This is a genomic window from Veillonella parvula, from assembly GCF_047241225.1.
Classification (GTDB): Bacteria; Bacillota; Negativicutes; order Veillonellales; family Veillonellaceae; genus Veillonella; species Veillonella parvula_O.
In genome coordinates, this window is record NZ_JBKTIE010000001.1 from 346,029 (window position 1) to 403,699 (window position 57,671).

At 37.8% G+C, this 57,671-nt stretch carries 53 protein-coding genes, 1 tRNA gene, 1 pseudogene and 1 other annotated feature (2 of these 56 cut by a window edge); of the genes and pseudogenes, 52 read left to right on the plus strand and 3 right to left on the minus strand.

Annotated elements, in window-relative coordinates:
• A protein-coding gene (locus ACLRYO_RS01625; protein ID WP_287507684.1) for a DUF3656 domain-containing U32 family peptidase crosses the window boundary here: on the plus strand, window positions 1–560 show its 3' end. It extends 1,864 nt beyond the left edge of the window; 560 of the gene's 2,424 nt are visible here — the last part of the coding sequence; its start codon lies beyond the left edge, outside the window; the stop codon is at window positions 558–560.
• Between the two features lie 13 nt (window positions 561–573).
• Window positions 574–2,952 (plus strand): endonuclease MutS2, encoded by a 2,379-nt coding sequence (locus tag ACLRYO_RS01630; RefSeq protein WP_413084676.1) that lies wholly within the window; start codon window positions 574–576, stop codon window positions 2,950–2,952.
• Between the two features lie 183 nt (window positions 2,953–3,135).
• Here the strand turns inward: ACLRYO_RS01630 and ACLRYO_RS01635 are convergent, their stop codons facing one another.
• Entirely contained in the window at window positions 3,136–5,226 is a 2,091-nt protein-coding gene (locus ACLRYO_RS01635) for a transglycosylase domain-containing protein (protein ID WP_413084645.1), read from the minus strand.
• Window positions 5,227–5,388: 162 nt separating this feature from the next.
• Here ACLRYO_RS01635 and tyrS point away from each other — a divergent pair, with 162 nt between their 5' ends.
• The 6 genes from tyrS (at window position 5,389) to ACLRYO_RS01665 (ending at window position 12,458) form a co-directional block, all read left to right on the plus strand.
• Window positions 5,389–6,597 carry a tyrosine--tRNA ligase gene (gene tyrS, locus ACLRYO_RS01640; RefSeq protein WP_105093870.1) on the plus strand — a complete coding sequence of 403 codons (1,209 nt, stop codon included), beginning with the start codon at window positions 5,389–5,391 and terminating at the stop codon, window positions 6,595–6,597.
• A 215-nt stretch (window positions 6,598–6,812) separates the two neighbouring features.
• Window positions 6,813–7,454 (plus strand): NUDIX hydrolase, encoded by a 642-nt coding sequence (locus ACLRYO_RS01645; protein WP_287508992.1) that lies wholly within the window; start codon window positions 6,813–6,815, stop codon window positions 7,452–7,454.
• 76 nt (window positions 7,455–7,530) lie between these two features.
• The gene (ppsA, locus tag ACLRYO_RS01650) at window positions 7,531–9,912 is read left to right on the plus strand and encodes a phosphoenolpyruvate synthase (RefSeq protein WP_287514933.1); all 2,382 of its coding nucleotides are present in this window, start codon (window positions 7,531–7,533) and stop codon (window positions 9,910–9,912) included.
• 98 nt (window positions 9,913–10,010) lie between these two features.
• Window positions 10,011–10,640 carry a helix-turn-helix transcriptional regulator gene (locus ACLRYO_RS01655; RefSeq protein ID WP_233189877.1) on the plus strand — a complete coding sequence of 210 codons (630 nt, stop codon included), beginning with the start codon at window positions 10,011–10,013 and terminating at the stop codon, window positions 10,638–10,640.
• 10 nt (window positions 10,641–10,650) lie between these two features.
• The gene (locus ACLRYO_RS01660; RefSeq protein WP_105086752.1) at window positions 10,651–11,472 is read left to right on the plus strand and encodes a pyruvate, water dikinase regulatory protein; all 822 of its coding nucleotides are present in this window, start codon (window positions 10,651–10,653) and stop codon (window positions 11,470–11,472) included.
• Entirely contained in the window at window positions 11,469–12,458 is a 990-nt protein-coding gene (locus tag ACLRYO_RS01665) for a deoxyguanosinetriphosphate triphosphohydrolase (RefSeq protein ID WP_105086751.1), read from the plus strand. Before ACLRYO_RS01660 ends, ACLRYO_RS01665 begins: the two co-directional genes overlap by 4 nt.
• Before the next feature lie 85 nt (window positions 12,459–12,543).
• Here ACLRYO_RS01665 and rpmB read toward each other — a convergent pair whose 3' ends face one another.
• On the minus strand, window positions 12,544–12,732 hold the full coding sequence (gene rpmB / locus ACLRYO_RS01670) for a 50S ribosomal protein L28 (RefSeq protein WP_008601135.1): 189 nt from the start codon (window positions 12,730–12,732) through the stop codon (window positions 12,544–12,546).
• 223 nt (window positions 12,733–12,955) lie between these two features.
• Between rpmB and recG the strand changes: the two genes are divergently transcribed.
• The 32 genes from recG to ACLRYO_RS01830 all read left to right on the plus strand — a co-directional run bounded on the left by recG (window position 12,956) and on the right by ACLRYO_RS01830 (window position 42,724).
• Complete coding sequence (gene recG, locus ACLRYO_RS01675; RefSeq protein WP_413084646.1) at window positions 12,956–14,998, plus strand: ATP-dependent DNA helicase RecG; 2,043 nt, start codon at window positions 12,956–12,958, stop codon at window positions 14,996–14,998.
• 132 nt (window positions 14,999–15,130) lie between these two features.
• Window positions 15,131–15,316: a 4-oxalocrotonate tautomerase gene (locus ACLRYO_RS01680; RefSeq protein WP_004696087.1), complete on the plus strand. Its 186-nt coding sequence runs from the start codon at window positions 15,131–15,133 to the stop codon at window positions 15,314–15,316.
• 76 nt (window positions 15,317–15,392) lie between these two features.
• On the plus strand, window positions 15,393–16,847 hold the full coding sequence (guaB, locus tag ACLRYO_RS01685; protein WP_004696085.1) for an IMP dehydrogenase: 1,455 nt from the start codon (window positions 15,393–15,395) through the stop codon (window positions 16,845–16,847).
• Between the two features lie 15 nt (window positions 16,848–16,862).
• On the plus strand, window positions 16,863–17,585 hold the full coding sequence (locus ACLRYO_RS01690; RefSeq protein ID WP_008714075.1) for a WecB/TagA/CpsF family glycosyltransferase: 723 nt from the start codon (window positions 16,863–16,865) through the stop codon (window positions 17,583–17,585).
• Window positions 17,586–17,599: 14 nt separating this feature from the next.
• A complete protein-coding gene (locus ACLRYO_RS01695; RefSeq protein WP_004696080.1) occupies window positions 17,600–18,241 on the plus strand; it encodes a phosphatidylserine decarboxylase family protein in 642 nt (213 codons plus the stop codon).
• A complete protein-coding gene (gene pssA, locus ACLRYO_RS01700; RefSeq protein WP_119563056.1) occupies window positions 18,234–18,905 on the plus strand; it encodes a CDP-diacylglycerol--serine O-phosphatidyltransferase in 672 nt (223 codons plus the stop codon). The genes ACLRYO_RS01695 and pssA overlap by 8 nt, the downstream gene beginning before the upstream one ends.
• A gap of 19 nt (window positions 18,906–18,924) precedes the next feature.
• The gene (locus ACLRYO_RS01705; RefSeq protein WP_004697272.1) at window positions 18,925–20,187 is read left to right on the plus strand and encodes a glycosyltransferase family 2 protein; all 1,263 of its coding nucleotides are present in this window, start codon (window positions 18,925–18,927) and stop codon (window positions 20,185–20,187) included.
• Between the two features lie 17 nt (window positions 20,188–20,204).
• Window positions 20,205–20,966, plus strand: coding sequence for a 5'/3'-nucleotidase SurE (gene surE / locus ACLRYO_RS01710; RefSeq protein ID WP_004697320.1), 762 nt, complete (start codon window positions 20,205–20,207; stop codon window positions 20,964–20,966).
• Between the two features lie 54 nt (window positions 20,967–21,020).
• Window positions 21,021–21,104 (plus strand) — tRNA-Leu (locus ACLRYO_RS01715).
• Window positions 21,105–21,198: 94 nt separating this feature from the next.
• Window positions 21,199–21,990: a hypothetical protein gene (locus ACLRYO_RS01720; RefSeq protein ID WP_008601125.1), complete on the plus strand. Its 792-nt coding sequence runs from the start codon at window positions 21,199–21,201 to the stop codon at window positions 21,988–21,990.
• 68 nt (window positions 21,991–22,058) lie between these two features.
• Complete coding sequence (gene acpS / locus ACLRYO_RS01725) at window positions 22,059–22,430, plus strand: holo-ACP synthase (RefSeq protein ID WP_118091287.1); 372 nt, start codon at window positions 22,059–22,061, stop codon at window positions 22,428–22,430.
• A 1-nt stretch (window position 22,431) separates the two neighbouring features.
• Window positions 22,432–24,009, plus strand: a complete 1,578-nt coding sequence (locus ACLRYO_RS01730) for an NAD(P)H-hydrate dehydratase (protein WP_128113897.1) — start codon at window positions 22,432–22,434, stop codon at window positions 24,007–24,009.
• Window positions 24,006–24,950: a ComEC/Rec2 family competence protein gene (locus tag ACLRYO_RS01735; RefSeq protein ID WP_118091285.1), complete on the plus strand. Its 945-nt coding sequence runs from the start codon at window positions 24,006–24,008 to the stop codon at window positions 24,948–24,950. The genes ACLRYO_RS01730 and ACLRYO_RS01735 overlap by 4 nt, the downstream gene beginning before the upstream one ends.
• A 244-nt stretch (window positions 24,951–25,194) precedes the next feature.
• Window positions 25,195–26,292, plus strand: coding sequence for an N-acetylmuramoyl-L-alanine amidase family protein (locus ACLRYO_RS01740; RefSeq protein ID WP_105086744.1), 1,098 nt, complete (start codon window positions 25,195–25,197; stop codon window positions 26,290–26,292).
• 3 nt (window positions 26,293–26,295) lie between these two features.
• Window positions 26,296–26,856 carry a GerMN domain-containing protein gene (locus ACLRYO_RS01745; protein WP_105086743.1) on the plus strand — a complete coding sequence of 187 codons (561 nt, stop codon included), beginning with the start codon at window positions 26,296–26,298 and terminating at the stop codon, window positions 26,854–26,856.
• 112 nt (window positions 26,857–26,968) lie between these two features.
• The gene (gene thiL, locus ACLRYO_RS01750) at window positions 26,969–27,949 is read left to right on the plus strand and encodes a thiamine-phosphate kinase (protein ID WP_195395085.1); all 981 of its coding nucleotides are present in this window, start codon (window positions 26,969–26,971) and stop codon (window positions 27,947–27,949) included.
• Complete coding sequence (tsaE, locus tag ACLRYO_RS01755; RefSeq protein ID WP_195395084.1) at window positions 27,939–28,433, plus strand: tRNA (adenosine(37)-N6)-threonylcarbamoyltransferase complex ATPase subunit type 1 TsaE; 495 nt, start codon at window positions 27,939–27,941, stop codon at window positions 28,431–28,433. Before thiL ends, tsaE begins: the two co-directional genes overlap by 11 nt.
• Window positions 28,417–29,175 carry a tRNA (adenosine(37)-N6)-threonylcarbamoyltransferase complex dimerization subunit type 1 TsaB gene (gene tsaB, locus ACLRYO_RS01760; RefSeq protein ID WP_187002441.1) on the plus strand — a complete coding sequence of 253 codons (759 nt, stop codon included), beginning with the start codon at window positions 28,417–28,419 and terminating at the stop codon, window positions 29,173–29,175. The genes tsaE and tsaB overlap by 17 nt, the downstream gene beginning before the upstream one ends.
• Entirely contained in the window at window positions 29,175–29,624 is a 450-nt protein-coding gene (gene rimI / locus ACLRYO_RS01765; RefSeq protein ID WP_187002442.1) for a ribosomal protein S18-alanine N-acetyltransferase, read from the plus strand. The genes tsaB and rimI overlap by 1 nt, the downstream gene beginning before the upstream one ends.
• Window positions 29,621–30,652, plus strand: coding sequence for a tRNA (adenosine(37)-N6)-threonylcarbamoyltransferase complex transferase subunit TsaD (tsaD, locus tag ACLRYO_RS01770; RefSeq protein WP_012864455.1), 1,032 nt, complete (start codon window positions 29,621–29,623; stop codon window positions 30,650–30,652). The genes rimI and tsaD overlap by 4 nt, the downstream gene beginning before the upstream one ends.
• A 2-nt stretch (window positions 30,653–30,654) precedes the next feature.
• Window positions 30,655–32,046, plus strand: a complete 1,392-nt coding sequence (locus tag ACLRYO_RS01775) for a sensor histidine kinase (RefSeq protein WP_187002443.1) — start codon at window positions 30,655–30,657, stop codon at window positions 32,044–32,046.
• Complete coding sequence (locus tag ACLRYO_RS01780) at window positions 32,047–32,625, plus strand: ANTAR domain-containing response regulator (RefSeq protein ID WP_012864453.1); 579 nt, start codon at window positions 32,047–32,049, stop codon at window positions 32,623–32,625. It begins immediately after the preceding gene.
• A gap of 131 nt (window positions 32,626–32,756) precedes the next feature.
• Complete coding sequence (groES, locus tag ACLRYO_RS01785) at window positions 32,757–33,038, plus strand: co-chaperone GroES (protein WP_004696047.1); 282 nt, start codon at window positions 32,757–32,759, stop codon at window positions 33,036–33,038.
• A 112-nt stretch (window positions 33,039–33,150) separates the two neighbouring features.
• The gene (gene groL / locus ACLRYO_RS01790) at window positions 33,151–34,776 is read left to right on the plus strand and encodes a chaperonin GroEL (RefSeq protein ID WP_004696042.1); all 1,626 of its coding nucleotides are present in this window, start codon (window positions 33,151–33,153) and stop codon (window positions 34,774–34,776) included.
• A 332-nt stretch (window positions 34,777–35,108) separates the two neighbouring features.
• Complete coding sequence (locus ACLRYO_RS01795; RefSeq protein ID WP_120054828.1) at window positions 35,109–35,525, plus strand: DoxX family protein; 417 nt, start codon at window positions 35,109–35,111, stop codon at window positions 35,523–35,525.
• Between the two features lie 63 nt (window positions 35,526–35,588).
• A complete protein-coding gene (locus ACLRYO_RS01800) occupies window positions 35,589–36,845 on the plus strand; it encodes a diaminopimelate decarboxylase family protein (RefSeq protein ID WP_004696038.1) in 1,257 nt (418 codons plus the stop codon).
• A gap of 294 nt (window positions 36,846–37,139) precedes the next feature.
• On the plus strand, window positions 37,140–37,883 hold the full coding sequence (gene sufC / locus ACLRYO_RS01805; RefSeq protein WP_004696035.1) for a Fe-S cluster assembly ATPase SufC: 744 nt from the start codon (window positions 37,140–37,142) through the stop codon (window positions 37,881–37,883).
• Between the two features lie 8 nt (window positions 37,884–37,891).
• Window positions 37,892–39,301 carry a Fe-S cluster assembly protein SufB gene (gene sufB / locus ACLRYO_RS01810; RefSeq protein ID WP_004696034.1) on the plus strand — a complete coding sequence of 470 codons (1,410 nt, stop codon included), beginning with the start codon at window positions 37,892–37,894 and terminating at the stop codon, window positions 39,299–39,301.
• A 9-nt stretch (window positions 39,302–39,310) separates the two neighbouring features.
• Entirely contained in the window at window positions 39,311–40,357 is a 1,047-nt protein-coding gene (locus ACLRYO_RS01815) for a SufB/SufD family protein (protein ID WP_195213189.1), read from the plus strand.
• A gap of 12 nt (window positions 40,358–40,369) precedes the next feature.
• Window positions 40,370–41,599, plus strand: coding sequence for a SufS family cysteine desulfurase (locus tag ACLRYO_RS01820; RefSeq protein ID WP_004696029.1), 1,230 nt, complete (start codon window positions 40,370–40,372; stop codon window positions 41,597–41,599).
• Between the two features lie 14 nt (window positions 41,600–41,613).
• Window positions 41,614–42,039 (plus strand): Fe-S cluster assembly sulfur transfer protein SufU, encoded by a 426-nt coding sequence (gene sufU / locus ACLRYO_RS01825; protein WP_004696027.1) that lies wholly within the window; start codon window positions 41,614–41,616, stop codon window positions 42,037–42,039.
• 1 nt (window position 42,040) lies between these two features.
• On the plus strand, window positions 42,041–42,724 hold the full coding sequence (locus ACLRYO_RS01830; RefSeq protein ID WP_004696982.1) for an HAD hydrolase-like protein: 684 nt from the start codon (window positions 42,041–42,043) through the stop codon (window positions 42,722–42,724).
• A gap of 80 nt (window positions 42,725–42,804) precedes the next feature.
• Here the strand turns inward: ACLRYO_RS01830 and ACLRYO_RS01835 are convergent, their stop codons facing one another.
• Window positions 42,805–43,311 (minus strand): S-adenosylmethionine decarboxylase family protein, encoded by a 507-nt coding sequence (locus tag ACLRYO_RS01835; protein ID WP_004696023.1) that lies wholly within the window; start codon window positions 43,309–43,311, stop codon window positions 42,805–42,807.
• A gap of 214 nt (window positions 43,312–43,525) precedes the next feature.
• Here ACLRYO_RS01835 and ACLRYO_RS01840 point away from each other — a divergent pair, with 214 nt between their 5' ends.
• From ACLRYO_RS01840 to rlmB, 12 genes and pseudogenes are all read left to right on the plus strand, one after another.
• On the plus strand, window positions 43,526–44,005 hold the full coding sequence (locus ACLRYO_RS01840; protein WP_101928331.1) for a CtsR family transcriptional regulator: 480 nt from the start codon (window positions 43,526–43,528) through the stop codon (window positions 44,003–44,005).
• 48 nt (window positions 44,006–44,053) lie between these two features.
• Complete coding sequence (locus tag ACLRYO_RS01845) at window positions 44,054–44,551, plus strand: UvrB/UvrC motif-containing protein (protein ID WP_008601086.1); 498 nt, start codon at window positions 44,054–44,056, stop codon at window positions 44,549–44,551.
• Between the two features lie 9 nt (window positions 44,552–44,560).
• Window positions 44,561–45,622 carry a protein arginine kinase gene (locus ACLRYO_RS01850; protein ID WP_101928330.1) on the plus strand — a complete coding sequence of 354 codons (1,062 nt, stop codon included), beginning with the start codon at window positions 44,561–44,563 and terminating at the stop codon, window positions 45,620–45,622.
• A gap of 234 nt (window positions 45,623–45,856) precedes the next feature.
• Entirely contained in the window at window positions 45,857–48,304 is a 2,448-nt protein-coding gene (locus tag ACLRYO_RS01855) for an ATP-dependent Clp protease ATP-binding subunit (RefSeq protein WP_287532950.1), read from the plus strand.
• A 164-nt stretch (window positions 48,305–48,468) separates the two neighbouring features.
• Window positions 48,469–49,842: a DNA repair protein RadA gene (radA, locus tag ACLRYO_RS01860; RefSeq protein WP_413084647.1), complete on the plus strand. Its 1,374-nt coding sequence runs from the start codon at window positions 48,469–48,471 to the stop codon at window positions 49,840–49,842.
• A 15-nt stretch (window positions 49,843–49,857) separates the two neighbouring features.
• Window positions 49,858–51,009, plus strand: a complete 1,152-nt coding sequence (locus tag ACLRYO_RS01865) for a PIN/TRAM domain-containing protein (RefSeq protein WP_004696009.1) — start codon at window positions 49,858–49,860, stop codon at window positions 51,007–51,009.
• The gene (ispD, locus tag ACLRYO_RS01870; RefSeq protein ID WP_413084648.1) at window positions 50,993–52,168 is read left to right on the plus strand and encodes a 2-C-methyl-D-erythritol 4-phosphate cytidylyltransferase; all 1,176 of its coding nucleotides are present in this window, start codon (window positions 50,993–50,995) and stop codon (window positions 52,166–52,168) included. Before ACLRYO_RS01865 ends, ispD begins: the two co-directional genes overlap by 17 nt.
• Before the next feature lie 2 nt (window positions 52,169–52,170).
• Window positions 52,171–53,640: a glutamate--tRNA ligase gene (gene gltX / locus ACLRYO_RS01875; protein WP_008714033.1), complete on the plus strand. Its 1,470-nt coding sequence runs from the start codon at window positions 52,171–52,173 to the stop codon at window positions 53,638–53,640.
• 118 nt (window positions 53,641–53,758) lie between these two features.
• A pseudogene (locus ACLRYO_RS01880) lies at window positions 53,759–54,730 on the plus strand (bile acid:sodium symporter family protein).
• A 240-nt stretch (window positions 54,731–54,970) separates the two neighbouring features.
• Window positions 54,971–55,177 (plus strand) — a binding site (T-box leader).
• A 49-nt stretch (window positions 55,178–55,226) separates the two neighbouring features.
• Window positions 55,227–56,675: a cysteine--tRNA ligase gene (gene cysS, locus ACLRYO_RS01885; RefSeq protein ID WP_278618119.1), complete on the plus strand. Its 1,449-nt coding sequence runs from the start codon at window positions 55,227–55,229 to the stop codon at window positions 56,673–56,675.
• Window positions 56,665–57,141, plus strand: coding sequence for a Mini-ribonuclease 3 (locus ACLRYO_RS01890; RefSeq protein ID WP_119563009.1), 477 nt, complete (start codon window positions 56,665–56,667; stop codon window positions 57,139–57,141). The genes cysS and ACLRYO_RS01890 overlap by 11 nt, the downstream gene beginning before the upstream one ends.
• Window position 57,142: 1 nt before the next feature.
• Window positions 57,143–57,671, plus strand: partial view of a 23S rRNA (guanosine(2251)-2'-O)-methyltransferase RlmB gene (gene rlmB, locus ACLRYO_RS01895; RefSeq protein WP_278618116.1) — the 5' portion only. 203 nt of this gene lie beyond the right edge of the window; only the first 529 of its 732 coding nucleotides appear in the window; the start codon lies at window positions 57,143–57,145; its stop codon lies off the right edge, out of view.

A 57,671-nucleotide genomic window follows, 5' to 3' on the forward strand; every position in this document is an offset into this window, starting at 1 on the left:
CAGGTGCTATTGAAGCTGATACAGGTCTTAATATATTTAATGGCTCTGCACTACAAGTATGGCAAGACTTTAATATGAGTAGCATAGCACCATCATTAGAGTTAACCTTGGCACAACTTGTTAACTTGCAAAAATCTACTAATTTGCCATTAGAAATAATGGTACATGGTTACACGGAAATGATGATTTCCGAATACTGTGCCATCGCAAGCTTTGTGGGCACTGGTAAAAAGGAAAACTGTCCTATGCCATGTGTAAGCGAGGACTATGCATTGAAGGACCGTAAAGGGGAAGTGTTCCCACTTCGTACGGATCCGTATTGCCGTATGCACATCATGAACAGTCATGAGATGGACATGCGTGCCTACGTGCCAGAGTTACATCGAAAAGGGTTACATATTTTGCGTATTGATGGACGTCATATGGATCCAAAGAGATTGCGTACTATCGTAGCAGATTATGTATCCATTCAAAATGGAACTAAAGAGGCTCCGCCAAAGAGTGTAGGCAAAGATGATACGCCTATTACAAGGGGCCACTATTTTAGAGGTATTTTATAAAAGAGGTAGTACATTGTTTAACGAAGATGTATTAGACTTTCACCATATAAAAGAACAATTACAACAACATTGTAGTTCTACCATTGCTAAAGAATTAGCCATGCACATCGAACCTATGACAGATGCGAAAGCCATTCAAGAGAACCTTGATGAAACGGCAGAAGCCATGCGTTCTTTGCAAACCGAGGTAGAACAACCGTTAGGCGGTACGCGAGATATTCGTGAATCCTGTAAAAAGAGTCGTAAAGACTTTGTCCTTACTCGTGAAGCATTGTGGGATATTTATTTAACCATTGGTGCTTATAAGCGAATGACAAAGTTCTTTAGAACGAAATATATGGAATATCCATTGCTATCCCTATGGGTACAGGATATGCCGAATACAGATCGCATTGAAAACCGATTTAAACGCGTCTTTGATGATAAAGGGGAATTGCTTGATACAGCATCTCCTAAGTTGGCTAGCTTAAGAAATACGATTATCAAAACTCGTGATAAGATTAAAAATGATATTCAAGCTATCTTACACGACAAGGATAATCAGAAGTATTTCCAAGAAACGATTATTACACAGCGTAACAATCGCTATGTAATCCCTGTAAAACAGGAATATCGCCAATATTTTGATGGTCTTATTCACGACCGTTCTGCAACGGGTCAAACACTCTATATTGAACCGATGCGCTTGGTGAATCTAAATAATGAATTACAAGAGGCTTTGATTGGTGAAGAGCAAGAGGTATTGCGTATTTACCGTGAATTATCAGCCCTTGTAAAACAACATAGTAATGATTTGATGGATGCTTGTGAAAAGGTATCCCACATCGAATTTGTATATGGTAAGGCGAGCCTTGCTATTTCTTATAAGGGTGTACCGGCCATCTTGAGCACAGACAGAACTGTCAATCTCATGAGAGCTCGGCACCCATTAATCCCACCGAATGTGGTAGTACCTACAAATATTCAATTAGGTACATCGTACCGTATTTTATTGATTACTGGGTCTAATACAGGCGGTAAAACAGTATCCCTTAAAACATTAGGGTTATTGAGTTTAATGAACCAATGTGGTCTATTTATTCCTGCAGACCACGGCTCAATGTTGCCTATATTCCAAAATATCTTTGCCGATATTGGGGATGAACAAAGTATTGAGGCTAGCCTTAGTACGTTCTCTGCTCATATGACACAAGTTATTTCCATTATTAAACATTGTGGCCCAAATGACTTGGTATTGCTGGATGAGCTTGGATCCGGTACAGATCCAGAGGAAGGTAGTGCACTTGCTGTATCTATCCTCGAGTTCTTCCGTAAAAAAGGTGCCCTTATGATGGTAAGTACCCATTATAATGAGCTTAAAAACTATGCATACCATACAGAAGGAATCGAAAACGGCCATGTAGAATTTGATGAGCGCACCTTAAAACCAACATATCGACTTCATATCGGTGTAGCTGGTAGTAGCCATGCGTTGAGTATTGCGGCCCGTTTAGGTTTGCCAAAAGATATCGTAACGCGCGCTGCAGAGTATAAATCTCAATTTGGTAGCCATGAAATGGAAGAAGTTCTTTCCGACTTAAACGAACAACTCCGTAAAGCCTCTGAACGTGAAAGAGCGTTAAAGAAAGAGCTTGATGAAACACGTCGTATGCGTGGCCAACTAGAGAAGGAAAAGAAACAGTTTAATGAAAAACGTAAACAAATCTTAGCCAAAGCTCAGGCCGATGCAGAGTCCATGAAACGTAGTTTACGCGTTGAAGGGGAAGCGATTATCAAGCAATTGAAAGCGCAATTCTCTGAAACAAATAAGGATAAGCGTCAATCGGCTATTAATGCAGCACGTAAGGGGATTTCTAGTGTTCATGTACCAGAAGCTCCAGTGGATGATGATCGTAAGTCGTTAACCGCAGATGCTATTAAGGTTGGCCAAGCTGTTTATGTTACGTCCTTGCGTTCGTTGGGTACTGTGTTATCTATCAATGGTAACCGTGTAAATGTTGATATTAATGGACTAACAGCTACCGTTAAGGTTAGCGAATTACAATCAACTACACGTGAAGAAGGCAATAAACTAGCACGTGAACAAAAAGCAGCCATGCCTAAAACAAGAAAACGTATGGGTGGCTCCGCCGTACAACGTCAAAAAGAGGTTCGTACTGAAATCAATATTCTTGGACAAACGGTAGATGAAGCGACAGTTTCTGTTGGTAGATTTATTGACCAAGCTTTACTTGGTGGTGTTAATCAAGTGCGCATTATTCACGGTAAGGGGACTGGCGCATTACGAGAAGGTGTACATCAATATTTGCGTACCTTACCGCATGTAGCTCATTTTGAAACGGCAGGCTATGATGAAGGTGGTGCAGGGGCTACCAATGTAGTTCTGAAATAAAGCTACACAATAGTGATATAGTTATAGATAATATAGTAAATTATTATCGTATATCAAATTGGTTATGGGGTATAGCCATATACATATATAGAAATAGAAGAGGTAGTAAGTTCTTAGAACTTACTACCTTTTTACGTAAAAGAAAGGAGCGGAACACATGTTCCGCTCCTTTAGAGTATTAGATTAACGATCTTTTTTACTAGACTTTTTACTTTTGGATGAATTAGATTTCTGTTCAGTTGCATCATCTTTTGAGCCACTGTCATCTTTTACAGCTTCATCTTTCGATTTGTCTTTATCATCTTTTTTGTCTGCTTTTTCGTCCTTAGCAGCTTCTTTTTTAGGCTGTGCTTTTACAGGATTATAATAACCTTCAGAAACAGCTGATTGAGCGCTAGCAGGAACGGAGAAGTCAGAAGCAGGGGTATTGGCAAGCGCATTTGCCATGAATTGGCCCCACATAATAGCAGGTGTGTCACCACCGGTCATGCCTCGTAATGTTTCCGAGCCATAGTCATCACCAATCCAAACGGCAGCTACTAAATCAGGCGTGTAACCAACGAACCAAGCATCCTTGGAATCATCTGTTGTACCAGTTTTGCCTGCTGCAGGACGACCGATTGCGGCATTACCACCAGTACCGCCATTTATAACGGATTCTAGCATATTTGTAATGATAGCTGCATCTTTTTCATCTACAACACGTTTTTCTTGGATGGAGTTTTCTTCCACAACTTGACCATTGCGGTCTACAATTTTAACGATTGCCGTAGGTTGAACTTTGATACCACCATTAGCGAGTACACCATAAGCTTGAACCATATCAAGAGGTGTTACACCATGAGTTAAACCACCAAGTGCAGTAGACAAGTTATTATCTTGATCAGTTAGAGTAGAGATACCCATTTCTTTAGCAAGTTTAATAATCTTAGACATGCCTACTTCATCAGCAATTTTTACGGCAGCTACGTTACGAGAATGTTGTAATGCATAGCGGTATGTAATGCTACCTACGAAGTCATTTTCATAGTTTTTAGGGCTCCAGTTACCAAATGTAACAGGGCTATCATCTACGATAGAACCAGGAGTTTTACCAGATTGAATAGCTGCCAAATATACAAATGGTTTCATAGCGGAACCTGGTTGACGTTCTGCTTGTGTAGCACGGTTAAATGCATCATCACCACGGCCACCAACCATAGCCATAATGTAACCATTATGAGGGTTCATAGCTACGATAGCACCTTGTGGTTGATGTAAACCATTGCTATCTGTGTAGTAGTTAGGCAAGTTTTGCATTGCTGCTACAGCTGCATTTTGTGCATCCATATCGAGAGTAGTATAAATTTTTAAACCATCTTTATAGATTGCATCGTCACCATATTTTTCAGAAACTTGTGCAATAACATAGTTAATGAAGTAAGACGCATTAGATTTTTCATGCGTTTGTTCTTGTTTTGCCACTAAGCCTAAATCTGCTTGACGCGCTTCATCAGCTTGCTCTTGTGTAATGTATCCGTATTTAACCATTTGGCCTAATACAACGGCTTGACGTTTTTTACTAGCTTCCAAATCATTGAATGGAGAGTAGTAGTTAGGACTTTGTGGTAAGCCCGCAATGAGCGCTGCTTGAGCAAGCGTTAATTGGCTAGCATCCTTACCAAAGTACACATGAGCTGCAGATTGTACACCGTATGCACCTTGACCAAAGTAAATTTGGTTCATGTACATTTCTAGGATTTCATCCTTAGTGTAGTGTTGTTCAATTTTTAGTGCTAGTAATGCTTCAGAAATTTTACGTTTAAATGTTCTGTCTTGAGACAAGAATGCATTACGCGCTAACTGTTGAGTGATAGTAGAACCACCTTCAGATACGCCACTATGAACAAGGTTAACCCATACAGCACGTAAGATACCAACTGGGTCGATACCGTGATGGGAGTAGAAGCGAGAGTCCTCAGTAGCAACAAAGGCATTTTGTAAATCCTTTGGTACATCTTTTAAAGGTACTGGTAATCGATTCTCTGTGGAATGAACCGTTGTGATGAGATTACCGTGCACATCGTAAATTTGAGACGATGCGGAAGGACGTACATTGGATACATCTGGTAGGTTAGACAGTGTGGCACTGATAAAACCACAGCCACCTCCGGCTACGATGAGTATAAGGAGAAGGGCACAAATCCAAAATAGACGCTTTGGACTTGTTTTCTTCGGTGTAGAGCCGCTACCGTTAGAACGGCGGCTGCTTCTCGCATTTGAGTTATTACTCATAGAGTCACCTCTTTTTTCTTTTGTTAGTAAATATAACGTAAATTCTATTACGCAGTTATAAATATTATATCATAAATGGCTTAAAACCAATACTATATATATAATTGTGAAAGTTTTTAGATAATGGTATACTAAAACAATAGTATTTCGAGGAGGATTATCATGGTTAGTGCTCAAGAACAAGTACGCCAAATTAAACACGGCGTAGCAGATTTAATTAATGAACAAGATCTTGTAAAGAAAATAGAAAAATCCATTAAGGAAAATAAACCGTTAGTTGTAAAACTAGGTTTGGACCCAACAGCGCCAGATATTCATTTGGGTCATACTGTACCACTTCGTAAATTACGTTTGTTCCAAGAATTTGGTCATCAAGTAGTGATTGTTATCGGTGGTTTCACTGCACGTATTGGTGATCCTACTGGTAAAAGCGCAACTCGTCCACCACTTACAAAAGAAGAAGTATTGAAAAATGCTGAAACTTATAAAACACAAATCTTCAAAGTGTTGGATCCTGAAAAAACTATCGTTCGCGACAACAGTGAATGGCTTGAATCCATGAATTTTGCTGATGTTCTACGTTTGGCAAGTTCTTACACTGTAGCGCGTATGATGGAACGTGATGATTTCAATAAACGCTTTAAAGAAGGTCGTGCTATTGGTGTTCATGAGTTTATGTATCCATTGATGCAAGGTCAAGATTCTGTAGCATTACATGCTGATGTTGAATTTGGTGGTACAGACCAAACTTTTAACTTGTTAATGGGCCGTCATTTACAAGAATTAGAAGGTCAAGAACCTCAAGTTGTTATCACAATGCCATTGCTTGAAGGCCTTGACGGTGTTCAAAAAATGAGTAAATCTTTAGGCAATTACATCGGTATCGACGAAGAACCTAAAGAAATGTACGGTAAAGCAATGTCTATTCCTGATGAATTGATGATGCGCTACTTCATGCTCGTTACAGATATGCCAATTGAAGAACAAGAGGACATGGAAAAACGTCTTGAAAGTGGTGAATTACATCCACGTGACGCTAAAATGCAATTAGCTCGTACCATTGTTCGTTTGTACCATGGTGAAGAGGCTGCTCTTGAGGCAGAAGAAGAATTCAAGCGCGTATTCCAACAACGCGCGTTGCCTACAGATATTCCTGAATACGCTATGGATGCGCCAACAGAACCAATCTTTGTACCACAATTCTGTACAGATGCTGGTTTAACTGCCTCTAATGGTGAAGCACGTCGCTCTATTAAAGCTGGTGCTTTTAAAGTAAATGGAGAAAAATATACAGAAGAAAACCTTACCCTTGAAGAGGGCATGATCGTTCAAGTAGGTAAGCGTAAATTTATAAAAATTAAATTTAACTAATATAAAACTGTGATGGGGTAGAAACCTCATCACAGTTTTTTTGTCCATTTTCTTTATAAGATTTTCCTCTATTGTATCTATTAATAGTAACTCCAAAATTTAGGTACAAGTTAATGTATAATGAATATAAAAGATAAATATAAAATACAAATTTGATACATAAAACATTTATACAAATATCGTATAAATTTTACTATAAAGTAAGAGGACTATATATGGACAAGAAACTATTTAATTTCCTAGAAAAACGGGAACATACTGTTCTTACCGATATTGATGTTATAACTGCTGCCGTAGCAGTACCATTACTAGAAATCGATGGGGAAGATCACGTAGTATTTACTGTACGCAGTAATAAGCTACGCCGTCAGCCTGGTGAAATTAGCTTTCCTGGTGGCCACTGTGAACCTAATGATAAAAGCAGTGCCCATGCTGCCATGCGTGAGTGCTCTGAAGAATTGGGCATAGATTTAGATCAAATTGAATTACTTGGTAATTTAGACTGTCTCGTATCTGCGATAGGTGTCAAATTATATGCTGTAGCCGTACGTTTACATACAAGTGATTTAAAACCAAATCCTGATGAAGTAGGAGAGGTATTCACCGTTCCATTACAATATCTATTAGACATGGAGCCAACTGTAGGTCATCTAGATATAGCTACAAGACCGTTAAAGGACTTTCCATTCCATTTATTAGAAGGCTACAACATTGACTGGAAAATTAGACAAAACTACTCCGTCTATTTCTATCCCTATGAACAATACACCATATGGGGACTAACGGGGCGAGTGCTGAAAAACTTTTTAGATATATATAAGGAGATTTATTTGCATAATAACCCTCATATAAATTGACAGATTTTAAATTAAGGTATACTATTTATGTGTAAAAGGTTTAATGTGTTGCACTAATTGACTAGGAGGTTCTCACATGAATCGCGAAACAGCATACGTACTTTGGTTTGATGAATTACGACGTGAAGATGTTAATTTAGTTGGTGGTAAGTCTTCTTCCTTAGGGGAATTGACATCCTCCACTAATGTACCTGTACCTTACGGTTTTGCTACAACTGCTCATGGTTATCGTGAGTTTATGAAAGCAACAGGATTAGAAGATAAAATCCGCGCTGAACTTGATGCGTTAGATGATGTAGAAAATTCTGCATTATTGCGTGAAGTATGTGCTAAAATTCGCCGCATGATTTGCGAAGAAGAAATGCCTAAAGAATTGGCAGATGCTATCCGTCATGCTTATGAAGAACTTGGTAAAAAAGTAAACGAAGAAAATCCATTCGTAGCAGTTCGTTCTAGTGCAACAGCAGAAGACTTGCCAGATGCAAGTTTCGCAGGCCAACAAGATACATATTTAAATGTACGTGGTGCTGATGTTATTATTCAAAAAGTAAAAGAATGCTACGCATCTACTTTCACAGACCGTGCAACATATTACCGTGTAAAACAAGGTTTCGATCATATGACAGTAGCATTGAGTGCAGCTGTTCAAATGATGGTATTCTCTAAAGCTGCTGGCGTAATGTTTACTGTTGACCTTGTAACAGGCAATGATAACAATATTCTTATTGAAGGTTCTTGGGGTCTTGGTGAATACGTTGTACAAGGTACCGTTACACCAGATAATTTCCGTGTAGATAAAGCTAAAATGGAAATTACAGACCGCATGATTAATGACAAAAATATCCGTTTAGTTCGTAAAGCTGACGGCGACTGTGTTGAAGAAGTTGTTCCAGCAGATGAAGCTAAACAACAAGTTATTACAGATGCTCAAGTGTTAGAGCTTGCTGAATATGCAAAAGCAATCGAAAAACATTATGGTTGCTACATGGATATGGAATGGGGCGTAGATGAACGAGATGGTAGAATTTGGATTTTACAAGCTCGTCCAGAAACAGTTTGGTCCCGTAAAGAAAAAAAAGAAGTATCTGAAAAACCTAGCACATTAGATGCAGGTAATCGTGAAATTATCGTAAAAGGTTTGCCAGCATCCCCTGGTAATGCAGCTGGTAAAGCTCATGTTATCATCAATCCTGAGGATATTGATGAGTTCAAAGAAGGTGAAATCCTTGTCACTGCTATGACAGCTCCTGACTGGGTACCAGCAATGAAAAAAGCGAAAGCTATTGTTACAGATGCAGGTGGTATGACTTGTCATGCGTCCATCGTTAGCCGTGAGCTTGGTATTCCTTGTATCGTAGGTACTAAGAGCCGTAGCCATGAAGCGACTACATCTATTAAAGATGGTCAAATGATTACTGTAGACGCTACAAATGGTATCGTATATGATGGCGTATTAGAAGATATCGTTAAAAAGCCAGAAGCTCAAGCTACTGCAAATGTTGTTACTGAATCTGTTCCTGTAACAGGCACTAAGATTTACATGAACTTAGGCGACCCTGATTTGGCTGAAAAACATGGCGTATTGCCTTGCGATGGTATCGGCCTTATGCGTGAAGAGTTCATTTGGACTACTTTCATCCATGAACATCCATTGCACCTTATCGAAACAGGTCGCAGTGATTTCGCTGTAAATACATTGGCAGAAGGTATGCGTAAAGTGTGTCAAGCATTAGCCCCTCGCCAAGTAGTAGTTCGTTTGAGCGACTTCAAATCTAGCGAATACCGTGATCTTAAAGGTGGCGACAAATATGAGCCACATGAATCCAGCGCATTACTTGGCTGGCGTGGTGCTTCTCGTTACTACGATCCTAAATATACACCTGCTTTCAAATTAGAATTAGAAGCAATCAAAAAAGTACGTAACGAATTTGGTTTCAAAAACTTACAAGTTATGATTCCATTCTGCCGTACTGTAGAAGAAGCTGAATTAGTAACTAATTTGATGGCTCAAGAAGGCCTTGTACGCGGTAAAGATTTCAAAATCTGGCTCATGGCTGAAATTCCAGCAAATATTATCTTAGCTGATCAATTCAATAAATATGTAGATGGTTATTCCATTGGTTCTAACGATTTGACAATGCTTGTTCTCGGTTGTGATCGCGATAACGAAACAGTTCAACATATTTATGATGAACGGAATCTAGCAGTTCGTAGAGCTATTCGTCATCTTATCGAAGTGGCTCACAAAGATGGTAAAACTGTATCCATCTGTGGCCAAGCACCAAGTGTATACCCTGAACTTTGCGAATTCCTTGTGAAGAGCGGTATCGACTCCATTTCTGTTAATCCAGATGCAGTTGTAAGCACTAAGAAAATGGTGGCTCAATTAGAACAACGAATCATGCTTGATGCTATGACTGGTCGTGGTCGTCAAGAAACTGATGATTTAACTTGGTAATAATATAGTTATATTAAAAGAGGAGGCCGGTAGGTCTCCTCTTTTTCTGAATGGTAACTTAGGATATAATACAAACAGAGATGAAAGGGGGTTACCGTGTGAAACTGTCGAAACGACAAGAACAAATTGCTCAAATCGTTCGCGAAGAAGGTCCTGTAACAGGTAGTGCCATTGCTGAACATTTAGAGGTCACAAGATCTGCGTTGCGCTCAGATTTATCTGTATTGACCATGTTAGGTGTGTTAGATGCACGTCCAAACGTAGGCTATTACTATGTAGGACTTTCAAAGGAAACACAAACGGCTGAGCGATTAAAGTCATTTCTGGTAAGTGATGTATTATCTCAAGCAGTTGTGGTCAATGGGGATACGAGTTTGTATGATACAATTGTCACATTATTTACAGAGGATGTAGGTACCATATTAGTGTGTGATGGTTCATACCTAGTAGGTGTGGTATCTCGAAAAGATTTACTACGCGCCTCTATGGGACAAACAGATTCGCATACCATGCCTATATCTATGATTATGACCCCTGTAAGCAAGGTTATAGCGGTGGAGCCTACCGATACTTTGGTAGAGGCTGCACAGAAAATGATAGATTATGAAGTAGATTGTTTACCTGTCGTCGCTCGTGAGGATATAGGTAACAAGAAGCGTTTAAAGGTTGTGGGCCGTGTATCAAAAACGACGGTAGCAAAAGTATTTTTAGAATGTAGCACACACTGAGGTTGATAGAATGGCAGAAAAAATTATTTATGCAATATCGGATTCCCTGGGGGAAACTGCTGAGGCTGTAGCGAGAGCTACGGCGAGTCAATATGATAAGGAGCAAATTGAAATTGTCCGTGTTCCTTATATTGATAGTGAAAGCCAAATTGATGAGGTTATAGACGACGCAAAATGTGGAAATCATGTTATTTGCCATACCATTGTATCTGCGTCTTTACGTAAGTATTTACATGAGAAGGTGGCTGAATATAATATTCCGGCTGTGGATATCATGGGCCCTGTTCTCGATGCAGTTGGTACTATCGCGACTACTAAACCTCGCATGACAGCAGGTATGGTTCATAAGCTCGACCAAGAGTATTTTAAAAAGGTTGAAGCTATTGAGTTTGCCGTGAAATATGACGATGGTAAAAATCCATCTGGTTTTGAAAAGGCCGACATAGTTATTATTGGTGTATCTAGAACTAGTAAGACACCATTGTCCATGTTCTTGGCGTACAAAAAGATTAAAGCCGCAAATTTGCCACTAGTTCCAGAGGTACCGTTGCCAGAGGAATTATTCAAAATTCCGGCAAAAAAAATCGTGGGCCTTATTATAGATCCATATAAATTAAATAATATTCGTAGTGAACGTTTACGCGCTATCGGTCTTGAAGACGAAGCAAATTATGCATCTATTGAGCGTATTCAATCTGAATTGGATTATGCTAAGGCTATTATGCGTCGTTTGCACTGCCAAGTGTTAGATGTTTCTAATAAATCTATTGAAGAAACAGCTTCCCTTGTTATGCAATTGATTGATAAAAATCGCGCGTCGGAGGGTAAATGAATATACGTGAACAAATAGAGGAGAGGGAGGCTTTGCTTCTGTCTCCCTATGCAGCTAAAAGCCGCGATGCAATCCGTGATATAGCAGAAAAGCCTGATCCACTTAGAACTGCGTTTCAACGCGATCGGGATCGCATCATTCATAGTAAATGTTTTAGACGGTTAAAGCATAAGACACAGGTATATATTGCGCCAGGTGACCATTATCGGACACGCATGACTCATACCCTTGAGGTAGGTCAAATCGGTCGTACTGTGGCTCGTGCATTACGTTTAAATGAAGATCTTGTGGAAGCTATTGCCATGGGCCATGATGTGGGGCATACACCATTTGGTCATGTAGGTGAATATGCATTGCGAGATATGGTAGGGCACTTTAATCATAATGAGCAAAGCTTGCGCATGGTTGAAGTATTAGAAAGACATGGTGATCATCAAGGTCTCAATTTAACCACCGTTGTTCGAGATGGCATCGTAGGTCATACAGGGGCTACAATTCCTGTAACTTTAGAGGGTCAAATTATTCGTATTGTAGACCGTATTGCGTATTTGTGCCATGATTTTGATGATGCACAGCGAGCAGGTATGTTGACGGCAGAGGTGTTGCCTTTTGAAGTGCGCGAACATTTTGGTATGACTCCATCCAGTATGATTACTGCAATGGTAGAGGATATGGTACGCGAATCCTTGGATAAGCCAGCTATATCTATGTCTGCTGATGTGGAAATGACGATGAATCTATTCCGTCAATTTATGTTTAAACATGTATATTTGGCACCAGCTTTAATTCCGGATCGCAAAAAGGCATCCCATGTGGTAAAAAATCTATTTACTCACTTCATGGAACACCCTGATGATATGGAAGGTTGTGAAATAGGTAAAGCGTTTTACTCTACACGTGATGTAGTTGATTATGTAGCAGGCTTAACAGATCAATATGCTATTAAGTTATTTAAGCAATATTATATTCCAAATATTACATTATAAATAACAAAAAAAGCAGTTAGTTCAAAATGAACTAACTGCTTTTTTTGGGGCTCTAGAACCCCAAAGAGTACATGTACTTTTTATTTTACGCGCGTGTAACTTTATTAGAACGAAGGCAACGAGTGCATACGTTTACTTTTTTAGTAGCACCGTCTACAACCGCCCGTACTCTTTGAATGTTCGGTTTCCAAGTTTTTCTTGTGCGAATGTGAGAATGACTCACGTTCATACCGCTAGATGTGGATTTACCACATACTTCGCAAAGGTTTGCCATAGTTTCCACCTCCAAGCTTAATCTATAACATAACAAAAGTATATTATCATAAAGAATAGCTTAAAGCAAGTATTTTTGTCGTATATATTGCTCTTTTTATGAAATATACTACAATATAAGGTATACTATATATCATATTCTAAGATATAAATGGACTTTTACACAAGGATATACAAAAATTGGATATATCTCATGTGTTTATCGTATATTTAAAGGAGTTTTTATGGATGAACGATTGACGACTATAAAGGGAATTGGTCCTGGTCGCGAGAAACAATTGCATAAATTGGGAATTACCAATGTTACATCCTTATTGACTTACTTTCCCAGAACCTATGAAGACCGGCGTACGATTTATAGAATTAGTGATTTAAAATCAGGTATGACAGGTGGTGTCGTAGGTACTGTTATTGCTGTACAAGAGAAACGCCCTCGCCCTCGATTGTCTATTTTAGAGGTAGTCATTGCAGATGGCACAGGACCTTTGAAGATTGTTTTGTTCAATCAAGGGTATAAAAAGAACTTTTACAAAAAAGGACAGCGTATATATGCATATGGTAAGGCTGAGTTTCAATATGGTTCCATGCAAATGAATACACCGCAAATGGAAAACTTAGGAGACGGTGGTGAACCAGATCGAGGTATCGTTCCTATTTACGCACTTGCTGATGGGGTATCTCAGTTTGTGGTTCGTTCATCTGTACGTAATTGGTTCGCGGCTAACCATGAATTACCAGAGATTTTACCTGTGGAGGTTCGTGAAGATCATCATTATATGAGTCGCTATGATGCTTTTAAGATGATGCATTTCCCAGACTCCTCAGAGCTCTATGAAAAGGCTCGTTATCAATTGGCTTATGAAGAGTTGTTCGTCATGCAAGCTGGCCTAGCTTTGTTGCGAAATAAAGAACAATGCCATAGAGGGCCTAAAATGGGACCAAATGGGGAACTAATGGCTCAGTGTATAGAGAATTTACCGTTTTCCTTAACAGGTGATCAACAACGAGCGTTAGAGGATATTCGTATTGATATGGAAGATGAACGACCTATGCAACGTTTGTTGCAGGGAGATGTAGGCTCTGGTAAAACTATTGTGGCTACCTTGAGTTTATTAAAAGCTATTGAAAATGGGTATCAGGGGGCATTGATGGCCCCTACGGAGATTCTAGCGGCTCAACATTACGAAGGGATACGAACTGTATGTGCTAATTTAGGTATTACCATAGAATTATTAACGGGATCCTCTACGAAAAAAGAGAAAGAATGCATCTATGAGGGCTTAGCAGATGGCAGAATCCAAATGATTATTGGAACGCATGCCCTTATCCAAGAGGGGGTTAATTTCCATAATTTAGGCCTTGTTATCATTGATGAGCAACATCGCTTTGGTGTAGATCAACGGGCGAGATTGCAACAGAAGGGAACATATCCTCATGTACTTATCATGACGGCTACACCAATCCCTCGTACCATGACATTATCCGTATATGGAGATTTAGCAGTATCTTTAATTAAAGAAATGCCACCAGGTCGAAAACCTGTTAAAACATATGCTGTAGATAGTTCTTATAAAGAGAGATTACGCACTTTCTTTGGTAAGGAAATGGCGGAAGGGCGTCAGGTCTATGTGGTGTGCCCTCTTGTAGAAGAATCCGAAAAATTAGACTTGCAAGCTGCTGAGGAATTGTATCTAGAATTAAAAGAGTACTTTTATAAGACCTATGAAGTGGGCCTCGTTCACGGTCGTATGAAGCCAAGTGAAAAAGATGAAGTGATGAATGCCTTCCATAGGGGTGAAATTTCATTACTTGTTTCTACAACAGTTATCGAAGTGGGGGTTAATGTGCCAAATGCGACCATTATGTGCGTTGAAGGGGCAGAGCGATTTGGTCTGTCTCAGCTACATCAGCTGAGGGGACGTGTAGGCCGTGGTGCTCATCAGTCCTATTGCATTCTTGTTAGTGATTCTAAAAATGATGTAAGTCAAGAGCGTTTAAAGTTGATGGAACAAATCCAGGATGGATTTGAGCTTGCAGAGCAAGATTTATTGATTCGTGGTTCAGGACAATTGTTTGGATTAGCTCAATCAGGACTACCTGATTTGCGTGTTGCTAATATCATCAAAGATATTGAGATTTTAGTAAAGGCTCGCAAGGATGTGCTAGATTTTGCAAATCAATTCGGAATAGAAAAATTAGAATTTATCATGAAAGAAGAATTAGAAAAAAGATTTGGTGAAAAATTTCTAAGAATATTGTATAATTAAGAGGTAGGATTAATAAGTATATAAGCATCGATAATATTAGATTTTATCTGGTTTTTTTCCTTGTTTATATGTCCTTCATACCGTATAATAGAACAAACAATTTATTTCATTTTTTCATCTATGGAGGTTAATATGCCAATTATTCATGTAGAGCTCGTCGAAGGGCGTACAAAAGAACAAAAGAAACAATTAGGTGAAGCAATTACAAAGGCTGCGGTTGATATCGTAAATGTTCCTGCTGATGCAGTAAAAGTTATCTTCGTAGATATGAAAAAAGACGATTATATGGAAGGCGGCATTTTGCGGTCTGAACGCTAAGGCTACGACTGACCGCCTAGTCCATAGGGACTAGGCGGGTCGTAGTTTTGTTTTATTATACGGAAAGGAAAGAAATATGAGAGACGATAAATTCGGTATGCGTGGACTAACTTTTGATGATGTATTATTAATACCAGCAGCTTCGGATATACTGCCTAATCAAGTAGAGTTAAAAACTCAATTAACTCGTGATATTACATTAAATATTCCTATGATTAGTTCTGGGATGGATACGGTTACTGAATCACGGATGGCGATTGCAATGGCTCGTGAAGGAGGTCTTGGCGTTATCCACAAAAATATGTCTATTGAAGAGCAAGCTCATGAAGTTGACAAGGTAAAACGCTCTGAACACGGTGTTATCGTTGATCCTATTTTCTTAAGCCCTCAAAATTTACTATCCGATGCAGCAGAACTTATGGAAAAATATAAAATTTCTGGTGTACCTATCACAGAACATGGTAAACTAGTAGGGATCATTACAAATCGCGATATGCGTTTTGAAACTGATTTAAGCCGACAAATTGGGGAATGTATGACAAAAGATTCCCTAGTTACTGCACCGGAAGGTACATCTCTTGAAGCGGCGAAAGCTATCTTAAGCGAACATCGTATTGAAAAATTACCTCTTGTAGATGGCGACGGTAACTTAAAAGGCTTAATTACGATTAAAGATATTGAAAAAGCGACTAAATATCCAAATGCAGCAAAGGATGGTAGTGGCCGATTATTAGTTGGTGCTGCAGTAGGTGTTTCTCAAGATTTGTATGATAGACTTGATGCGCTTGTATCTGCTAAAGCTGACGTAATTATTGTTGATACTGCCCATGGGCATTCTGCAGGTGTTCTTCGTACGTTGAAGGACATTAAACAAGCGTATCCTCACATTCCTGTAATTGCAGGTAATGTGGCAACTGCAGCAGGCACTGAGGCTCTTATCGAAGCCGGAGCTGATGCAGTTAAGGTTGGTATAGGACCTGGTTCTATTTGTACAACTCGTGTCATTGCTGGCATTGGGGTACCTCAAATCACAGCAGTCTATGAGTCTGCTCAAGTGGGGCGTCGCTATGGAGTTCCTATCATTGCTGATGGGGGGATTAAATATTCTGGAGATATTGCTAAAGCTATTGCGGCTGGTGCTAATGTAGTTATGATGGGTAATATTTTAGCGGGTACTGATGAAAGCCCTGGAGAAACAGTGATTTATCAAGGCCGTTCTTATAAAGTATATCGAGGCATGGGTAGTCTAGGGGCTATGAAACTCGGTAGTAAAGATCGATATTTCCAAACAGAAGCTAAGAAATTAGTTCCTGAAGGTATAGAAGGTCGTGTACCATATAAAGGTATGCTGGCCGATACAATTTTCCAAATGGTTGGTGGTTTGCGTGCAAGTATGGGGTATTGTGGATGTCATAACATCCAAGAAATGATTGAAAACACTCAATTCATTCAAATTACAGCGGCTGGTTTGAAAGAAAGTCATCCGCATGATGTAAGCATTACCGTTGAAGCACCAAATTATAGTGGTTGATAATGGAGTATTACATTGAATAAACGTATTTCTGTTTTATCTGTGCCTATCGATTGTGTCACAATGGATGAGGCAGTCCAACGTATTTTACAATTAACTGAACAGCCGGGGCTACATTTAGTAGCAACGGCTAATGCAGAAATGGTTATGTTGGCTAATGAAAATCCTACATTGCACTCCATATTGAATAATGCTAGTCTCGTCGTTCCCGATGGGGCTGGCATTTTGTGGGCTGCAGAGCGTCAAGGAGAACATGTGCCTGAACGCGTAACAGGTGTAGACGTAACTATGGAATTGTTTAAAGTTGCGGCGACTCATCAAATTCCTGTATACTGCTTGGGGGCGGCACCTGGTGTTGCTCAACGAGCGATTGGTAATGTATCTGCTCAGGTAGGTGCATTAAATATAGCAGGAATTCATGACGGATTCTTTGATAGTGCAGAGGAACAAGAAATCATTAAATCTATAGCTGAATCTAAGGCAAAATTGGTATTTGTTGCCTTAGGTGTGCCAAAGCAAGAACAATGGATTGCAGAAAAGTTGAGTCACCTCGATGGCGTAGTTGCCATTGGAATTGGTGGTTCCTTTGATGTCTTGGCAGGTAATATTCCTCGGGCCCCAGAATGGATGCAACGAAATCGACTTGAATGGTTGTATCGATTATATTTAGAACCTCAACGGATTGGCCGTATGTTGGCTATTCCAAAGTTTATGTGGACCGTTATTAGAAATAAATAGAGGAGTGTTGAATCGTGCCTACAGGACCAATAATTAAGGAAGGCTTTCCTCTGATAGGAGCTATGCTCATTATCACTGTGGTGTTAGGATATTTAGGACATTATGTAATTGCGATTATTTCATTTATTCTGGCATTATTTTTCGTCAATTTCTTTAGAAATCCTAAACGTGTAATCCCTCAAGATCCAGATTTGATTTTATCCCCAGCGGACGGTAAAATCATGGATATTTCTGATGTATACGAAGATATTTACTTACATAAAGAGTGTAAAAAAGTAACTATTTTCTTATCTGTTTTTGACGTGCATGCTAATCGTGCGCCTATTGATGGTAAAATTACGTACCGTCACTATACGATGGGTAGTTTCCTACCAGCATTCAAAGATGATGTAGGTTTTGAAAATGAACGTCATACTATTTGTATTGAAAATGATCGTACTTCCGTATTAGTAACGCAAATTGCGGGCCTTTTAGCAAGACGTATCGTATCTTGGACAGACCTAGATAGTGTACTTGAACGCGGTCAGTTGTACGGGATGATTAAGTTCGGTTCCTGTACTGAGCTCTATATGGATAAGGATGTAGAGTTGTTCGTGGAAAAAGGTCAACATATTACAGGCGGTGATACTGTTATCGGGAGGTTACGACATGAATAAATCTATTATTCCAAATTTATTTACTAGTGCAAATTTAGCATTTGGTGTTCTTGGTATTACGTTGTCTGCTACAAATAATACCTTCTGCGCAGCTATATGTATATTATTGTCTCTAGTAGCAGATGGGTTAGATGGTCGTGTAGCAAGAGCTTTAAACGTTGCAGGACCAATGGGCCGGGAACTTGATTCTCTGTCTGATGTAGTGGGATTTGGTGTAGCGCCTGCCTATATGCTTTATATGAAAGAATTATATGGTTTAGGATGGATTGCATATGTGCCACTATTAGCTTTTGCAGTGCTTGGTGCATTTCGTTTAGCGCGATTTAATATTAAAACTGACGAAGTTCATGGCTATTTTGAAGGTTTACCAATTCCAGCCGCTGGATGTTTAGCAGCGACCTACGTATTGTGTGGCGTATCGGTACCTCAATTTGTGTTGGTAGTTTGTATGATTGGTATAGGTCTCCTTATGGTTAGTGAAGTTAAATATCCCGATTTTAAAGGTAAAAGTGAGATTTATATCAATAAGCTTTCTATTGTACTCACAGCCATATTTGTTGTAGCTTGTCTCGTGTATGATTGGCATACATGGGCCGTTATGATTTTTGCTGGCTATGTAATGTTTGGGCTTATTAACGGGGCTTTAAATATAGTGCGTAAATAGATGTGTGGAGGAGAATAGTATGAATTACCTACTGGATCTATTACTGATTCCTATGCAGGTAATAATCGTAATTTATACGGTTTATTATTTTATACTCGCTGTCGTAGGTATGTGGCGATCGCGAGTACATAAAAATTATACCCCTAAAAATTCCTTTGCCATCGTTGTATGCGCTCATAATGAGGAAGCTGTTGTTGGTGAGTTAGTTAAAAACTTACGTGGCCTAGATTATCCAGATGATCTGTACGATATTTTTGTAGTTGCCGATAACTGTACAGATAAGACTGCGGAAGTAGCAAGTGCTGCTGGCGCTAATGTACATGTACGTGAAAATAAACAAGAAATAGGTAAAGGTTATGCCATGGGGTGGATGTTTGATCGGGTAGAACAAATGGATCGGAAATATGATGCATTTCTGATTTTTGATGCCGATAATTTAGTACATCCTCAATTTATGTTAGAAATGAATGATCATCTTGAAAAAGGTGAGTCTGTAATTCAAGGTTACTTGAACTCTAAAAATCCAACTGACTCTTGGGTAGCCGGTACGTTCTCTATCGCCTTTTGGATGGTTAACCATATGTGGCATTTAGCAAAATATCGTCTTGGATTATCTACGGCCTTAGGTGGTACAGGCATGTGTATTCGTACATCTATTATTCGCGAATACGGTTGGGATTGCAATAGCTTAACCGAAGATATGGAATTTTCCATGAAACTATTGACTCATGGTATCCGTACTTGTTGGGGGCATGATGCTATCGTATATGATGAAAAGGTTACGACTATGATGGCTTCTTGCAGACAGCGTTTACGATGGGCTCAGGGGCAATTTGACTGTGCGGGTCGATATATTCCTAAATTATTTGCTATTGGTATCAAAACAGGGAATATTATGATTTTGGATGGTATATTCCAAGTGAGTCAACCTTATTTCTTATTGTTGACAACCGTATACTTGGTGTTATCCTACATCAATGCGTATACTCCAATTTATACAAATATTTTGTATCAAATTATGCCTATGTCTGTATGGACAATTATAGGTGTTGGTCAATATCTATTCCCATTAATTGTATTGTTGAAAATCAAGGTACCACCAAAGATTTGGTTCTACTATTTACTATATCCATTATTTGTTTACTCTTGGATTCCAGTAAATATTTTAGGGTGGTTCCGCCGTCATAATAAGGTATGGTCTCATACAGTCCATACGAGAGCTGTGGGCTTAGATGATGTTAAATTAACACGTATGGGCAATATGAATAAGAATGAAAAATAGAATCTGTAGGAGTGACTATGCATATTTTAATGTGTAATGACGATGGCATTTTAGCAGATGGTTTACGTCATCTTGCATCGTATTTAAGTCAATATTATAGAATTACCGTTGTAGCACCTGCTAATGAGCAAAGTGCTAAATCTCATGCATTGACGACCGAGGTTCCATTGAAATTAGATGCTTGCAATGGCGAGGATGAAAATCCTCGCCTTTATGCTCTAACGGGAACGCCGTCCGATTGCATGAAGTTCGGTCTCAGTTATTTATTGACTGATGATATGCCAGATCTTGTAATTTCTGGAATTAATCATGGATTTAATTTAGGCTCTGATGTATTGTATTCCGGCACTGTTTCGGCAGCTATGGAAAGTGGTTTTTACGGTATTCCCGGTTTAGCATTATCTGTTGAGAGATATTCTGTTGAACGGGGAGACGAGATGCATCCATTTATACATGAATTGATTGAGAAAATTTATGTGGCGGGCCAGTTTAGCGGTTTACTAAATGTGAACTTCCCATTACGTGGCACATGTGATTGGGATCATTTTAAAATGGTGAGCCAAGGCTTACAAACCTACAGTAATATTATCGAAGCTCGTATTAATTCAAGAGGACAGGATTATTATTGGTTAGCTGGCGAGCTAGACTATGGTGCTGAAAGTGTTCCTACGGATGTAGAATTTGCCCGTAAAGGCTATATTACAGGTGTCGCACTCACATGGAAACAACAATGTGATACGGATATGAAAAGGGTTCAAAATATTTTAGATGAAATATAAAAAATATGTTGACATTGCTTAGGGATGTCTGTATAATAACAAATGTTCCGATACGCCGGAGTGGCGGAATGGCAGACGCACTTGACTCAAAATCAAGCGGGTAACACCGTGTGGGTTCAAGTCCCACCTCCGGCACCAACATTAGGCGGTAAGACTTTTGTCTTACCGCCTATTTTTATATTTATGAATTTATATACTATAATATACATTATTAATTTCATGAGGTGACAGTATGGATCAAGGTGTAATTGATTATATTACAAATATCTTTGATATTCCTAAACTTACTCAACAGGTTAGCGCTGTACAGATGCCATTGCCATTATCTCGCTTGGCAGAAATACCATTAGATGGATCTGTAAATCAGTGCCAAGGATTTTGTTATAATTCCAAAAAAGACGTTTTTGCTTTAGCTTGTATTAATTCAGATAATACGAAGCAAATTATTTATGAAATTAATCCAAAAACTTTTACTGTTGTTGCAAAATATGAGTATAGTTATAAAAGTTTATTAGGTCATATGAATACCTTAACTTATAATTCTGTTAATAATCGTTACTATACAACAAATGCTGTTGTAAATGGATATAACCTTACTCCTATTGAAGCGGATAGCATGATTGTTGAAGCACCGATTAAACTAAAAGAGAAAGTTTTTAATTTTGCATATGATAAAGTACGCAATGAATATGTATCAATTGTGCCTTTAACAAACTCTGAACGGACAATTAATTATTACGACTCCAATTTTAATCGTATTCGTTCTTATAAAATTGATGCTAATCATACAAACTTAAATAATAACGGTGCTTACGCAACTAATGGAAATACTTTATTTACGACGTTGACAACCTTTGTATACGTCGATGAAGAGGGAGTTGTTAAAAATATTAGCCCTTATGCTTCTGGAATGGAAGTAGAAGACATGGATTGTCGAAATGGTCAAATGTATATGGCGGTCAATCGCAAAGGTAAAGTTGAAATTTATAGTTTGTCTAGCCTACCATTTTCGGTAAATGTCTAGATACTACCTATGTTTTAATCCCCTTTATGAGTGTATAATAATAGTATTAGAGTATTTTAGGAGCTATTATGAAATTAGGGAATGATATTATAGAGATTGACCGTATACGTCAAGCTATAGAGAAATCAAGTTCATTTAAAGCGCGCGTTTATACGATTCATGAGATTGAATATTGTAAAAGTCGGAATAAAGGATGCTTCGAATCCTTTGCAGGTATATATGCTGCAAAAGAGGCTTTTATTAAAGCTTTAGGTACAGGGATGAGGTATGGATCATGGCAAGATATAGAGATTTATCATGATGAATGGGGCGCACCCTTAATTCGTTTACAAGATACTTTCAAAGATATTTACGAAACATCAGGTTATACTGATATTCATGTATCGATTAGTCATTGCAAGGATTATGCAATGAGTACAGTTATACTTGAAGGAGCATAAGATGAATATTTTAACTACAGAAGATGCTCGATTTATAGATCGAGAGGTTCCTAAGCAATTAGGAATTTCTTTAGAAATCCTCATGGAAAATGCTGGACGTGGTATCGTAGATGCCTTATGGGGAGAGTACGATTTATTTTCCCTGAATAATGGCCGTTCCATAAATAGTTTTGTTTTATTTATATGTGGTACGGGTAATAATGGGGCAGATGGCCTTGTAGCGGCTCGCCATTTGATGGAGCAAGGCGTACCAGCACAAATTGTACTAGTAGGAGATATAAACAAGTGTAGTGATCTTTTTGCAGTGCAAATTGAGCGCTGCAAAGCTATGGGCTGTAGCATCGATATGTATGATGAATTCAATGATTGGTCCAACGTAGCCATCGCTGTGGAAGGCATCATGGGAACGGGCTTTACTGGAAGGTTAAGAGAGGTGACCATCGATATATTGAATGATATTGATACTATGCGTAGTCAGTATAATTTTGATTTGTGGGCTATTGATGTACCTGCAGGTTTGGATGCTACTACTGGTCATGTAGCGGAAGGCACACTGACCTATGATTATACTGTTACTTTTGGAGCTATCAAACAAGGTTTGTTATTATATCCCGGAAAGGCTATAGGAGGAACCGCTGTGGTTGCTCCATTGGGTGCTCCTTGGCAGCAGGTACTGGGTGAACGTGTTAGAACTATAACCATTGATTCTGATTTAGCAGAAAAAATTATCAACTATCGTACCCCAATGGCGCATAAAGGTGTCAATGGAAACACTTTAATTATTGGTGGTTCAAATGATATGATAGGAGCCCCTATTTTGGCTGCTGAAGCGGCAGTTCATAGTGGTGCTGGTAAAGTAACATTAGCTGTACCCAAAATAATTAAACAGATTGTACAAAGCCGTGTCATACCTGAGGTGATGGTTACTTCCACAGAGACTAATAAAGAACTTTTTGATTGTCGCCAAGTTGTTGCTATGGGACCAGGCCTAGGACGCACTAGTGATATTCCTAATTTTGTAGATTCTATTTTAGATAGCTACGAAGGTCCATTGGTTCTTGATGCAGATGCTCTTTATGCATTGGGCCATGTAGGTTCTGTTGATAAAGATGCCTTGCGTGATGGTGAGATTGAGTCTATATACGCGGTGAAACAAGATCTACCTTATTGTGTTATGACACCTCACTTAGGTGAATTTAGTAGACTTATTGATTTACCTATTAAATGGATTGAGCGCCATTATATTACGTTGGCTAGAGAATTTGCTAAGGCTCATCAAGTTATTCTTGTACTAAAAGGAATTCCTTCAATTGTGGCATTACCTGATGGAACAGTGTATGTAAATACTATCGGTAATGCGGGCATGGGTACTGGCGGTATGGGAGATGTGCTGACTGGTGTAATTGCTGGTTTTATAAGTCAGGGTTATTCACTACAAGATAGTGCTGTTCTCGGTGTATATGTACATAGTCGTAGTGCAGATATTCTGAATGAAACAAAGAGTTGGGGTTATACTCCGAGTGATGTCAGTACTTCTTTAGGTTGTGTTATTAGTGAATTGTTGGGAGATTATGAATGACAAATAGAATACAACGCTTTATAGCTTTCTTGTTGGTATTATGTATTCCTATCTTCGCCATTGCAGGATGCACAAATAATGATGTAGCAAACGCAGCAAATCAAGTAACTACTAACGCTAATGGGACTTACTCAATCGATACTAAAACGACTACCCCTGAAGGTAAGCTAGATGTATATATGCTAGATATTGGTCAGGGGGATGCTATATTACTTAAGGTAGGCGATGAGTATAGCATGATCGATACTGGTGACATAGAACATCGTGAAAATATTGTAGCTCAACTTAAAACTATGGGTGTAACAAAGCTAAAAAATATTATTATCACACATCCTCATGCTGATCATATGGGTGGTTTTTATGCTATTGCAAAGGCTATGCCTATTGAACATGTATATGATGATGGTATTGCTGTTGATAATAATATGTACAAAACCTATGAAAAATGGATTGAGAAAAATAAAATTCAACGAACTACTTTGAGAAGTGGAGATGTAGTTGATTTTGGGCATGGTGCTGTATTCATAGTATATGCTCCTTGGGTTGAACCTTTGACTGATAAAAAAGGAGAGACAGATCTTAATAATAATTCTATTGTAGGTAAATTAATCTTCGGTAAATTTTCTATGCTCTTTACGGGTGATGCTGAATTACAAGAAGAGAAAAAACTTATAAAAGAGCAGAATTCTAGATTGTTTTCTCGTATTCTTAAGGTAGGTCATCACGGTTCTCGTACAAGTAGCTCTGAAGATTTTTTGAAATCTATTAAGCCTGAAAGTGCATTAATTTCAAATGGCATGTATAATAAGTATGGTCATCCTCACGATGTGACATTACGTCGCTTGCAGGAAAATAATATTGCTATTTACCGTACAGATACGATGGGACGTATTCATATTAGTACGGATGGGAATGAATGGCAAATTACAACTGAACGTTAGTTTTGATTGCTTATACAAAAAATAATTTTATGAAACTGTTTTTTGTGTATTCTGAATAAGGTCTTTATATAGTAATATGTGTAATCGGCATACTAATCTTCATGTTTGTATGAAATAATCTATTTATAATCTAACATTAGTTTATGGATAGATTGGAACGATGAGATTTTGATAGATAAAAATATCATCGACTCATCTCTATGGTTTGGACACTATGTATGTCAGTTAGATTGGAGTGAATGTATTGCGTAAACTATTTTTAATGTGCCTTGCAGTCTTGATGGCGATACCTTTATTATTGACTCAAGCAAAGGCAGCTAATTTGGAAGATGCTCGATGGGTGACTAGAACAGATGCACCTGTACCATATGTTCGTATTGTTATGGACTTATCGGCACCTATAAAGGCATCTGCATCAATTAGCAAAGATGGGAAAACTACGACTGTTACTTTAAAGAATACAAAGCTAAAGACGGCTAAAGAGAACATTTCTATGGACTCAGCTATTGCTAGCTCTGCTAAACTTTCACAAGATGGCAGAGACGTTAAAGTAACAATCAAGACACCTTCATCTATTGATACTAGTGATGTAAAGGTTTTTTCCTTGAAAAAAGATACGGTTAATAAGAAACCGTATCGTATCGTTGTTGATGTTCAGAAAAAAGGTGCTGTAGCTAAGCCTGCTTACTATGGTAAAAAGCCATCTCAATCTGCACATCCAGCAAAAAATGTACCTACAGGATCTGGTAAATACTCTACTAGTGGCGGTTTATCTGGCAAAACAATTACTATTGACCCAGGACATGGTGGTAGTGATTCTGGTGCTATTGGACCTCACGGTGTACAAGAGAAAAACATTACACTACCAATTTCTATGTATTTGAAAAAATCTTTAGAAAATCGTGGTGCTAAAGTACTTTTGACTCGTACTACCGATGTAGATGTATATGGTCCTAATGCAAGTGGTGTTGATGAATTGGGGGCTCGTGTTAACGTGGCTAACCGTAGTAATTCTGATGTTCTTGTGAGCGTTCATATCAACGCATTTAATAATCCTAGCGTTGGTGGTATTGCAACATATTACTATAGCAAAACTGGTAACGATGCTCGATTAGCACAAAAGGTACAATCTCAAATTGCTAACACACCTGGTTTCAATGGTGATCGTGGCATTCAAGAGGGTAACTTATACGTGTTGAGACATTCTAATATGCCTGCAATTCTTGTAGAGCTTGGTTTTATCTCTAACCCTAATGAGGAACGTGTGCTACAATCTCCTCAAACTCAAGAAGACTTTGCTAACCGCATTGCAAATGGTATTGCTAATTACTTTGGAGGTTAATCGATGAAATTACGTAAACAAGTTCTATCGATTCTCTGTGTAGGTATGCTGGCATTTGTAGTGGGTTGTACACATGAACAAGCTCCTACAACAGGTAAAAGTGAACCTACGCAAGAGACGAAAGTCAATAAGGATGCAGAAACAAGTAAAGTATCTCAAGAAAAGGTTAAGATGGCCTTCTTTGTTCCTACGGAGGATGGTTCTGGGGTAAAACAAACTACCGTTGAGATAGAGGCGAATAAAGTTACGCCTAAAGCAGCTCTTTTAGCGATGTTAAATGTTGATAGAGCACAAAAATATCCAGTCTTCTCTAAGGATATTGAAATTACATCTGTTACTGTAAAAGATGGTATTGCTTCTGTTGAAGTAAATGATGCATTCGTAAAGGGTAATGGCGGAGACTTAACTGTTAAGTTACAAATGGCTGCTATTGTAAATACATTGACATCCTTTGATAATATTAATGGTGTTCTATTCGTCAATAATGGTAAAAAGGTGCCAACTGTAGGTTCCTTTGATACTAAAGAACCTGTTAAGAGAATGACGAATCTAATTAAAAAATAATTCTTTTAAGGACATTTATAGCAGATAGTTGATATATCAACTATCTGCTATTTTTGTTGTCTTTTATATATGTTACAATACAATAAGTAATAATCGGAAATTAGGTGATCAGATGCAATTAAAAGATGTAGGGGAATTTAATTTCATTCGTCAAATTCAAGATAACACGATTTATAATCCTAATACTGTAGTGTACGGTATTGGTGATGATTGTGCTATTTATAAAGCAGATCAAAATACAGAGCAATTGATAAGCACTGACACAATGGTGGAAGGTGTTCATTTTAGCTTTCACTATATGATGCCCTATGATGTAGGGTATCGCCTTATGACGGCTAATTTAAGTGATGTTGCGGCTATGGGTGGCATTCCTAGACAAATTGTATTATCTGTAGCCGCACCAGACCATGTTAATACAGTCATTCTTGATGAAATTTATAGGGGAATTAAAGATCAATGTATGAGATATCAACTCAATATATTGGGTGGAGATACGGTACGTACGGAAGGCCCCATGGTTTGGACTGTAACAATTATCGGAGAGGTTCCTAAAGGCACTGCGGTTATGCGAAGTGGTGCGAAAGTAGGAGATGTTGTAGGTGTTACAAACTATGTAGGTTATGCAGCTACAGGTTTAGGAGCATTATCTTATAATTTAGTAGGCTATGATATGACCAAAGTGGGGCATCAACGTCCTGAACCACAGATTGAATTGGGGCAAAAATTGCGACGACTTGGTATTCATAGTATGAATGATATTAGCGATGGACTAGGTAGTGAATTGAATGAAATCGCTGTAGCTAGTAATGTTTCCATTGTATTTGAAGAACAAGCAATCCCTTTACACGAGGAGACTTACGCATTAGCTAAGCATTTACAAACTAATCCAGTAGATTATGCTTTGTATGGTGGAGAAGACTTTCAGTTAGTCTTTACAGCGCCAAAATCACTACTTTCGGAATTGGAAAAGCTAGCAGGCATTACGTTGATTGGGGAAGTTTTATCTGGCCCTCCTCGGGTTCAAATGGTAACACTTGATAAAACGATTAAGACTGTAGAAGCGAAAGGATATAATCATTTTCATGAAGGATAAGGTACAGGTTCATTTAAAGACTCATACAGTAGAAGACACACAACAATTTGGCCAATTATTAGGCGAATGGGTTAAACATAATGGGCATCCTCTTTGTATAGCACTAGTTGGTGACTTGGGGACAGGAAAAACACATTTGTCGCAAGGCATTGCAAAGGGCTTTGGGGTTACTGAAGAAATTACAAGTCCTACCTTTGCCATAATGAATACCTATGATGTGAATCGAACTCATTTATATCATTTTGACGTATATCGCTTGGAAGATATTAGTGAACTGGAAAATATTGGATTTTATGAATATACAGAAGACTGCGTATCCATTGTAGAATGGGCAGATAAATTCCCTCATGAATTGCCTGATGAAACGCTATGGATTCATTTAACACGTATTGATGATACAAGCCGTTCCATTACATTAACTAGTGATTACCTTACAACGGGTGATTTAGTAGAAATAGGAGGCCCATATGTGGTTGGGAATTGAGACGAGCTCTCTCGTGTCGAGTGTGGCTTTAATAGATGAAAGTTGCCTAATTGGGGAATTGACCATTCAAGCTGGATTGACTCATTCTGAGCAGTTGGTACCTCATATTGATATGCTATTACGAGCTTCTCAAGTTGAAAAAAGTGAATTAAAAGGTATTATGGTTAGCATTGGACCTGGTTCTTTTACAGGCTTACGTATTGGTATGGGGACAGCTAAAGCTATGGCTTATGCCTTACAAATTCCTTTATATGGCGTAATGACCATGGACAGTTTAGCTCGTAATGTAGCTTATACGGACCGCACGATTTGTACTATTATCGATGCTCAGAAAAAACATGTCTATGCAGGTATCTACAAATATGATGGTAATGAATTGGTCTGCAAAGAGGAGCCTTTTGTCATTGCTGCTAATGATTTATTAGATCGACTCCGAGCCTCTGAAGAATATGTAGTGTTCCTTGGGGATGGCGTTAAGCGAATAGAGAAGCTACTAGATGAAAGTGATACAAATTTAACGATTTTAGATATATCGCAACGTATTCCAAAAGCTAGTTCTCTATTACTAGCTGGCCGTAGATTGGTAGGCTCTGAAGAGAGTTCTGACCCTATGGATATGGTTCCTTATTATATTCGACGATCAGAAGCAGAAGTGTTATGGGAAGAACGCCATAAAAATAATCCTGAAATGTTGAAACAAAATCCTACAGTTGTAGTTACTGAGGCAGCAGGAGTCGAATAATGGAGATTCGTTTGGCTACAATAGATGATGCTCAAGCTATCTATGCTATTGAACAACAGTCTTTTTCTGTTCCTTGGAGTTTAGAATCTGTTCTCGTTGAGTTAGAAGGGGCATCAAATAAATTATATATGGTAATTTGTGAGGAGAACAAAATTGTTGGATATGCAGGTGCTTGGCTTGTATACGATGAAGGTCAAATTACGAATATCGCCATTATTCCTTCCGCACGAGGTAAGGGATACGGATCAAAACTTACAAAACAATTAATAGATGAATGTCTTATGAGAGGTATGAAAGAAATTTTCTTAGAGGTGCGCATATCTAATCTTGCAGCATTGGCTATGTATAGAAATTTAGGATTTTCTGTAAAAGGAATTCGTAAAGATTATTATTCAGAGCCTATGGAAGATGCTTATATTATGTCTCTCGTTTCAGAGGAAATAGAATGAGTATATACACATTAGCCTTGGAAAGTAGCTGTGACGAAACCTCTGCTTCTGTCCTTAAGGACGGGCGCACTGTTTTGTCTAATGTTATTTCAAGCCAAGTGCCAATACATAGAAAATTTGGTGGCGTTGTACCTGAAATTGCATCACGTCATCATATAGAACAAGTGATACCCGTAATAGACCAAGCATTACGTGATGCAAATGTGACTTTACAAGATATCAATCATATTGGTGTTACGTATGGTCCCGGTCTTGTAGGGGCCTTATTAGTTGGTGTAGCTGCTGCAAAAGGGTTATCCTTTGCTACCGGGATACCCTTGGTGCCAGTGCACCATATGGAAGGTCATATTTTTGCAAACTTTTTAGCTAATCCAGAACTGGAGCCTCCATTTTTAAGTCTCGTTGTCTCTGGTGGTCATACCATGTTAGTACATGTAAAAGGATATGAAGAATTTGATGTTCTTGGTCAAACACGAGATGACGCAGCTGGCGAGGCTTTTGATAAGATTGCACGGGTCATGGGATTCCCTTATCCAGGGGGCCCTCATATCGATGCCCTTGCCGCTGAAGGGAATCCAGAGGCTATTGAATTTCCAAAGGCTTTAAGTGAACCAGGTAATTTTGAATTTAGCTTTAGTGGTTTAAAGTCTGCCGTTTTAAACTATTTAAATAGTAAGCAACAAAAGAATGAACCTATCAATCAATCTGATGTGGCTGCATCATTCCAGAAGGCCATCGTTGATGTGTTGGTAGAAAAGACGAAAGATGCCGCACATACTTTAGGTGAAAGTCGTATTACTATTGCTGGTGGTGTATCAGCCAATAAAGGATTACAAAAGGCTTTAGAAGCTATGTGTGTAGAAGAAGGTTTTACTTATTACAAACCACATAAAATTTTGTCTACTGACAATGCGGCCATGATTGGATGCCGAGCTTATTATATGGCGCAGGCCGGTAAATTTGGCGATTTAACATTGAATGCAAAGCCTAGTGTTGAAATTGGATACGTATCTTGGAAAGAGGATTAATCGTGGATATTGGTCAAGATATTTTAAATAGAACACCATTAGGACCATTACAAACCTCATTACTTGAGCATATTAGTAAACTCATATCCTTTGGCGAGTCTTTAACTCGTCAAAGGATACAGATTTTTACACCTCTACTAGAGACAGGACAAGGTGAGAGATCACAACAATGTGCAGATATGCTATGCATAGAACGCAGTGATCAAGGGATTACTACACGTCAATTAAAAGGCAGTCATACGTGGCATACTATGATGAAAGATGGTCAGCCACTTATCGGGTTAGATGACGAGCAGCGTCAACATGTCTTTCCTATCGTAGACAACGGAGGTCGTATTATTGGGGGGATATCTTTTACATTATCACCATCTATTAAGGCAGAACAATATGAGCAAGAATACGTTTTGTCTGATACGATGCAACGTCTTATGCTGACAGCTACTGATGAACAAATATTGTCTTACGAACCCATGTCCTATTTTGATGGTTTAATTATTTTCGACGACACTTATAAAATACTGTATGCTAACGATGCAGCTATGAAGTTAGTAGATATATTAGGCTTTGACCGTCGCTTGGTTGGTTCATCAATTTTTAGCAGTACCTTAAAGATGTCCGCTATACAGCAGGTATTATCAGATAGAAATATACTTACAAATGAAGAAATCTATCAAGATATGGTAATTCGTCAGCATATGATTCCTATTGCTATGGGGCGCAATGAAACGAGGTGCTTTTTAGTTCTTCATGATTGTACTCGTGAAAGTAAACAGCAACAAGAATTATTAGTTAAAAATTCCATTATCAAAGAGGTTCATCACCGTGTAAAAAATAACTTACAAACAGTAGCAGGTTTATTGCGCATGGAGGCGAGACGCTCTAGCTTGCCAGAGGTAAAACAAGCACTCCAAGAGGGAATTAATCGCATCGAGAGTATGGCTCTAGTTCACGATATAGTATCTCATTACGATGAGGATTATATCGGTATACGATCGATTTACGATGAATTATGTCGATTGTTGCGTATGAGTATGGTGCGACAAGACCAAGAGGTTACTTTTACTTACAGTGGCGAAGACATATTAATCTCCTCTCATATGGCAAGTTATGTATCTCTTATTATTAATGAGTTGATTACGAATAGCTTAGAACATGGGTTAGACGGTAGAAATGGTCAAATTCATTTGACTGTAACGGATATAAACGGGAGTATCGAACTAATCTTTTGGGATAATGGTAAAGGATTGCCTAGCAATTTTTCTTTCACATCTAATAAACGTTTAGGTCTAACTATTATTAATAATTTAGTTGCCCACGAGTTGAAAGGTAGTTTATCCATAGAAAATACTGGTACAGGTGTATTGGTGACGATACATATGAAGAAGGAGGCATAAATGCGCGTTTTAATCGTGGATGATGAATCTCTAATACGTATGGACTTACGGGATATTATTGAGTCTTGTGGTCATGAAGTCGTTGCAGAAGGTACAAATGGTGTTGAAGCTTTAGAACTTTGTAAAAAACATAAGCCAGATATTATATTGATGGATGTTAAAATGCCAGAATTAGATGGTATTGAGGCGGCACGTCAAATTGGCTTTCACCATGAAGCACCTGTAGTATTATTAACAAGTTATAGCCAGCAAGATTTAATCGATAAGGCTCGAGATTCTGGTGTATATGGCTATTTAATTAAACCAGTACGGGAGGAGCAGTTAGTTCCTTCCTTAGAGATGGCTTTAGGCCGCTATAAAAGTGATGCTCAGTTGCGCGAAAAGATGGCTGAGCTAGAACAGTCATTAGAAGATCGTAAAATCATTCAAAAGGGAACTGGTATATTAATGGAACTATATTCTATATCTGAAGCGGAAGCGTATAATCGCATTCGCACCTTAAGTATGAATAAACAAATATCTATTATAGAAACATGTAATCTCATTATTAAACAGTCTAATAAGTCAAATAACATCTAAAAAGTCAAAAAATCAAAATTAGTACTTGCAATTATTTTAACTTCGGTTATAATAATACTTGTGATTAGCACTCAATGAGTTAGAGTGCTAATAAATTATGGAGATTAACTATTAAAAAGGAGTGACATTATATGTTAAAACCATTAGCTGACCGCGTTCTTATCCGTCTAGAAGCAAAAGAAGAAAAAACTAAAAGTGGTATCTTCCTTCCTGATACAGCTAAAGAAAAGCCTCAAGAAGGTGTAGTTGTAGCTGTAGGTGCTGGTAAAGTATATGACAATGGTCAACGTGTAGCTCCAGAAGTTAAAGTTGGCGACACTGTTATGTTTGCAAAATATGCTGGTAGCGAATTAGAAATCGATGGCGCTACTCATTTGATTATTAGCGAACGCGATATTTTAGCAGTATTATAATCGCTGATTTATAGTCTATATGACTATAAAAACTGATGATACATTCTATATTGCCTAAAGGCACATATATTTCGTTACATTGGATAGTGTTACTATTTAGGAGGTAATACATATGGCAAAAGAAATCTTGTTTAATGAAGAAGCTCGTCGCGCTTTAGGCCGTGGCGTCGATCAATTAGCAAATGCTGTAAAAGTTACATTAGGTCCAAAAGGTCGTAATGTTGTGTTGGATAAAAAATTTGGTTCCCCAACAATTACAAATGATGGTGTAACCATTGCTCGCGATATTGAACTTCCAGATCCATTTGAAAACATGGGTGCTCAATTAGTAAAAGAAGTTGCTACTAAAACTAACGACGTAGCAGGTGATGGTACTACTACCGCAACAGTATTGGCGCAAGCTATGATTCAAGAAGGTATGCGCAATGTAGCAGCCGGTGCAAACCCAATGATTTTGAAAAAAGGCATTGAAACAGCAGTAAAAACTTTGGTTGAAGAAATTAAAAAACGCTCTATCAAAGTTTCTGGTAAAGCTGAAATTGCTCAAGTTGCAAGCGTATCCGCTGCTGACGAAGAAATCGGTGGTTTAATTGCTGAAGCTATGGAAAAGGTTGGTAATGACGGTGTTATTACTGTTGAAGAATCCAAAGGTTTGCAAACTGCATTAAATGTAGTAGAAGGTATGCAATTTGATCGTGGTTATATTTCCCCTTATATGGTAACTGACCCTGATCGTATGGAAGCTGTTATGGATAACCCATATATCTTGATCACTGATCGTAAAATCAGTGCCATCGCAGATATGTTGCCAACACTTGAAAAAGTAGTAAAAGTAGGCAAAGAACTTCTTATTATCGCTGAAGATGTAGAAGGGGAAGCATTGGCTACATTAGTAGTAAACCGTTTACGTGGTACATTTAAAGCTGTAGCCGTTAAAGCTCCTGGCTTCGGTGATCGTCGCAAAGCTATGCTTGAAGATATCGCTATCTTAACAGGCGGTACTGTTATTACTGAAGATATGGGTCGTAAGCTTGATTCTGTAGAGCTTGAAGATCTTGGTACAGCTCGTCAAGTTCGCATCACTAAAGATGAAACTACAATCATCGATGGCGCAGGTGATAAAGATGTAATTGCTAAACGCGTTAACCAAATCCGTGCACAAGTTGAAGAAACATCTTCTGATTTCGACCGTGAAAAATTACAAGAACGTCTAGCTAAATTGTCCGGTGGTGTTGCAGTTATCGAAGTAGGTGCTGCTACAGAAGTTGAAATGAAAGATAAGAAACTTCGCATTGAAGATGCATTGAATGCAACTCGTGCAGCTGTTGAAGAAGGTATTGTAGCTGGTGGTGGTACTACATTCATCGATATCATCCCTGCATTGAATACATTGGAAGCTACTGGTGACGTTCAAACTGGTATTAACCTTGTAAAACGCGCTGTAGAAGAACCACTTCGTCAAATCGCATACAACGCAGGTCTCGAAGGTTCTGTAGTAGTAGAAAAAGTTAAAAATACTGAAGCTGGTGTAGGTTTCAATGCCTTGACTGAAGAATACATCGATATGGTTAAAGCTGGTATTGTTGATCCTGCAAAAGTTACTCGTTCTGCCCTTCAAAATGCCGCATCTATTGCATCTCTTGTATTAACTACTGAAACAATCGTAGCTGATAAGGTAGATGAAAATGCAGCAGTTCCTGCAATGCCTCCAATGGGTGGTATGGGCGGTATGATGTAATCAGCTGCTTAGAATTAATTTTATAAGAAACATAATAATCCTAATGAATTGTGAATTACATTTTTCATATTCATTAGGATTATTTTTTATTGATAAATTAATCTATTGTAAGGGTGTAATATTTTAAATTTCAAATTTCAAAAAAACTATGATTGTATTTAAGCTGACTATATTATGTTGATTACATCGATAAAATTGATTTTGTATACAATGTATGTTATAATTCTATAGAATTTAATAGTGAGTCTTATTGACATAGTTATTCTCTAATAGTATAATTAATGTATCGAATTTATTCGATTTGTTATATTTGAATTGAAAGAAGGATCACTATGTTGAACTTTATTTTTAAAAGTAAACCTAATTATGTAAACTTTGGCTTATTGATTTATCGCCTTGCATTGGGCATTTCCATGTTTTATCATGGTTATTTAAAATGGCTTAGCGGAGCTGAAGGGCTCTACAAAGTAGGGACTATGTTGGTACCTTTAGGTGTATCCGGTGGTTATGAGATGCTAGGCACTATGGCAGCACTTGCAGAAATGATTGGTGGTATTCTTATTGCAGTAGGATTATTTACACGTATTGGTGCTATTCTAGTTGTAGGTACTTTAGCAACTGCGACTATTGTGAGTTTGAATGGTAGTTTCTTTAGCTGGGACTACCCATCTCAATTAGGCTTTGGTGCACTTATGTTATTCTTTGCTGGTGCTGGTCGCTTTAGTTTAGATAAAGCTTTATTTAAATAATTAGGGAATTAGAATAAAAGACTCATCGGCTGATGAGTCTTTTATTTATGTAGAAAGGTTATCATGAACAAAAAAACAGTTCCATTCACGTCAGAACAATTAGAAAATATTATTGCTCAGTATCCAACTCCATTCCATATTTATGATGAAGAAGGAATTATTGAGAATATGAAATCTTTCATCAATGCATTCTCTTGGAATAAGGGATTCAAGCAATATTTTGCAGTTAAAGCAACTCCAAATCCGTATATCATGCGTTTGTTACAAAAGCTTGGGGTTGGCGCAGACTGTTCTTCCTTAGCGGAACTACTTTTATGTGAAAAAGTGGGTATTACGGGCCATGATATTATGTTCACATCTAATGACACACCGTATGTGGAGTATAAAAAGGCACTTGAAATGGGTGCAATTATCAATCTTGATGATATTACACATATCGAATATTTAGAAAAAAATCATGGCTCTTTGCCAGATACATTCTGCGTGCGTTATAATCCGGGTTCTTTAAAGGAAGGGGGCAATACAATTATTGGTCTTCCTGAAGAAGCTAAATATGGTATGACACGCGAACAAATATTTGAAGCGTATAAACAATTACAAGCTAAAGGTGTAAAACACTTTGGTATTCATACAATGGTTGTTTCTAACGAACTTGATATTGACGGTTTAGTTGGTACAGCAGAGCTTTGCTTTAATCTTGCTGTAGATATTAAAAAAGAACTTGGTATCACTATTGAATTTATTGATTTAGGTGGAGGTGTAGGTGTAGCTTATAAACCAGAACAAACACCAGTAGACTTCCGCGTATTAAGCAAGGGTGTAGAAGAAGCGTATAATCGGATTTTAGTAGCTAATGGACTTAATGATGTTGCATTGGCTTATGAATGTGGGCGTATGGTAACAGGTCCATTTGGTTACCTTGTTTCTACTGCTATTCATAAAAAAGATATTTATCGTCATTACATCGGTTTAGATGCTTGTATGGCAAATCTTATGCGTCCGGCGTTGTATGGCTCTTATCATCATATTACCGTAATGGGGAAAGAAAATGCTCCCAAGGATCATGTATATGATGTAACAGGCTCCTTATGTGAAAATAATGATAAATTTGCTATTCAACGAGAGCTGCCAAAAATTGATATTGGAGATCGTGTCATCATTCACGATGCTGGTGCACATGGACATTCTATGGGTTTCAATTATAATGGTAAATTACGTTCTGCAGAGTTATTGCTACATAAAGATGGCTCTGTTACACAAATTCGTCGTGCTGAAACATATGATGATTTATTTGGAACTCTTGATTTTTCAAACCTATAATTTAATATTGAGAATCGAATAGGATGAGAATTAATATTAATAAAAACCTATCAATATATGTAATACTTGATATTCTTTTAATTCCTGTATATTTTAGTAGGAATATCTTGCTATCATTTAGATAAGAATGTATAATGAGTGTAGATTGTTATGCACATACTTGCTAAGTTGGCGAGAATTACGGCGGTATTCACGTTAGTGCGTACCGCCTTTTTATATGTGTCAGTATATACGTTTTATATATAATGAGTGTATGTTTCTTATGGTTACATACAAATAAAAGGAGTGAACATTTTGGCTGAATTACTTCAGATAAAAGATTTAAAGGTATCTGTTGAAGAGAAACAAATCTTAAAAGGTATTGATTTAACAATTAATAAAGGTGAAATTCATGTTGTGATGGGGACAAATGGTGCTGGTAAATCTACACTTGCTAATGCAATCATGGGTAACTCTACATATACAGTAGATAGTGGTTCTATCATTTTTGATGGTAAGGATATTACGGAAGATGCAGTAAATGATCGTGCAAAAGCGGGTATTTTTATGTCCTTCCAAAATCCAATTTCTATTCCTGGTATTACTGTAGAAAACTTCATTCGTACAGCTAAATCCACAATTACTGGTGAAAATGTACGTGCATTATCTTTCAAAAAAGAATTGAAAGAAAAAATGGATGAATTGTCCTTTGATTTATCTTATGCGCAACGTTATGTAAATGAAGGCTTCTCTGGTGGTGAACGCAAGAAGAATGAAATTCTTCAAATGTCCATTTTGAATCCTAAATTGGCTATTCTTGATGAAACTGATTCTGGCCTTGACGTAGATGCGGTTCGTATCGTATCTGAAGGTGTACAACGTTTCCATAACGAAGAAAATGCTGTATTAATCATTACTCATCATAACCAAATCTTGCAAAAACTAAAACCAGACTATGTTCATGTGTTGATTAATGGCAAGATTGTTAAAACTGGTGATGCTTCTCTTGTACGTGAAATCGAAGAAAAAGGTTATGACGCATACAAAGCATTAGCATAGGAGGCATAATGGAAGAAAGAAAGAAAACCCAAGTCGCGGATATGGACCGTGGCGTCTATGATATAAAGAACGAATTTGAATATTCTTATATCTCTGATGCCGGTTTAACAGAAGATATTATCCGTGAGATTTGGTCTAATAAAAATGAACCAGAATGGATGCTCGATTTCCGTTTAAAGTCTTTGGAAATCTATAATCGCATGGGCATTCCGAATTGGATTCCTGATATCTCGGGCTTAGATATGGCAAATATTCATACGTATGTTAAGCCTAAAGTAGATATGAAAGAAAACTGGGATGAAGTTCCAGAAGAAATTAAAAGTACTTTTGACCGCTTAGGTATTCCAGAAGCGGAAAAAACATCTCTAGCTGGTGTTGGTGCTCAATATGATTCTGAGGTTGTTTACCACAGTATTCAAGAAGATCTTGTTAAGCAAGGTGTTATCTATACTGATATCGAAACAGCATTACATGAGCATGAAGAAATCGTAAAAAAATACTGGATGACATTAATTCCGCCTACAGACCATAAATGGGCTGCCCTTCATGGTGCCGTTTGGTCTGGTGGTTCCTTCGTATACGTTCCTGCAGGTGTACAAGTAGAGATTCCATTGCAATCTTATTTCCGTTTGAATGCACCAGGTGCTGGTCAGTTTGAACATACGATGATTATCGTAGAAGAAGGGGCTAAATTGCACTTTATCGAAGGTTGTTCTGCTCCTAAGTATGATGTGTCTAACCTTCATGCAGGCGCTGTTGAACTGTTCGTTAAAGATAATGCTACATTGCGTTATTCTACAATTGAAAACTGGTCTAAAAACATGTACAACCTTAACACAAAACGTTGTGTAGTAGGTAAAAATGGCACAATTGAGTGGGTATCTGGTTCCTTTGGCTCCAAAGTTTCTTGTTTGTATCCAATGAGTATTCTCAACGGTGAAGGTGCACATGCTGAATTTACAGGTGTAACATTCGCTGGTGAAGGACAATTCCTCGATACAGGCTGTAAAGTGGTACATAATGCACCATATACAACAAGTAATGTAAACTCTAAATCCATTTCTAAATCCGGTGGCGCTGCAATTTATCGTGGCCTTTTGAAGATTGGCCCTAAAGCTGAACATTCCAAAGCAACCGTTTCTTGTGAATCCTTGATGCTTGATGCTGAGTCTCAATCTGATACAATCCCAGCTATTATCGTAGAAAATGACAATGTGGATTTAGGTCATGAAGCTAAAATCGGTCGTATTTCCGACGAGGCAATTTTCTATCTTATGACTCGTGGTATTAGTGAAGAAGAAGCTCGTGCGATGCTTGTTCGTGGCTTTGTAGAGCCAATATCTAAAGAATTGCCACTTGAATATGCAGTAGAAATGAATAATCTAATCAATCTTGAATTAGAAGGTTCTATCGGTTAAGGAGGAATTATGAGCGAATTACTATTTAATGAACTCCCTAGACCGACATTCAGATGGTTGCGCGTTAATCATACTGTAAGCTCTCTAGCTGGAGAAGATACAGCGGTACAATCCATCGCTGTGGAAGCGAATAAAGATATACTTTCACCATTACCTGTTGGTACAGCATTACTAGATGGTAATTATGAAGGTGCTAATAAAGAAGCTGTTCAAGTATTAGTTGAAAAAGCGGAAGGCTATGCTATCAATGTGCCTCCTAAGGCGAAAGAAGTTGTAGGCATCCGCATTGATGCTAATGCTCGTGTGGCAAACCGTTTCCAATTTATCGTTGGTGAAGGTGCTGAGCTAGAAGTACAATTCTATGTAACTGGTTCTGGCGATGCATTGACAAATGTTAGCTATTTAAACGAATACGATGTGAAAGAAGCTGGTAAGGTTGTAGTAAAAAAGGTAAATCTTTTGCCTGAACATGTACAACATATCGAGCATCGATACACTAAATTAGAAGAAAAAGCAGATGTAGAATACATCAATATTGAAATTGGTGGCAGTGAAAACATCTTGAATTACTATCATGATTTAGTAGGTCAAGAATCCCGTATGGTTCATGACATTGCTTATCTTGGTAATAAAGAGCAAAAATTTGATATTTCTATGGTTATGAGTCATGGTGGTAAAAAATCATTTAGTGATATTCATACCTTAGGTGCTCTTAGTGGCAATTCTAAAAAATCCTTCAGAGGGACCCTTGATTTTCTTAATGGAGCAACAGCTTCTGAAGGTGCGGAAGAAGATACTTGCTTATTGTTAGATCCAACTGTAAAATCTGTTTCGTTACCACTTTTATTGTGTAAAGAAGATAATGTAGTTGGTAATCATGCAGCAAGTGCAGGCCAAATTGATCATAATAAATTGTTCTATATCATGAGCCGTGGCTTTAGTGAGGTAGAGGCAAAACATATCATTGTTGAATCTATGATTCGACCTATTATTGATCGCATTGGTGATGAAACGATTGAAGAAGCAGCGTTAGCAGCTGTACGTAATAAAATTTAAAGAGGCGTTTTTATGAGACCAATTGCAGAAGCATACAAAGACTTTCCTATATTACATAAAGAGCATAATGGGCATCGTGTTATCTATTTAGATAGCGGTGCTACTGCTCAAATTCCACAGTCCGTAATTGACCGTGTTGTGGAACATATGACACAACGTAATGGTAACCCACATCGTGGTTCTCATATTTTAGCCATTGAAGCATCTGAAGACTATGAAAATGCACGGGATCGCGTAGTTGAATTTATCAATGCTCGCGAACGAGAAGAGGTTATATTTACACGTAATAGTACGGAGTCAATGAACTTGATTGCCCACAGCTATGGCCTTCATAATGTGAAAAAAGGTGACAAGATTGTCATTACTGTTGCTGAACATCATGCGAATCTTGTAACATGGCAATATGTGGCAGAACAGACGGGGGCAACCTTAGAATACATGTATCTTGATGAACATGGGCACTTAAAAGATGGTGAAATCAATAAAATTGATGAAAAGACTAAAATTGTTGCTTTCGCTCATGTTAGTAACGTGCTTGGTATGGAATTCCCAGTAAAAGAATTAACTGAGAAGGCTCACTCTGTAGGTGCTATTGTTGTTCTAGACGGTGCTCAATCTACACCTCATAAAAAAATTGACGTACAAGCATTGGATTGCGATTTCTTCGTATTCTCTGGCCATAAAATGTGTGCATCTCAAGGGATTGGTGTACTATACGGTAAACGTGATTTATTAGAAACTATGCCTCCATTCCTATTGGGTGGCGATATGATTGAGTATGTAAAAGAGCAAACTGCTACATTCAATGAGCTTCCATATAAGTTTGAGGCAGGTACTCCAAATGCTGATGGTGCCGTTTCCTTGCATGCAGCTATTGACTATTTGGAATCCTTTGGAATGGATGCTATAGAAGCCTATGAAGAGGAGTTAGTAGCTTATATTCTTCCTAAGATTGTTGAATTGCCACATGTCCATGTTATTGGTTCTCAAAATCCTAAGGAAAAACATGGCGTTATTGCGTTCACTGTAGATGATGTACATCCTCATGATGTAGCTACAATTTTGGATTCTAAGGGGATCTGCGTTCGTTCCGGTCACCATTGTGCACAACCATTAGGTGCGTTCTACAATGTATCTGCATCTACTCGTTTAAGTATGTACTTATACACTCGCAAGGAAGATTTAGACGCATTCCTTGAAGTATTAAAGACTGTTCGTTCAGTAATGGGTTTTAAAGATTAGGAGAATTACCACTAATGGAAATGGATCAATTATATACGGAACTTATTTTGGAACATAACCAAGATAAACGTAATAAGCATGAATTATCTGAATTTACAAATTCTGAACATGGACATAACCCTAGTTGTGGTGATGATCTAACATTACAACTCAATGTAGTAGATGGTATCATTAAAGATGCTGCATATACAGGTTCTGGCTGTGCTATTAGCCAAGCATCTGCATCTATGATGATTGATATCATTAAGGGCAAATCTGTTGAGGAAGCGCTTCGTTTAGTAGAAATTTTCTTGGGTATGATTAAAAAAGAGATTACCGATGAAAATGAGTTAGAAGAATTAGAAGATGCTATGGCTCTACAAAATATTTCTAATATGCCAGCACGTGTAAAATGTGCAGTTCTTGCATGGCATACATTGAAAGAGGCTTTAAAGAAATAATATGAAGAAAACGATATTATTTGATTTAGATGGAACCTTAACTGACTCTCAAGAAGGTATTCTTAAAAGCATTAAATTTGCATTGGAACATTTCGGTTATACTGTACCTGATGAAGAAACATTACAATTGTTCTTAGGACCACCATTGGTAGATGCTTTCCAAGAACATTGTGGTTTGACCTTTGAGCAAGCGGAAGAAACATACTTTAAATTCCGTGAACGTTATGGTACCATCGGTAAATTTGAAAATAAAGTATATCCGAATATTGTAGACTTATTGGCTAAATGCAAAACTGAACAATATACTATAGCTGTAGCTACTGCAAAACCAGAACATTATGCTAAAGATATTCTTGATCACTTTGAATTGACACCATACTTTGATGTTATTGTTGGTGCTAATTACGAAGCGGGATTGTTACACAAAAAAGAAATTCTTGAAAAAGCTCTCACGCTATGTGGTAACCCATTAACTGATGAAAATGGTCGTCGATTGACATTCATGGTTGGAGATCGTAAGTACGATGTAGAAGCAGCTAATGAACTTGGCTGTATCTCCATTGGCGTTACCTATGGTTATGGTACGGAATCTGAGTTAAAAGAAGCGGATGCCGAATATATCTGTGACGATGTTGATGAAATTGCTGATGTTCTCAATCTTGAAGAAATGATGGTTCGTAGATAAGCTATATAAATAGAATTACATATCAACCCAAATAAAAAGCTAGAGGAAATCCTCTAGCTTTTTTGTATCTTCATTTTATGTTATTTTTTTAGGCCACTTTTTTTAGCTAATGTTTTGATAACCTTAGCACTTTGTTTTTTCAACTTGCCCCCTGTTTGTTTGAGTTGGATACGTGTACGAGAAACACGACCAAGTGTAGTAATCTTAGTTTTGCGACGTGGCTTCATATCACGTTCGTTACCAAAGTCGCCACGTTGCACACTTGTTGCCTTTACTTTTTCAGCTCTAAAAGATTTACGTAAGGCTTTCATAATTAATGTAAGTGGTAATGTTTGCTCGAAGGAATACAAATCAACTGCTACATAACCAAGTGCAGGATATGTGTGCAATGTAAAGTGAAAACCTGGTGCGACAGAAAGGAGGGCGATTTCCTCGTCCATAACTTGACAACTGATTTCATCTACATCAAGTTCAGCTAAGTCAAATGCGGTTGCTACACTTTCCTGTACAGCTGTAGCGGATGAAATTGCGTCTTCATCGCAGGAATATAAATCAATTAACAGTTCTTGTCCTAATGCTTCTGCCATAACAACACCTTCCTTCAGAAAATAATATCTCATTTATTATACATAGATTTAAGGATTAAGTCCAATTATATGAGAATACATTAAAAGTCAAACGTTATTTTTATAAAATTTGACTTTTATATTGACTAAGGTCAAAAAGTCAAATATAATAGAGTTATGTTAAAGAACAAATAGTCAAAACTATAGTAAATAAACTTTAAAGGGGTGTTTTTTTATGAGTATGATAGCTGATAAAATAGAAAAATTTATATTAGACCGTATGCGTGAAGAACAAGAAAAGCTAATTTTAAAGCGTAATGAATTGGCTGATGAATTAGATTGTGCGCCATCCCAAATTAGTTACGTATTAAGTACGCGTTTTTCTAATGAGCGCGGTTTCGATGTTGAGTCAAGACGTGGCCTGGGTGGATATATTCGAATCAAAAAAATTAACCCAGAAAGTTCAGATTCTTTACCTGCTGTTACAACTTATCGGATTTATGAAGGTCCAAATGCGGTAGAACGATTAATTGATATGCGAGATGTAGATCAATCATTATTTCAATTATTACAATCTGAAAAGATTACCCGTCGTGAAGCTCAATTGATGCATAATTCTTTTGCTACATTAATTGAAAATGTAGACGTAGAAGAACGTAATGATGCTGTTCGTCAATTATATGCATCAATGGTGGACACTTTGCGGAAGGAGTGATGATTTGTGTTATGTGATCATTGCCATAAAAATGAAGCTACTATCCATATGACTAATATCATAAATAATCAAAAGACTGAGCAACATCTTTGCAGTGCTTGTGCCACCGAGTTACAACAAGCTGGGAAATTATCTCCTTATAGTTCTTTTATGAATGATATGTGGGATAATAACTTTTTTACTAATGATTTTTTTAAGAATATGGTGTATCCAGATAACTTATTAAAAGCTCATCAATCTAAGAGATGCCCTCAGTGTGGTATTACTTATGATGAATTCAATCGGGTAGGTAAGTTTGGCTGTGGTCAATGTTATGAGACTTTTAATAGTGAAATAAATCCATTATTAGAACGAATACAAGGTAGTTCTGAGTATGAAGGGGCTATACCTAGTCGTGGTACTAATGTATTTAAAGCAAAGTATGAAGTAAAGCAATTGCGCCGTCAATTAGATACAGCTATTCAAGCTGAAAACTTTGAAGAAGCCGCAATTTTGAGAGATAAAATTAAAAATCTAGAAGTTATCATCGATGGTGATAATGAATAGGAGGTTCTTATGTTAGATACTATATTGGACTCTCCGCTAAGTCAGTGGCTGTGTCAGGATACAGAGGCGACAGACCACATTGTAATTTCAAGTCGTATACGATTGGCGAGAAATTTTGATGATATATTGTTTACGAATCGTGAAGATACAGTTTCCTTAGAAAAAGTGAATACAATCTCTCGAGGCCTATTGCCAATATTAAAAAAGGCTGATGAGCATCAATATACAAATATTAGCCTTGAGCAATTAAGTCAACGTGAACGTGCTGTCTTAGTTGAAAAACATTTAATGAGTCCTGCTTTAGAGGAAAAATTACTGTATCGTAATTTGATCGTATCTGATGATGCTTCTATCGCAATTATGGTAAATGAAGAAGATCATTTACGTATTCAATCTATGGCTCCAGGACTTAAATTGCAACAAGCTTATAATCATGCAGTTCAAATTGATAAAGCTATCGAAGCAAAATACCCTTATGCCTTTGATGAGCGATTTGGTTATTTAACTGCTTGCCCCACTAATGTGGGTACAGGTTTACGGGCCTCTGTTATGTTACACTTACCCGCATTGACGTTATCTGGTCGTATTACGAGACTCATTCGTAACATAATACAATTAGGTTACTCTGTACGAGGGTTGTATGGGGAAGGTTCCGAAGCTTTAGGTTGTATTTACCAGATTTCTAATCAACGAACGATGGGTATTAGTGAAGAAGCAACTATTGAGCAATTGATTAAAATCGTAGAAGGAATTATTGCAGAAGAACGAAAGTCTCGGCAATCTTTATTACACAATGATAAAGAAGGTTTGGAAGATATACTTTGGCGATCCTATGGAGTTTTACAATATGCACGACGTGTAAGCGGTAAAGAGGCACTTAGTAAGATTAGTGATATTCAATTAGGTGTAGATTTAGAAATATTACCATTCTGGGGTAAAGATACTTTTAATGAGCTTGTTGCTATAACTAGACCAAACTTCCTCTCTAAATACTTAGGTAGTGAAAATTTGACAGATACCGATCGCGACAGCTATCGTGCAAAGGTGATACGTCAAAAAATTTCAAATTAATATAAGTACATAAATAATTAATGCATGATTATTTATTTTGTATAGATTGATTTATATAATTTTCTTAGTTTACTGTTAAGAGATTTGTAAAAAATAGTAAATATTAATACTAGATAGCATAATAGATTAATAGAGTTTAATAATATTTTTGATATTCCAATGGTTATTTCACCATTGTTTACATATATTTGAAAAGAAATAATTACAATTTACATAGATAGATGAGGTGATATTATGATGCAACGGTTTACAGACGATGCACAGCGTGTTCTTTCGTTAGCTCAAGAGGCTGCTTTGGAGTTAGGACATGACTATGTCGGTACTGAACACGTACTCATCGGCCTTACAAAGGTTAAAAATGGTGTAGCAGCTAAAGCTTTAGAAGAGCTTGGCCTTGTTACAGAAGATATTTTTGAAGCTGTAGAAGAACATGTAGGACGTGGTAATAAAAAGGCAACGTCAATATATATGACACCTCGCGTTAAGCATGTGCTTGAGCTTGCCATTCAAGTAGCAAATCACATGAATCACAACTACGTTGGTACTGAGCATATTCTATTGGGCCTACTTAGCGATGGTAGCGGTGTTGCTGTTGCTATTCTACGAGCTATGAATATACGTAGTAATGACGTAGTAGAAGCAATTCGTAGTATTCTTGGCTCGAATAAAGGTAGCAATAATGGTGGTCAAGAGGGAATAAATAGCAATAATGATTTAGGTGAGCTGTCAGATTTTGCAACTGACCTTAATGAGTCTGCTAAACAAGGTAAGATTGATCCTGTTATTGGCCGCGATACGGAGATTCAACGAGTCATTCAAATTCTCAGCCGTAGAACTAAAAATAATCCTGTTCTTATTGGTGAACCAGGTGTAGGTAAAACAGCTATTGCCGAAGGCTTGGCACAGCGTATTGTGACTGGTAATGTACCGGAGATTTTACGTAATAAACGCATTATTTCTCTTAGTATTGTTTCTATGTTAGCGGGTGCCAAGTACCGTGGTGAATTTGAAGAACGGTTGAAAAAAGCCATTGATGAAGTACAACAACATGATGATATGATTATCTTTATAGATGAAATTCATACATTGGTTGGGGCAGGTGCTACTGAAGGCGCTATGGATGCAGCTAATATCTTAAAGCCTGCTTTGGCACGAGGTGAATTCCAAGTTATCGGTGCTACAACACTTGATGAATATAAGAAACATATAGAAAAAGATGCTGCTTTAGAGCGTCGTTTTCAACCCGTTCAAGTAGGAGAGCCTAACGAAGAGGATGCTCTTGAAATTTTAAAGGGATTAAGAGATCGGTATGAAGCTTTCCATAAGGCTAAGATTACAGATGAGGCATTAACAGTAGCTGTGTCTTTATCTAGCCGATATATTACAGATCGATTCTTACCTGATAAGGCTATCGATGTAGTCGATGAAGCTGCATCTAAGGTTCGTATGAAAGTATTTTCTGCAGCACCTGATGTTAAAGCATTAGAGGATCGTCTCAATACAGTTAAGAAGGAAAAAGAAGCGGCTGTTACATCTCAAGATTTCGAAAAGGCTGCAAAGCTTCGCGATGAAGAACAATCACTAGTAAAAGAAATTGGTGATAAAAAATCTATCGCTAAAGAAAAAAGTGATCAAAAGTTAATAGTAACAGAGGAAGACATAGCTGCTGTAGTAGCGCAATGGACAGGCATTCCAGTGGCTAAAATTGCAGAAGAAGAGTCTGCAACCTTACTACATTTAGAAGAAGAACTTCATAAACGCGTAGTAGGTCAAGATGAGGCTGTTACTGCTGTAGCTAAAGCTGTACGCCGTGCAAGGGCTGGATTAAAAGACCCAAAACGGCCTATTGGTTCATTCTTGTTCCTTGGGCCAACTGGTGTAGGGAAAACTGAGCTAGCAAGAGCGCTTGCATCCTCCTTGTTCGGCGATGAATCTGCTATGATTCGACTTGATATGTCTGAATATATGGAAAAACATACTGTGTCTCGCTTAGTCGGTGCCCCTCCAGGTTATGTAGGCTATGAAGAAGGTGGCCAATTAACAGATGCGGTACGTCGTAAACCATATAGCGTTATCCTCCTCGATGAAGTGGAAAAGGCACATGCAGATTTCTTTAATATTTTGTTACAAGTTCTTGATGATGGTCGTCTTACTGATAGTCAAGGAAGAAATGTAGATTTCAGAAATACAGTTATTATTATGACAAGTAACTTAGGTGCTAAAGCTTTACATAAAAACTCTCCAGAACTTGGTTTCTTAGCAGCTAAAAAGGCTGATTCTAATGTTGATGAAAATAAAGGAATTGATTTTAAAGAGGCTAAGAAGTCGGTAATGGATGCGGTAAAACGTTATTTTAGACCTGAGTTTTTAAACCGCATCGATGAAATGATTGTATTCCATCCATTAACTGAAGAGGACTTAAAAGAAATTGTAACTATCTTGATGAGTGATGTTACAAAACGTCTTGAAGAGCGTGATTTACAGTTAGAAATCTCTCCTGAGGCTATGAAATTACTCGTTAAGGAAGGCTCTGATTTTACGATGGGGGCTCGACCATTAAAACGTGCTATTCAACGTTTAATTGAGGACCCAGTGTCGGATCTTATTTTGAAAGGAGATGCAAAAGAAGGCAAAATTATTAAAGCAGATGCAAAGGATAATAATCTTGTTGTATCAATATGATAAAAAATACAAATTATACAGTTGATGACTACCTTTCATATAAAAAATATAAGTTAAATGGTATACTATAGAATGATGATAGTTAACCATGTAGTAAAATTATGCATAAAAGGTCATGAATGGTTATCATTCATGACCTTTCTTTTTAAATGTATTGAGGTGTTATGGCAAAAGCAAAATCTGTATTCTTTTGTCAAAATTGTGGGGCTGAATCCTCTAAGTGGATGGGCCGTTGTCCACAATGTGGAGAATGGAATACATTAGTTGAAGAAATCATTAAAGAAACTAAACATAGTCGAACACCTTCTCGAGGTGTTGGAAATCAAACGGCGAAGCCTACCGCCTTGCCAGATATCGAAATTTCTTCTATTGCACGCGTATCTACAACCTTTGATGAAATTGACCGTGTATTAGGTGGTGGCATAGTGCCTGGTGCTCTAATGCTTTTAGGTGGTGATCCTGGTATTGGTAAATCTACTTTGTTACTACAAGTATCCCAGAAGATAGCCGATACAGTAGGAGCAGTTCTTTATGCATCTGGTGAAGAGTCTCAGTTACAACTTAAACTTCGAGCAGAACGACTGCATATTAATAGTGAACGGTTACAAGTTATTGCAGATACTGATCTAGATCATATATTGGAGCAAGCTGAAGCAATGACTCCTTCCTTACTAGTCATTGACTCTATACAAACTATGTATACTGGAGATATAGATGCTGCGCCAGGCAGTGTTAGTCAAGTTCGTGAATGCACATCTCGCCTACTTCGCTTCTGTAAAGAACGAAATATACCTACTGTAATCATTGGTCATGTAACAAAGGAAGGCAATATTGCAGGGCCTCGTATGTTAGAGCATATGGTAGATGTAGTGCTTTACTTTGAAGGGGAGCGTTCTTATCAATTCCGTATATTACGGTCCATTAAAAACCGTTTTGGTTCTACATCAGAAACAGGCATTTTTGCCATGGTAGAGGAAGGGTTACAGGAATTGTCCAATCCATCTGCTTCTCTCTTGGCAGAGCGTTCCGATGAAGAAAGTGGCAGTGCTGTTATGATTTACCTCGAAGGGGTTCGGCCCATCTTAGTAGAGGTACAAAGCTTGGTCGTTACTACGGCCTTTGGTATGCCTAGACGTACGGCGATTGGTTATGATCTTAACCGATTAATTGTATTATTAGCAGTCTTAGAAAAACGCTGTAGCTTTACATTAGGTAATAAAGACGTGTATGTAAATGTCATCGGTGGTCTCAAGGTAAATGAACCTGCTTGTGATTTATCTATGGCGGTTGCCATTGTGTCAAATCTGAAAAATCGAATCGTTCCAACAGATATGGTAATTTTAGGTGAAGTAGGCTTAACTGGTAATGTTCGCAGTATTCCTCGCATTGAACAGCGTATAAATGAAGCCAAGAAATTAGGTTTTAAAAAGTTTATTATTCCTGAAGGCAACTATAAACAAATCAAGGATAATGATAGCTCTATCAAAATTAAAGGTGTCAAATCTATACAAGAGGCGATGCAACTCGTATTTTCATAATTAGGAGGTGATTTCATGATTTATCGGATTTTACGCTATGTAATAGCCATTTTAGTAGGTACAGCCGCCTACGTGGGAATGGATAGCTTAGCACCTATTATTGACCCATATTTGGTCTCTCAATTTGAATCTTTTGGGGACATGTCGTTAACAATTGCACGTATTGCAGTATTAATCGTAGGTACTCTATTAGGCCTTGTTATTGGTTATCTGATTTCATCATTTATTCTGAAACAAGGTTTAGTAATTGCTAAAAGATTAGAGCGTATTCTTACTCATATTCCAAATCAAGAATTGATTGCAGGCACCATCGGTTTATTATTCGGCCTTATTATTGCAAATCTAATTGGTGTTGCATTCAATCAAGTACCTATTATAGGACCTTATATTCCTATAATTTTGAGTGCTATTTTTGGATATAGTGGACTTAAAATCATGGCTCGTAAAGGCCCCGAAATGTACAATAATTACGTACAACAATGGGGAGGAGATAGCACTAAAAAAACAAGTCGTTTTAAAATGTTTTCAACTCATAAATTAGATAAATCTTCTAGTACGCCAAAATTACTAGATACTTCAGTTATCATTGACGGTCGTATCAAAGAACTATGTGCTACGGGCTTCATTGAAGGCCCTCTTATGGTGCCACTATTTGTATTAAATGAGTTACAGGTAATTTCTGACTCTGCGGATGCTACGAAACGCAACCGTGGCCGACGTGGCCTTGATATTTTGAAGGATATGCAAGATGCCAATAAGGTAGCTATAGAAGTTGTTGAAGATGATTATGATGATCTTGTAGAGGTTGATTCAAAACTTATGCGACTTGCTTTAGATAAGCAATGGAAATTGATGACTAATGACTTTAACTTGAATAAGGTGGCTCGTGTACAAGGTATTGAAGTGCTTAACCTCAATGAATTGGCAAATGTATTAAAACCTGCTCTAATCGCTGGAGAATGGATTCGCGTTCAAATCATGAAAGAAGGTAAGGAAGTACACCAAGGTGTGGCTTATCTCGACGATGGCACGATGATTGTCGTAGAGGATGGTAAACCTTATGTTGGTCAAAATGTAGAGGTTATGGTTACATCCATATTACAAACGAGTGCAGGACGGATGATTTTTGCTCGTGTAGATGGAGGACAAAATGGGCAAGGCAATTAGTTGTATCGTTCTCGCTGCAGGTGCTGGTCGCCGTATGGGATACAAAGAAAATAAGATATTTATTCCTTTAGGGGGACATTCTATTATTCAACGTACCATACAAAATGTAGAAAAGATTGAATGTTTAAAAGAAATTATTCTTGTTGTAGCTGAAGGCGAACAAGAATATATGTCTAACCATATTCAAGGGTTGGATTTGCATATTCCTGTAAAGATAGTGCTTGGTGGAAGAGAACGTCAAGATTCTGTGGCATATGGGCTCAAAGCTGTATCAGAAGATAGTAATATTGTGCTAGTTCATGATGGCGCGCGTCCATTAGCATCAACGAAACTGTTTGATTCTGTTGTTAGGGCCGCAATAGAATATGGAGCTGCTACTGTAGGTGTCCCTGCTACGGATACGATTAAACGGGTTAATACAGAGCATACCGTAATAGAAACCTTGAAACGCAGTGAGTTATATCAAATTCAAACACCACAAGGCTTTCAAAAAGATCTATTTAAAGAGGCCCATCAAAAGGCTTATGACGAAAAATATTTAGGCACTGATGATGTGTCCCTCGTCGAGTATTTAGGTAAGCCTGTACATATAGTAAGTGGAGACTATTGTAATATTAAGGTGACCACACCTAATGATATTGCAGTAGCAAAACGATATTTAGGAATTGAGGATAAGCGTATGCGCGTTGGATTTGGTTATGATATTCATCAATTAAAAGCAGGGCGTCCTTGTATCTTAGGTGGTGTTCATATCGAGTCTGACCTTGGCCCTGATGGTCACTCCGATGCGGATGTTCTCATTCATGCATTGATGGATGCCATGCTAGGTGCCGCTGGTTTACGGGATATTGGATACTATTTTCTACCTGAAGACGACCAGTATAAAGGGATTTCTAGCATGCTTTTACTAGAAAAAGTAAATTTCTTATTGAAAGAACGTGGGTTACAAGCCTATAATATTGATATTATGGTTATTTCTGAGACACCTAAATTAAAACCTCACATCGATATGATGAAGTCTAATTTACAGTCTATTTTAGAGATACCATTAGATCGCATTAGTATTAAAGCGACAACAAATGAAATGCTAGGGGCTATTGGTCGCCGCGAAGGCATTGCTGCACAAGCTGTCGTTTCTGTATATGAAGGAGAGATTTAATCATGAGTTCCATGAAAGTTCGTTTTGCTCCAAGCCCTACGGGTCCATTCCATATTGGTGGTGCTCGTTCTGCTTTATTTAACTGGTTATTAGCACGTAAGGAAAAAGGCACATTTGTATTGCGCATTGAAGATACAGATTTAGCTCGTTCTACACGTGAAAGTGAAGAGAATATTAAAGCTTCCTTACAATGGCTTGGCATGAACTGGGATGAAGGCATTGATGTAGGTGGTAATAATGGTCCTTACCGTCAAACAGAACGTCTTGATTTATATAAAGAAGTAACACAACGCTTATTGGATGAAGGTAAAGCTTATGAGTGTTACTGCACACCTGAAGAGTTAGATGCGGTGCGTCAAGATCAAATGGATCGTGGGGAAACACCAAAATACAACGGTCATTGTGAACACTTAGATGAAGAGACAAAGGCTAAATACATTGCTGAAGGTCGTAAACCTACAATTCGTTTGCGTGTACCGTTGAATAAAACATACGCTTTTGATGATATGGTACGTGGGCATGTATCCTTTGAGTCCAATGGTGTAGGTGACTTCGTTATCGTTAAATCCGATGGTATTCCTGTATATAACTTTGCTGTAGTAATGGACGATCATATGATGGGGATTACTCACGTTATTCGTGCAGAGGAACATCTATCCAATACACCTCGCCAAATGGCTATCTATGAAGCTCTTGGTTGGGAGGTCCCTAAGTTTGGTCATATTTCTTTGATTCTTGGTAAAGATTACAAAAAAATGTCCAAACGTCATGGTGCTACCTCTGTTGAACAATACAAACAATTAGGGTACTTGCCAGAAGCACTTGTAAACTTCTTGGCACTTCTTGGTTGGGCTCCTGAAGGTGAAGAAGAATTCTTCACACAAGATGAATTAATTCAGGCTTTCTCTATGGATCGGGTAGCGAAAAATCCTGCTGTGTTTGATATTGATAAATTGAACCATATAAATTTCCACTATATGAAGAATTTGAGTGATGAAGAGTTATTCCATCTTTGTTTACCGCATTTGAAAGAGGTTGGTTTAGCTCCAGATAGCTTGAATCAAGCTGATATTGATTGGTTGACATTATTATGCTCTACATTCCGTGATCATATTAGCTATGGTGCTCAAATCAAAGATCATGTAGGCTTGTTTATGGGCGAAACAGTATTCCTTGAAGAGGGCCATGAAGAAGAATTGCGTGCTGTATTGAATGAAGAAACAGCTCCAACAGTTCTCGGCGCTTTCCGGAATGCATTGGCTGAACTTGATGAAATTACACCTGAAGTTGTAAAAGCAACAATCAAGGCCGTAATGAAAGAAACCTCTTTAAAAGGTAAATTCGTATTTATGCCAATTCGTGTAGCTTTAACAGGTCAAATGCATGGTCCAGATTTGAATAATATTGTTACATTACTTGGTAAAGAAAAGTGCTTACATCGTTTAGATAATGTAGGTGCATTAACAAAATAAATTTGATCAATTAATCAAAGGAGTTCACGTAACAGGTGTTATGTGAACTCCTTTTGTATGTGTTGTTAATATTCTATAGAAATGCTATAATAATCGGCGTATTAAATTTTGATTTATTATGAAAGCGAGTGTTTTTATGAGTGTTATTCGTTCTATTAATCACTTATTCAATAGTTATCTATCCTGGATAGTACTATTGATGGCTGTTTTAGCATATATGCTACCTGCAGTATTTTCTTGGATGACTCCTTATATTGCTTACATGCTACAGTTTGTTATGTTTGCGATGGGGTTAACATTAACGGCTCAAGTCTTTATTGATGTATTTAAGTAACCAATGAAGGTTATTCTCGTATCCGTAATCCAATTCTTATGGATGCCATTAGCAGGTTTCTTAGTAGCCTTAGCATTTAATTTTCCTTCAGAAGTTGGGATTGGTTTTATCTTGTTGGGTGCATGTCCTGGTGGTACTGCTTCTAATGTAATGACCTTCCTTGCAAATGGTAATGTTCCCTTATCCGTATCAGCAACAACTGTATCCACATTATTGGCACCTATTTTAACGCCTTTATTTGTCGTATTATATGCTGGTGCAACATCTTCTATTGAAATTCAATTTATGCCAATGTTTATATCCATTGTAAAAATTGTGTTAGTACCAATTATTTTGGGGATTGTATTGAATTACTTTATTGGCGCAAAAATTGAACCTGTAAAATCTGTATGTCCAACCATTGCAGCTATCGCGGTATTGCTTATCTTGGCAGCTGTAACTGCAGTTAACCAAAAGCAAATTGCCGAAACCGGTTTCATTATTTTTGTAGCGTGTTTAGTACAAAATTTGAGTGGTTATGTTGTGACATACTTGGTATGTAAAGCCCTCAGTATTGATGTGTCTTCTCGTCGTGCTATGCAAATCGAAGTGGCTATGCAAAATTCTGCATTATCCGTATCTTTAGCACTAAAACACTTTACACCACAAGCTGCGGTAGCAGGTGCAGTATTCTCCATCATTCATAACTTTACAGGATCTATTTTTGCAGGTATTTGCCGTAAACATGATGATCAAGATAAATTAGAAAATGCTTAATATTAATTGATTTGATGTAATGACATTATTATTACTTGTGTACTATAAAAGCTATTGTTATGAATGATAATAGTAATTTAATATTCTGATTATATATCCTCATCTTTCTAATTAAGCTATTTAAAATACCTATGTATGATATGTGAATAGCTGCCTATGAAAGATGGGGATCTTTCTTGTAAATATTGACATTCTATAGCTTTATTGGTAAAATATTTTTATATATGAATATAGATTATTTTAATAGCTGAGACTGAAAGAAGTACTCTACGACTAACTTTTTAGCGAGAACCGATGGTGGGAGGGTTCATGGATAGGTAGATGAAATGCATTCACGAGCTGACACTCCGATTATAGGTAGGTTTGTCCGGCGACGCACCGTTATGCGATGAGTGGGTATCGCTATTGGTACCTAACAGAGTGGAACCGCGGACCATCGTCTCTGTATGAGATGAGAGGTCTTTTTTATTTTACAAAATTGGAGGCATCGGTAACGATGAGAGAAATTACTGTTTATAATACTATGACGCGCCAAAAAGAGGTTTTTAATCCTGTAACACCAGGTGAGGCAAAAATGTACGTATGTGGTGTCACACCATACAATCATCCTCATATTGGCAATGCTCGTCCTTTCGTGACTTGGGACGTAATTCGTCGCTATATGAAACATGTAGGCTATAAAGTAACATATGTACAAAACTTTACTGATGTGGATGATAAAATCATCAACACTTCTAATGGTGAAGGTGTCTCTTGGGATACCATTGCAAACCGTTATATTGATAGTTATTTTGAAGTAATGGATGCGTTAGGTGTACAACGTGCAGACATTTATCCACGTGTATCTACACATATTGATGATATCATTGCTATGATTCAAACATTGATTGACAAGGGCTACGCCTATGAACTCGATGGCGATGTATATTATAGTGTGGAGAAATTTGAACATTACGGTGAGTTATCTGGTCGTACATTAGACGATATGGAAGCAGGCGCACGTATTGAAGTAGATGGTCGTAAGAAGAATCCTATGGACTTTGCTTTGTGGAAAGCAGCAAAACCTGGTGAACCTTATTGGGAAAGCCCATGGGGGAATGGTCGTCCAGGGTGGCACATTGAATGTTCTGCTATGAGCCAAAAATATTTAGGCACAGAATTTGACTTCCACGGTGGTGGTAGCGATTTGATTTTCCCTCATCATGAAAATGAAATTGCTCAATCAGAAGGTTGCTCTGGTCAACATCCAGCAGTGCGCTACTGGTTGCACAATGGTTTTATCACTATTAATTCTGAAAAAATGTCTAAGTCCTTGAATAATTTCTTCTTGGTAAAAGATATTTTAGAACAATATAGTCCTGATGCATTGCGTTACTTCTTATTGAGCACGCATTACCGTAGCCCATTAGATTTCTCTGATGAGCGTCTAGAAGAAGCTAATAAATCTTTGGAACGGTTAAGCACAGCTATTGAAAACCTTCTTTACCTTGAAAAATGTGAGCCAGGCTCATGTGATGAAGCTCAACGCTTATTAGAAAAAGCGAAAGCATACGAAGAAGAATTTGAGGATGCTATGAGTGATGATTTCAACACTGCTTTAGCAACTTCTAGTATGTTCGGTCTTGCAAAAGAAATTAATATCTACTATCAAGCTGTAACAAGTAGAGAAGGCGTTGTTTGCCAAGAGGCAATTGCTGAAGTGAAACGAATCTTCAAATTTATGACAGATGTTATTGGTGTTCTTGAAAAAGCTTGGGAAGGCAATACGGGTGCTAATGCTGCTGAATATGAAGAATTAATGCAAGTTATTCTTTCTGTACGTCAAGCTTGTCGCGAGCAAAAACAATGGTCATTAGCTGATTGTATCCGCGATCGATTAGCTGAGATTGGTATTACCATTGAGGACTCTCCTCAAGGTGCACGGTGGAAAAAACGTGAAGTTTAAACAATTTCAATTCTTAAAGAATGAAGCGATAAAGAAACTAACGGCTCTTGAAGAAGAGCCGCTTCGTTTGCGCAAACGAACAATAGAGGAGTGCCTAAGTGCCGATGCAGTTATGCTAGCTTATATCGGTGATGCAGTATACTCCATGTATGTGCGCGAACGCGTAGTACAAATGAATATTACAAAAGTACAGATTTTACATACTATCGTTACTGAATTTATTTGTGCTAAATCACAGGCAAAAGTATTGCTAGAAATAGAAAATACTCTCACAGAAGATGAACAAGCTATTGCACGCCGTGCTAGAAATAGTAATGTAAACGTGCCTAAAAGTAGTACTGTTCAAGAATATCGCAGTAGTACGGCCTTTGAAGCAGTACTAGGATTTCTTTATGAAACGCGCCAAGATGAGCGCTTACAGCATATCTTGGGGCAAGCCTTTTCTATAACTCTACGAGGTATGTAGTATGGATAATTATATTGTAGGTCGCAATGCGGTTAAAGAAGCCCTTAAAAGTGGCCGTTCTATTCAACGTATTCTGGTCAGTGAAGATAAGGTAAAAACAGGGTTAGCTGATATTGTAAATCTTGCTAAATCTCAAGGTATTGAAGTTAGACCAACACCAGTTAAACAGATGAATAAGTACGATTTAGAGGTACCACATCAAGGGGTTATAGCTCTTGTATCGGCCGTTCAATTTAAAGAATTGGGCGAGGTATTACAAGAAACGACACATGAGGTTCCGTTGCTCATTTTAACGGATGGTGTTGAAGATCCACATAATATGGGAGCTATCATTCGTACTGCTGAATGTGCGGGTGCTACGGCTGTACTCATTCCTAAACGACATAATGCGCCTATTAATGCTACTGTTGCGAAGACATCTGCTGGAGCTATTGAGCAAATTCCACTTGTACAAATTGGCAATGTAGCGCAAACCATTAAACAACTTCAAAAACAGGGCTTTTGGGTAATGGGGGCTCATATGGAAGGTG

What these genes read in the sequence shown, in the direction of transcription:
- ACLRYO_RS01720 (WP_008601125.1), top strand. Translation starts at nt 21,199, where the DNA reads ATGGATCAAGGTGTAATTGATTATATTACAAATATCTTTGATATTCCT.
- ACLRYO_RS01680 (WP_004696087.1), top strand. Translation starts at nt 15,131, where the DNA reads ATGCCAATTATTCATGTAGAGCTCGTCGAAGGGCGTACAAAAGAACAA.
- sufU (WP_004696027.1), top strand. Translation starts at nt 41,614, where the DNA reads ATGGAAATGGATCAATTATATACGGAACTTATTTTGGAACATAACCAA.
- ACLRYO_RS01745 (WP_105086743.1), top strand. Translation starts at nt 26,296, where the DNA reads ATGAAATTACGTAAACAAGTTCTATCGATTCTCTGTGTAGGTATGCTG.
- ACLRYO_RS01780 (WP_012864453.1), top strand. Translation starts at nt 32,047, where the DNA reads ATGCGCGTTTTAATCGTGGATGATGAATCTCTAATACGTATGGACTTA.
- ACLRYO_RS01660 (WP_105086752.1), top strand. Translation starts at nt 10,651, where the DNA reads ATGGCAGAAAAAATTATTTATGCAATATCGGATTCCCTGGGGGAAACT.
- ACLRYO_RS01855 (WP_287532950.1), top strand. Translation starts at nt 45,857, where the DNA reads ATGATGCAACGGTTTACAGACGATGCACAGCGTGTTCTTTCGTTAGCT.
- recG (WP_413084646.1), top strand. Translation starts at nt 12,956, where the DNA reads ATGGATGAACGATTGACGACTATAAAGGGAATTGGTCCTGGTCGCGAG.
- ACLRYO_RS01635 (WP_413084645.1), bottom strand. Translation starts at nt 5,226, where the DNA reads ATGAGTAATAACTCAAATGCGAGAAGCAGCCGCCGTTCTAACGGTAGC.
- ispD (WP_413084648.1), top strand. Translation starts at nt 50,993, where the DNA reads ATGGGCAAGGCAATTAGTTGTATCGTTCTCGCTGCAGGTGCTGGTCGC.
- ACLRYO_RS01665 (WP_105086751.1), top strand. Translation starts at nt 11,469, where the DNA reads ATGAATATACGTGAACAAATAGAGGAGAGGGAGGCTTTGCTTCTGTCT.
- ACLRYO_RS01795 (WP_120054828.1), top strand. Translation starts at nt 35,109, where the DNA reads ATGTTGAACTTTATTTTTAAAAGTAAACCTAATTATGTAAACTTTGGC.
- ACLRYO_RS01835 (WP_004696023.1), bottom strand. Translation starts at nt 43,311, where the DNA reads ATGGCAGAAGCATTAGGACAAGAACTGTTAATTGATTTATATTCCTGC.
- ppsA (WP_287514933.1), top strand. Translation starts at nt 7,531, where the DNA reads ATGAATCGCGAAACAGCATACGTACTTTGGTTTGATGAATTACGACGT.
- surE (WP_004697320.1), top strand. Translation starts at nt 20,205, where the DNA reads ATGCATATTTTAATGTGTAATGACGATGGCATTTTAGCAGATGGTTTA.
- radA (WP_413084647.1), top strand. Translation starts at nt 48,469, where the DNA reads ATGGCAAAAGCAAAATCTGTATTCTTTTGTCAAAATTGTGGGGCTGAA.
- ACLRYO_RS01820 (WP_004696029.1), top strand. Translation starts at nt 40,370, where the DNA reads ATGAGACCAATTGCAGAAGCATACAAAGACTTTCCTATATTACATAAA.
- ACLRYO_RS01830 (WP_004696982.1), top strand. Translation starts at nt 42,041, where the DNA reads ATGAAGAAAACGATATTATTTGATTTAGATGGAACCTTAACTGACTCT.
- cysS (WP_278618119.1), top strand. Translation starts at nt 55,227, where the DNA reads ATGAGAGAAATTACTGTTTATAATACTATGACGCGCCAAAAAGAGGTT.
- acpS (WP_118091287.1), top strand. Translation starts at nt 22,059, where the DNA reads ATGAAATTAGGGAATGATATTATAGAGATTGACCGTATACGTCAAGCT.
- ACLRYO_RS01800 (WP_004696038.1), top strand. Translation starts at nt 35,589, where the DNA reads ATGAACAAAAAAACAGTTCCATTCACGTCAGAACAATTAGAAAATATT.
- tsaE (WP_195395084.1), top strand. Translation starts at nt 27,939, where the DNA reads ATGAAGGATAAGGTACAGGTTCATTTAAAGACTCATACAGTAGAAGAC.
- rpmB (WP_008601135.1), bottom strand. Translation starts at nt 12,732, where the DNA reads ATGGCAAACCTTTGCGAAGTATGTGGTAAATCCACATCTAGCGGTATG.
- sufB (WP_004696034.1), top strand. Translation starts at nt 37,892, where the DNA reads ATGGAAGAAAGAAAGAAAACCCAAGTCGCGGATATGGACCGTGGCGTC.
- ACLRYO_RS01850 (WP_101928330.1), top strand. Translation starts at nt 44,561, where the DNA reads ATGTTAGATACTATATTGGACTCTCCGCTAAGTCAGTGGCTGTGTCAG.
- ACLRYO_RS01865 (WP_004696009.1), top strand. Translation starts at nt 49,858, where the DNA reads ATGATTTATCGGATTTTACGCTATGTAATAGCCATTTTAGTAGGTACA.
- ACLRYO_RS01645 (WP_287508992.1), top strand. Translation starts at nt 6,813, where the DNA reads ATGGACAAGAAACTATTTAATTTCCTAGAAAAACGGGAACATACTGTT.
- rimI (WP_187002442.1), top strand. Translation starts at nt 29,175, where the DNA reads ATGGAGATTCGTTTGGCTACAATAGATGATGCTCAAGCTATCTATGCT.
- thiL (WP_195395085.1), top strand. Translation starts at nt 26,969, where the DNA reads ATGCAATTAAAAGATGTAGGGGAATTTAATTTCATTCGTCAAATTCAA.
- guaB (WP_004696085.1), top strand. Translation starts at nt 15,393, where the DNA reads ATGAGAGACGATAAATTCGGTATGCGTGGACTAACTTTTGATGATGTA.
- ACLRYO_RS01840 (WP_101928331.1), top strand. Translation starts at nt 43,526, where the DNA reads ATGAGTATGATAGCTGATAAAATAGAAAAATTTATATTAGACCGTATG.
- ACLRYO_RS01730 (WP_128113897.1), top strand. Translation starts at nt 22,432, where the DNA reads ATGAATATTTTAACTACAGAAGATGCTCGATTTATAGATCGAGAGGTT.
- tsaB (WP_187002441.1), top strand. Translation starts at nt 28,417, where the DNA reads ATGTGGTTGGGAATTGAGACGAGCTCTCTCGTGTCGAGTGTGGCTTTA.
- tsaD (WP_012864455.1), top strand. Translation starts at nt 29,621, where the DNA reads ATGAGTATATACACATTAGCCTTGGAAAGTAGCTGTGACGAAACCTCT.
- ACLRYO_RS01705 (WP_004697272.1), top strand. Translation starts at nt 18,925, where the DNA reads ATGAATTACCTACTGGATCTATTACTGATTCCTATGCAGGTAATAATC.
- ACLRYO_RS01735 (WP_118091285.1), top strand. Translation starts at nt 24,006, where the DNA reads ATGACAAATAGAATACAACGCTTTATAGCTTTCTTGTTGGTATTATGT.
- tyrS (WP_105093870.1), top strand. Translation starts at nt 5,389, where the DNA reads ATGGTTAGTGCTCAAGAACAAGTACGCCAAATTAAACACGGCGTAGCA.
- groES (WP_004696047.1), top strand. Translation starts at nt 32,757, where the DNA reads ATGTTAAAACCATTAGCTGACCGCGTTCTTATCCGTCTAGAAGCAAAA.
- gltX (WP_008714033.1), top strand. Translation starts at nt 52,171, where the DNA reads ATGAGTTCCATGAAAGTTCGTTTTGCTCCAAGCCCTACGGGTCCATTC.
- pssA (WP_119563056.1), top strand. Translation starts at nt 18,234, where the DNA reads ATGAATAAATCTATTATTCCAAATTTATTTACTAGTGCAAATTTAGCA.
- groL (WP_004696042.1), top strand. Translation starts at nt 33,151, where the DNA reads ATGGCAAAAGAAATCTTGTTTAATGAAGAAGCTCGTCGCGCTTTAGGC.
- ACLRYO_RS01845 (WP_008601086.1), top strand. Translation starts at nt 44,054, where the DNA reads ATGACTAATATCATAAATAATCAAAAGACTGAGCAACATCTTTGCAGT.
- ACLRYO_RS01815 (WP_195213189.1), top strand. Translation starts at nt 39,311, where the DNA reads ATGAGCGAATTACTATTTAATGAACTCCCTAGACCGACATTCAGATGG.